Below are 57,671 nucleotides of genomic sequence, written 5' to 3'. Positions count from 1 at the left end.
AAAATAGCGGTGACTACGATAGTCTTGTGCAGATAAGGCTTTTAGTGCCTCATCTGTTTCGTGTTGTTGTAATTGTTCAAACAGTTGATCAGGAAAAGATAAGTTATAGTGTAAACCTGAAATGGTTTGCATACGGCGACCATAACGTACCCCTAAACCATGACGGTACAAGGTCTTGAACTTCCCGATATTTGAGCTGCCATATTGGGCTAAGCGGATTTTATCGTCATTGTCATCCAACATACATGGCATCGACAGCGGCCAGAGCTTTTCACCATGTTCCAGATGACGATGCGCCACGCTATGAATGTCTTTTAAATAGTGCAACGCCTCGGTAATGCTGGGCTGGGGCGGTGTAATAAATTCTAATAAAGCTTCCGAATAATCCGTCGTAATATGCGGATGGGTCAGTGCAGAACCCAAAGCTTGAGGGTGGTCGGCTTGTGATAAAAAACCATCACTTTGCATGCGCAAACTTTCACGCTCAATCCCACGTAACATCCCTTGCAAAAGTGATGAATTGACCCAAGTCGGTAACACAGCTGTAGATTTAGATGCGGGTTGACCCATTACAATCTCACTTTTTGGAAGAAACAATTACAACGACGAATAAAATAAAATCATCAGTTTATATCAGTATAACGTGATTTTAATTCGGCACATTACACCCAGTCCTATTTTCAAGTAAACCATCTGTTCTATTTTTTCGGAAAATATTTATCACAAAGTTACGCTATTAGACATATCAAAAGTGTGATTGTATTGAAGAATAAATGCTAAAGAATTGTAAACTTTATGAATTATCAAGAAATTTTAGATTTTTGGTTCGATCCCAAAAACCAAAGCTGGTGGTTTAGCCAAAATGATGCGTTCGATGCACTCATCGAAGAAAAATTTAAGACAATTCATCAACAAGCGGCGCATGCTGAGCTATGGTCTTGGCGCAGTAGTGCTGAGGGGCGTTTGGCTGAAATTATTGTGCTCGACCAACTGTCGAGAAACCTGTATCGCAACAGTTCTTTGGTCTTTGCTCAGGACGCTTTGGCCTTGGCTTTGGCACAAGAAGCCATCACGCTAAAACTGGATGCAGCACTGCCACCCACGTAGTTTTTTATATATGCCCTTTATGCATAGTGAATCGAAACTTATTCATCAATATGCTTTAAAATTATTCGAAGACTTAGGCAATCCGATTAACCTCGATTTTGAACAGCGTCACAAAGTGATTATCGATCGTTTTGGACGCTATCCGCATCGGAACCAAGTCCTTGGCCGCAACTCAAGCCAAGAAGAACTGGATTTTTTGACTCAGCCCAACAGCCATTTTTAACTGTTCGGCTTCTCCCTCTGTGCTAAGGAGTCTATCTCATGAAGAAAATTTTAATCGCCTGTGCACTGGCGACGGGTCTGAGTTTAGTAGGCTGTGCCTCTACCCCCTCAAAGCCCTTAACCTTCGACCAGTTAGGTCGGTTTAGTAATACGCCATTAAACACCTCGACTTATCGCATCAGCTTCCAAGCGCGCCCAAATATGAGCTATGGCACGGCTGAAGAAATTACCCTGGTCAAAGCCGCGCAAACCACAGTGCAAAATGGTTATCGCTTCTTTAAAGTGCTGAATGACCCAAGCAACCAAAACCAACCCCCAAGGCAGGCCGTGGTGTATTCAAACCCAATGCCTTACTACCCATATGGTTATTATTCTCGCCATCCAGCCTTTTGGCCTGATCCGTTCTACGATGTACCACGTGTAGTCGACATTGACCCCGTACAAGTGTCATACAGCATTCAATGCTTTAAAGACCAAAAATCTGCACCAAGCGATGCCTTTGATGCCACGCTGATTTTAAAATCGCTGGGTGGAAAATACGGTTTGAGCCCAACTGGTGAAGTGCTCCCACCGCCTGAACCTGGCAGCCCCGCGTCGACCAGTAAATAAAGCATAGAGCCTGCCTATGAATGAACCTCAAGCCGTCCCATCGAGTCTGAAACGCAGCAAACGTTTTGCCACCATTGCCCTAATCACGGCAGTGGTGACATGGCTGCTGCTGATGGTCGTGGCCAAGTTTGTCCCCACAGACAAGGTTTGGATCATTCATATTTTAATGTTATCCGCAGAAGCAGGTGTGGTCGGTGGCTTGGCTGACTGGTATGCCATTACTGTGCTGTTCCGTAATCCCTTTGGAAAAATGCCGATTCCAAAGTTTTTACGCGATCACACCGAAATTATTCCTCGTAACAAAGACCGTATTGCAGAGTCTATGGGCCGCTTTGTACAAGAGAACTTTCTTTCTCCACAAGTGGTGGAAAAAAGCCTGCAAAGCACCGACCTGTCTTTGGCCGTTGGCCAATGGCTTGCCAACCCACAAAACAATCTGCAAGTCACCCAAGTCATTCAACAAACTGTGCCTAAAGTCTTTGAGTTTGTGGGCCAAGAACAAATCGGACGCTTTATTCAAAGTAACAGCGTGCAGTGGGTGCGTAACACTCAGGTCAATCATTTGGCCAGTGAAATGCTGCGTGCAGTGCTGGAAAATGATTTCCATCAAGATGTATTACAACGCGGACTCGACTTGGCACATGACTGGATGACCCAACATCCTGAACAAAGTCGTGAGTTGACCCGAACCTTGTTCAAAGAACTCGGGGTTTGGAAACTGGCCAAAGGGGCCAGTTGGATTGGCATCGATGTGCAGCAAAGAACCATCGACTCACTCATTCAACGAGTCGAATCGATGTTGGCCGATCCTGAGCATCCATGGCGTCAAAAGATTGAAGCAATAGGACACGCGCTTATGCTCGAACTGGCAGACAGCGACAGTAGGGCCAGTCAGCGTTTAAACCAGACCAAAGACGCCCTGCTAGATAGCCCACAAGTGCTGAATTTTATTAGCGGTGCAGTGGTCATTTTATGTGATGCCATTAAACAAGACTTGCAAAAACCAGACTCTGGTATTGCTCACAACATCCGTGTATCCATTCAACAAATCGGGGAAAACATCATCTCCAATCAAGCCGTCAGAGACTTGCTTAATCAACGCCTCAGCGGCATTGCGGTCAATCTCAGTGACCAATACAGTGAAAAAGTCATTCGTTTTATCAGTGAACGTATTCACGAATGGGACTCCAGTGTGATGATTGACAAGATCGAAAATGAAGTCGGTGGCGACTTGCATATGATTCGGGTCAATGGCGTCGTAGTCGGTGCATTTATTGGCTTAGCACTGGGGATTATTCGCGCGGCAGTTGAACAGCTCTTATAAAAGCAATCCACAAAAATGCATGCTTCACCCCTGCCCTACATGCAAAATTTGCATAAGTAAAAGGGGATGAATATGCTATTTTGGGCTGATATTTAGACACTTTTAAGCATTCATGATTCAGTTGCCTTCATCTAAACTGCCTGCACAAGGCGTCACTATTTTCAGCACTATGACTGCCATGGCACAGCGCTTAAATGCACTAAATCTATCCCAAGGTTTTCCAGACTTCGAAGCTCCTGCTGAACTGCTGGATGCTTTAGCACAGGCCACTCAAAGTGGTTTCAATCAGTATGCTCCAGGCGATGGAGTCTGGTTATTACGCGAGCAACTGGCGCAGCAATTTGCACACCGCGATCAGATTCAGCTCGACCCGATGACTGAAATTACCATCACTCCGGGCGCAACCATTGGCCTTTTTGCCACCATTCAAGCCGTAGTCCATGCGGATGATGAAGTCATCATTTTTGACCCCAGTTATGACAGCTATGCGCCAAGTGTGGCTTTGGTTGGGGGCAAAGCCATTCATATTGCGCTCCACCCCCCACATTTTTCGGTCGATTGGGAGCAGGTCAAATCAGCCATCACTGCCAAAACCAAACTGATCATTATCAACACACCACATAACCCAAGTGGTGCCATTTGGAGTAAGCAAGATTGGTTGATGCTGATTGAACTGATTCGCGACACCAATATTTTAGTCCTGTCTGATGAAGTCTATGAACATCTAGTATTTGATGGTCAACGTCACTATTCGGCTTTGTCTTTTCCTGAACTGCGTGAGCGTAGTGTAGTGGTGGGGTCCTTTGGCAAAACCTTTCATGTGACGGGTTGGAAAACGGGCTACTGCGTTGCTACACCTGCGCTGATGCAACTGTTCCGTCAGGTCTATCAGTTTGCCAACTTCTGCGGAGTCACCCCGGTACAACTGGCGTTAGCCAATTATATGCAGCAACATCCTGAGCATATTCAAAACTTAGCGGGCTTTTATCAAGCAAAACGCGATCGTTTTATTGAGGGTTTAACCGGTTCACGCTTTCAATGGTTGCCTTCGCAAGGCACTTACTTTCAAAATGTCGACTACAGCCACATTCGTCCCGATTTAAACGATGTTGAATTTTGCCGCTTTCTGGCAGAGCAGCATGGCATTGTTGGCATTCCTGTTTCGGTGTTTTATCAGCAGGCACCAGAGGCTTTGCGCATGATTCGTTTTTGCTTTGCAAAGACCGATCAAACCTTGGCTCAGGCAGCTGAAATTTTGCAAAGCGTATAAATTTTTTCAGCTTTGCTTTTGCACAAGAACAGGCTTCGCTTACTGAAATACATCGGCTTTTTAACACTGAACTATGCTAGGGTAAGCCTTAGAAATGTAATAAAAATAACCTCAGGATGACCTATGTCAGCACACACCCCATTGGTGCAACAGCAAAAGCTATGGAAAGCCTTTTTTATTTTCCTGATGCCTTTGATTGCCACCAATATTCTGCAAAATCTGTCGGGTACGATTAATACCATCTTTGTCGGACAGATGATGGGTGTGCAGGCGATTGCAGCGGTTGCAGTGTTCTTCCCCATCCTATTTTGCTTAATGGCCTTCGTAATTGGACTATCAGCAGGTTCTACCGTCTTGGTTGGTCAAGCATGGGGCGCACAGAATATTGAAAAAGTCCGTGCGGTGGTCGGCTCCACTATTTTTATGACTCTCATTGGTGGCAGCTTTATTGCATTTTTAGGGGTGATTTTTGCGCGACCAATTTTATCGGCTTTGGGTATCGATGAAGATGTTATGCATCTCTCGCTACCTTATGTGCAATGGATGTTGGCAGGTAGTCCCCTACTGTTTGTATATATTATTTATACCTCAATTTTACGCGGTGTCGGAGACAGCACGACACCTCTGATTGCTTCTGGCATGACCATCTTGATTGGGCTTTGTGTCACGCCAGTTCTGATTGCGGGTTATTTTGGCTTTCCCAAACTGGGGATTGTTGCACCTGCCATTGCGACCATTTTAGGCTTTGTTTCTGTGCTGACCTTTTTGTATTTCTATTTGAACTATAAACAGCACCCACTCAGGCTTGATGCACAACTGCTACGTCATATTCGCTTTGACCGCCAGCTGAGTAAAATCATTCTCCGCTTAGGAGTTCCAACAGGCATTCAAATGATCACCACCTCCGTCGCGGGTCTTGTGATTGTGGGCCTAGTCAACCGCCACGGGGCCGATGCGACCGCAGCTTATGGTGCGGTCAATCAGGTCCTGAATTATATTCAATTCCCTGCTCTATCGATTGCCATTGCTGCATCGATTTTTGGTGCGCAAGCCATTGGCGCAGGCAAATCCGAGTTATTGGCCAAAGTCACACGTACCGCGCTCGGCATGAACATCATCATTACAGGTTCCTTGGTGGTCTTGGCTTATCTTTTCTCCAAATACCTCATGGCACTCTTTATCACTGACCATGCAGTAGTTGAGCTAGGGCAACAGCTGTTGTTCATTGTGCTGTGGTCCATTTTATTCTTTGGTGCCAGTGCCATTTTTGCCTCCATTATGCGGGCCAGCGGTACAGTCACCATGCCCATGATCATCAATATCATTGCGATTATTGCGATTGAAGTGCCCTGTGCCTACTTATTTAGTGAATGGTGGGGACTGCAAGGTATTTGGTATGCTTATGCACTGGCCTTTGTCAGCTTATGCATTATGCAGGGGCTTTATTATCAATTTATTTGGAAGAAAAAGACCATTGAAACGCTCATTTAAAGCTAAACAGATATTTGATAGAACACGTTTTTGATCATGACACTCATTAAAATTAAGCATAAAAGAACCCGCCAAAGCGGGTTTTTTACATCACGACATTAAGACTTTCTTTGGCTTAATTTGGTCGCAAAAGCCGTCACTTTTTGGTAGCCCGTTGGTAAGATACGCTGAATCAAATCTAACGTTTTCGCATCATTGCCGATCAATAAACGACGCTTGTCTTTTTGTACCGCCTCTAAAATCTGACGCGCTGCTTCTTCAGGTGGACAGCGTAATAATTTATTAAAGGTCTGCGCAGACTTCTCAGGGTTCATCCCGATGCTACGCAAGCTGTCATTCACTTTGGCTGCATTGGCAATATTGGTTCGAATCCCACCCGGATGCACGCACAATGCGCTCACGCCAGAGTTTTCCATATCTAACTCTTGGCGTAATGACTCGGTAAAGCCACGCACCGCAAATTTAGTAGCATTGTAAGCAGATTGAGTCGGTTGAGCCGTGAGACCAAATAAGCTGGAAATATTGATGATATGCCCATCTCCTGTTTTCTTAATATAAGGCAGAAACTCTTTGGTGCCATAGACCACACCCCAGAAATTAATCCCCACGATCCATTCCAGCTCTTCATAGGATGCACCTTCTACGGTTGAACCCAAAGCAACGCCAGCATTATTAAAAATCATATTCACAGAACCATGATTTTGTACGGTTTCTTCAGCCCACGCTTGCATCGCTAAACGGTCTGAGACGTCTAATCTTTTCGTGGTGACACGGACATTGCTGCCTTGTAGCAGTTCAACTGTTTTCGCCAAACCTTGCTCATTAACATCACTCAATGATACATGACAGCCTGCCTTGGCCAATAAAAGTGCCAATTGTTGGCCAATACCCGATCCTGCACCTGTAATTGCCGCGACTTTATTTTTAAAATTCTTCATGAGATTGTGGTTGTCCTTTATCTTTGTACATCGACTGTAGATGCTTTTTTTATAATTGACAATATCAATTGTCATAAATTTAATAGCCAAAAGTGTCAAGTCCATGAAAACCAGCTAGAGATTAAAGCCTACGCATAGGTAGAGTCGTGGTTTATTGCTAAACTATGCAAAACCTTGGCTTTAAAATAGGGCGATGAAATCTGATGACGGCATCTGAACCAGTACAAAAAAACAGCGATAACAATAAAACCAAAGAAAGACAATTCAAGGGCTTATCGCTTTCTGAACGTAAACAGCTGCGTCGTGAAAAACTGATTGAAGCAGGAATTGAAGCCTACGGCACTCACGGCTTTTTTGCCGTGACGGTGAAAGATATTTGTAATGAAGCCAAGCTCACTGAACGTTATTTTTATGAGTCATTTAAAAAAAGTGAGCAACTGTTTCAAACTATTTTTTTAAAGCTGATCGATGAGTTACAGCACAATGTCATGCAAGCCATCATGCAAGCTTCTTCAGATCCACACAAAATGATTGATGCTGGACTGCGTGCCCTGCTCACCACCTTAAAAGATAATCCCCGCATGGCGCGTATTATTTATATCGATGCAATGTTGGTCCAAGAATTACATAACCAAGCCACCATTCATGAAACCATGACCCGTTTTGACCGAATGATTCAGGCCTTTGTGATGCTGATGATGCCGCAAATTAATCGTTCCGAACGAGAAATTTCGCTGGTCGCCACAGGCCTCAATGGCTATGTTACGCAAATTGCGATCCGTTGGGTGGTCAGTGGGTTTAAACAATCCTTTGAAGAAGTTTTAACCTCCAGCCGTATTGTGTTTATTTCACTCCTAGAAACCTTTTCTGACCCGAATGCACGGGAAAAATTGGATGTCTAAGACTTTTCACTTGGATGAGATCGGCATTTTCGAATGCAATTTAGATTAAACTTCCATTAATTTTGAATCCCAATATGACGATTTTTTGTCACATTTTTTTGCAAATTTCATCAATCGTCTGTTTTTTGCAATGATACTGTCATAATTAATCTTTGTAATAAGCCTGTCATAAAATTAAAACGGCCTGCCGTTACCTACAATAGGATATTGCGTTGTGAAAGATGACTACATTTTAATCGTCGATGATGAACTTCCCATTCGAGAAATGATTCACACCTCGTTGGATATGGCAGGCTTTCAATGCTTACAAGCCGAAGATGCAAAACAAGCCCACCAAATGATTGTGGATCAGCGCCCTGCTTTGATCTTGCTCGACTGGATGATGCCTGGTGGCGTCAGTGGCGTAGACTTATGTCGCCGTCTCAAGCGCGATGAAAATCTCTCTGAAATTCCAGTGATTATGCTCACGGCACGTGGTGAAGAAGACCATAAAGTACAAGGTCTGGACGCTGGTGCAGATGACTACATGACCAAACCGTTTTCGACCCGTGAATTGGTTTCACGCATTAAAGCCGTTTTACGCCGCGCTAATGCGCTCAGCGGTGAAAAATCGATTGATGCCAATGGCTTAATCTTAGACCCTGTCAGCCAACGGGTCAGCTTTGGCAATAATTTCCTCGACATGGGACCAACCGAGTATCGTTTACTGGCCTTCTTCATGACTCATCCTGAGCGTGCCTACACCCGTGCACAACTTCTTGACCAAGTCTGGGGTGGAAACGTGTATATTGAAGACCGTACCATCGACGTGCATATTCGCCGTTTACGTAAAGTGCTTGAGCCTTATGCGGCAGATCGCTTTGTGCAAACAGTTCGCGGTACAGGCTATCGATTCTCTACACGTGCGGATATCGCCCTAGGTTAATTTTGTTTTATGTATGAACCCTACCCGGTCCCTGAACTTGCGCGCGAGCATAAAAAAACGCGATACAGCAGTTTATGGGGCTTTGCCAAACAGGACTTACGTCTCCTTGCCTTTTTCTTGCTGATTGCAAGCTTGATTGGTTTTGGCGTTGGTTATTTTTGGACGTGTATCTCCTTTGCCTTTGCCGTTTTTTTCATTCTGCAAATGCGCTCTTTGTATTTGGTCAATGACTGGATTTCCAATCGTCCCTACGAAGTTCCACCCAACCTTGGGGGCATTTGGGGGGCATTATTGTTCAATGTTTATCGTGCACAGCGCCAAGAACGGATTGTACAAGCGGAAATGGTCGGGTTGATTGATCGGGCACAGTCATCATTGGTCGCTTTGCAAGAAGCCGTGGTGCTGATCGATGACATGCAACAAATTGAATGGTGGAACCCTGCCGCAGAACGGTTATTAGGCATCGAACAAAATGACCGTGGCCGTAATATTTTGACTTTATTACGCCAACCGAGTTTTGTGGATTATTACAATAATATTGATGCGGCACCAGATGGCTTAAAAATGAAGTCATCCAGTTTTGATGAACATTATGTTCAAGTCAAAATGACCCGATTTGGGGGTGAAAGTCGCTTACTAGTCGCCTATGACGTGACCCGCATGCACAATCTCGAACAAATGCGTAAAGACTTTGTCGATAACATTTCACATGAACTACGCACACCGCTCACAGTACTCAGTGGTTATATTGAAACCTTTACAGACCAAGAAGACCTCAACCCACGTTGGAAGCGGGCCTTTGACCAAATGCAGGCACAGGCCAAACGCATGAATGCCTTGGTGAATGATTTGCTATTACTGTCACGCCTAGAAAATGACAAGCAAATTGCTAAAAATCAAATCATTGATATGCCTAGCTTAATGAACCAACTTTATGACGATGCGCATGCCTATAATATTGATTATGGGCATACGCTCAATCTCGATATCGACAGTCATTGCGACTTAATCGGTTCAGATATGGAGTTGGCCAGCGCTTTTAGTAATCTGATTACCAATGCCATCAAATACACACCGAAAGGCGGAACGGTGACCATGGGTTGGCATGACAATGGTGAGCAGGCTTATTTTACCGTGGAAGATACTGGTATCGGCATTGATCCTAAGCACTTGCCGCGTTTAACCGAACGCTTCTACCGTGTCGACAGCGCACGCAGTCGACAAACGGGTGGCACAGGCTTAGGACTCGCAATTGTGAAACACGTATTAATGCAGCACCAAGCACATTTAGAAATTGAATCCAAAGAAAATCAAGGCTCTATTTTTAAAGTGATTTTTCCCAAAGAACGCACCTACAATCCTGAATAAACCTTTCTTCAGAAACATAAAAAAGCACCGATATCGGTGCTTTTTTTGTCTCTCAACGTCCCTTTAACAAGGACGGTGACCGAGAGCTGAACGATTAAACCGTATGTCCCATCGCTTTACCCATCACCACAGTCGAGTTGGCTTTAAAGGCTGCATCCCACGTCATTTTGTCTTTTTCAAACAGTACCACAGCGGTTGAACCTAGGTAGAAACGACCCAGTTCAGCGCCTTTGTCCAAGAATAAATTATGCTGATTTAATTCTAAACGGCCAGTAGGCTTCACTTTTCCTGTTGCAACAGTTTCAATCCCCGCCACAATCATGGCGCCAACGAGAACTACGGCCATACGGCCGATTTCTGTATCAAATAAACAGACCATACGTTCATTTCGGGCAAACAAGCCTGGAATGTTTTCAGCAGTGGTTTGATTGACCGAGAACAATTCACCCGGCACATATAAGGTTTCCGTCAATGTGCCTGCAAATGGCATATGCACACGGTGATAATCTTTAGGCGATAAATACACCGTTGCAAACTGACCATTTTTAAATGGTTCAGCCAACTGCGGATCTGCAATTAAATTATCAACGGTGAATTTTTGTCCTTTGGCTTGGAAAATATCACCTTCCACAATGGGACCCAACTGTGAAATCGCACCATCCGCAGGCGATACAATACTGGTCGCATCGGTATCAATATCACGTACACCCTCTTTTAATGCACGGGTAAAGAACTCATTAAAGGACTTGAATTTCAGTGCATTACTCTGCTCAGCAATCGACATATCAATGCCGTACTGCGCTTTAAACGCAGTGATGACCGCATTTTTCACAATCGGATTTTCGCTGGCTGCGACTCTGCCCACGACACGTGATAACTGATGTTGGGGTACAACACGTTGAGCTTGAATGAAAATTTGTTTTTTTAAGCGTGATGTGAGGCTCAAGACGGCATCTCTCCGGTAATGATAGGACTGTCGAGGCGGTTGCCCCATTCACTCCACGCACCGTCATACGCCTGAATATTCCAACCCAATAAACGACCTAAAATATAAGCCAGTCCTGAACGGTGATGTGACTGACAGTACACCACCACAGGTTCATTTAAGTTAAAACCCAATTGTTCTAAGCGTTGCTGCGTGCGTTCTAAAGGGTGCAATCTTAAATGATTTTCACGGTTAAGGGCAGTACTCCATTCAAAATGTAGTGCATTTGGAATGTGACCGCCGCGTCGCGCTGCAAGACGCAGGCCGGTATATTCGTCTTCTGTGCGGCAGTCCCAGAGTTGGACTTGGCTACTTTGAACTTTCTCTAATAACTCAGCATATTCAATTCGATACTGCTGTATTTTGGCTTGATCGACCTGCACCAAAGCACGGACAGGTTTAAACTGCTCCACTTCAGAAGTGGTTGGAAGTCCTGCTGCAAGCCATGCATGAATTCCCCCGTTCAGCAGGCTGGTATTTTCAAAACCTAAGCAGTGTAAATTCCAAATCAAACGCCCCGCCCAAGCACCACCTTCATCATCATAGACCACGACATGATGCTCGGGTGAAATATTCAAATAACGAATCAGCTCTTGTAAACCGTCTACATCGGGAAGTAGGCCGGTGGCTTGTTCATCTTGGCGCACCAAAAATTTCGGCTTTAAATGCAAAGCATGTGGAATATGCAATTGGTCATAGACTGAAGCACGGCTTAAATCGACGATGCGTAATTTGTCATTCCCTAAATGCGGAACCAACTGCTCTGCGTCTATCAACAAGCCAAAATCAAAGGCAGAATGTGTCATATTATTTCGTATGTTTTCAGATTATGCTTTGATCTTAGCACAACTCATTTTTACAATTATTCTGATTTTTTACATTCTTTTAGCAGAATTATAGATATCACTATTCACCAGTTTTTGAATACAACCATGCCAGAACGGATTCTGGCATGGTATATATTCTGGATTAATTGGCTTCTGCTTCAGCAATCTCAAAAACCTGACGTAAATACGCCAAAAAGGTGTCATTATCCGTCATGGTTTTACCCGGACTGTCCGAAATTTTCGCAACCGACTGGCCATTACACTCGACCAGTTTAAGCACAATATTTAATGGCGTTTGCCCCATATCATTGGTCAAATTGGTACCAATTCCAAAACTGACTTGGAAACGGTCTTTGAAATAGTTGTGCAGATCCCACGCTTTCTCTAAATTCAGTCCATCACTAAACGTTAGCATTTTGGTTTTACTGTCAATTTTCAACTTTTTATAGTGGGCATAGGCTTTATCGCCCCATTCATACGGGTCGCCACTGTCATGACGCAAACCATCGAACAGTTTGGCAAAGTACAAGTCAAAATCTCGCAGGAATGCGTCCATCCCCACCACATCCGTCAAGGCAATACCTAAGTCACCACGGTATTCTTGTACCCAGGTTTCCAGTGCTGATTTTTGGAAATTACGTAAACGTACATCCAACGCTTGGAATGCTTGTAGGAATTCATGTGCCATGGTGCCAATCGGGGTTAGGCCCAATTGCTTCGCAATTAAGACATTACTGGTGCCACGGAAAATATGCGATGCAGCTTGATTAAACTCTTCAATCACATGTTTTTGCCACGCCAAACTATAGCGGCGCCGCGTACCAAAATCAGAGACTAAAAATGGGGGATCATTTGGCGTTTGCGATGTTTCATAGTGTTTTAATAATGCCACTTTGGCCTGTAAGCGACGTTCGCCCTCAACCATGACCTCTTCACTTCGAATACGGCGGAAATACAGCTCATTGACGATAGCAAGCACAAAGATTTCAAACATCATGGCTTGAACCATCGGCCCTTCAATCCGAATGTCTAAACGGCCTTGGTGATCAATACTGGCCACAATAAAACGGCGTTTGAGCTGAAACAATTCTAAATAATCGACAAAATCACTTTTGATAAAGCGCAAACCACGCAGGTATTGCAGCTCATCGTCTTGAAAACGTAATTGGCAGAGCAAATCTAATTGGTGATTTAAATCATCGAGAATGTCGACCAAAGGATAGACGGTGTCATCCAAATTGCGACAACGGAACTGGTACACACTATGCGCTTGGGGAAACTTATGCAGGACCACCTGTAGCATCGTAAATTTGTACAGATCAGTATCTAATAAGGATTGGATGATGGCAGACATATCATTTTCGGTTTTTAGCAACTTATTGCATTAAAGCACATTTTTTTAAGCTGCATAGCCATGTTTTGGTAATTCGGTCTTGCTATTCGACCAATTACTCGGGACATTTCTTGTTTCTCTTGATTCAGAATCCAAGTGTTGATGTCTTTATTGTATCGCTCTTGGCCTATGTTCTTTTACTTAAACATTGCTATGGATATCAACGCAACGGCCTTGTTTTTTCAATCGATGTCTCTCCTGCCCTGCACTAGGTTTGCTACAATTTCAGTCTGCACAATCAAATAGTAGATAGAATCAGTCATGCGGGCCTTATTACAACGCGTTCTCGAAGCCAAAGTGGTGGTCGATGGTGAAACCACAGGCGAAATTCAACACGGTATCTTGGTTTTCTTAGGTCTTGGGAAAGAAGACACTTTAGACAAAGGCAAAAAAATGATCGATAAAATTTTAAAGTATCGTTTTTTTGACGACGAACAAGGCAAAATGGGCTGGAATGTCAGCCAAGCCGGTGGGGGTATTCTTCTGGTTTCGCAGTTCACCTTAATGGCGCAAACCCAAAAAGGCTTACGCCCTGACTTTGGACCAGCCATGCCACCAAATGATGCTGAGGCTTTATACGAACAACTGGTTGAATATGCCAAGACCCAGTTTGAGCATGTGCAAACCGGTATTTTTGCTGCCGACATGAAAGTACATTTGGTCAATGATGGACCCGTGACTTTCAATTTAGAAGTCGAATAAAAGCACCATGCATAAAAAAGCCCTCTATCGAGTAATGCCAGTCAGTTAAGAAATTGACTGGCATTTTCTTGGATATTTTTGTGCTTTAATTTTCACTACTCGCGGACATTGCCTTTGCCTTTTTTCAGGTAATACAAATATTTTAGATTGTTCAAATAATTGCGCTAAATGTTTGGGTAGGTTTCCTGCTGATTCTAAAGGTGTGTGCCTTAAGATATTGATAATACTCATAGATGCAACATGGAAACTGATCCTTAAAGGACTCACCTTTGCATGTTCAGCGATAAACCTCATCTGTCTTCTTAAGATATTATATGCAATAAATACCCCCCACAATTCTTGATAGACCAAATCAGGTTGTTTGCTTCTTAAAATCCTTGCATCCTGTAAATCACTTTTAATTTCCCGATAACACATTTCTATTTCCCAACGCTGGATATAAAGCATTGCAAGGTCTTTGAATGGATAAACTTTAGAATCTGTTAATGATGTAATGTAACGTCTTATTTTTCCTGCATATTCAACTTCAATTAAACGTGCTTCCCAATAGTCACCCAATGACGGATTTATCTTTTTTGCTCTTGCTGAAACAGGCATTTTGATCTGAAAGTCATGGGCCGCATTATGATGAATCACTTCATAACGCAGGTTGTCCTTTGCTCGCATCAACCAATGACTCTCTTCTGCCTGAGATTGCCAGCTCACTAAAAAATCAGCAGAGAAGTAAGCACGATCAAATAGGGTAATACTGCGAACTGGTGCTTTTAATTGACTGGCTAAGGTTAATTCACCTTGATCCATACTGCCCATTTGGGCATCAATCATTTCATGGGTATTGGTATTCACCAGGCAAGTCGCTCTAACTTGTGGGTAAGGTGCAGCTGCTGTTTTGCCTTTGGATGAACCAAAGTGCTTAAAGTTTTCTTCTGTATGAGGCATAGACCAAACCACACCATCTACAGCACAAACGCATAGACCGTGAAAGTTGCTATATTGTTGTTGTGAGTCTTTAAACCATGCCTGACTTAATGTCGAAAATAAAGCACTCATGGGTTCTAAGCCTAAGCGTTGTCTTGCTTGTACGGATGCACTCGGTACACAGTATTCTGCCGTACCGAAAACAAGTTGCAATTGTTGAACCACATACCAAATCGGTTGATTTCGAAATAGAGCAAGTCCGATTACCAGCCAAACAACATGTTCAGCAGGCAGTTTTCTTTTTCGAATTGATGCTTTACCTGTTTGGTCTAAGCAATCTTCAATCCAGTTTAAATCAATCAATTCACTGAATTGTGAAAGTGAAGGTAAGGTTTGTTTTAATGTTAAATCTAGATTCTGAGATAAATTCATAAAAAAAGAGCGTATTTACATACGCTCTTTTTACAGCATTTTAACTTTTTTTGCTTAACTGACTGGCATTACTCTATCGAGGGCTTTTTTATGCATGGTGCTCAATCTGCCTTTTATAAAGGAGACGGAATCGAGACGTTTAAAAAATCTTTTTACTTACCTGTTTTTTCTTTCAAAAATGCGCGAGCGGCTTTAATTTTTGCTTTCACAGGCTTTGGTAGCTTGGGTGGAACCAATTTTGCAACTTGGTTAAACCAAACTAAGAGACCAAAATCACCTTCCATTTTAATGCTGCCGTTTTGCATGCCCGTCATAAATGCGGTTGGGTCACCTTTGATTAAAGTTTTCACACCCTGCTCACTGTCCGCAAACTGTAAAATAAAATCGGCTTTTTCAGCATCACCTGAAACGGTATCAATCTGACCATTGTTCACAATAATTTGGCGCGCCATACCCAGATCCGTACCAATTTGAATACGGAACTGACGTTCATGAACTAATTCAATAAATTTTGGACTGGTACGCGCCAGCTGTTTCATACGAAGTGCCAAACCTGTAACCATTAAATCCAGCGGATCCGTGCTGACATCAACCAATGGAAGTTTAACCACAGGAATTGAAGATAGTTTCATGACATGAAAGCCTATTGTAATTGTTGATAAATTGACTGTTTTCAATGCTACCACAAGTTGCCATTTTTACCGCTAGGCTTTGTATAACAATCATGTAAGAACGTAAAAAAGATGCTCTAGGCATCTTCTTTTACGGTATGAGGTTATGACTTAGCGGCTAGAACACTGCTGTTGGTCATCTTCATATACAGGTGTATGTTCAATACAACGGCGCTGCGCCAGTGCACGTTCTGCGCGACGATCTTCACGTAGAAGCAACATCGTCACAATAAGCATCGCTGAAGTTAAAGCAGTTAAGTAGCTATAAGTGATCGGCATTTCAAACACTGCTTGCACACCTAGGCGAATGACTTCCAATATTCCCCAAAACACCATACCCGCCACCATAAAACTCAACCAGCGACGATAAGGCGAAAAGAAAACAGCAATTAACGCAGCGGCGACTAAACTTAAGCCAACGATGGTTGCTAAATTCGCTGTTACCATAAAAACCTCCGTCTAAGATAAATTCAGGCAACTGGTACACTGTGCTGAACTCATCCCCGATACCGTTTAAAATTAATGGATTGTGTAGCTTTCAAACTCTATGCATGCATTATGAGCAGTTTTGAAAAGAAAAAAAGGCTTGTATTTTTAGAATGCGACATACCTTGTCGCCATATTATATTGTCATTACATTTTTTTAGATTTGAACTTTTCCAAAACAAAGACGCGCTCAGTCTTGGCGTGTCATTACAAAATAAAACCCGTATTTTCAGCGCTTAAAAATATTTTTTCCAATTCTGTTGATCGTTGTTTTTATCGACATTTTTCACTGACCGCTCATCGTTTTTCGCTTAAATTTGCAACAAAAAAACGCAGCTCAAAGGCTGCGTTTTTAATAACACCTAGATGCTTTAAGCACGATTTAAATCTTTATCGTGCACACCCAATAAATACAACACCCCATCTAAGCCAACACTTGAAATGGCTTGATTGGCGTTTTGTCTCACCAGCGGTTTCGCACGGAAAGCGACACCTAGGCCAGCAATCGACAGCATCGGTAAATCATTCGCACCATCGCCCACCGCAATCGCTTGCTCAAGAGAAATGCCCATCTTATCGGCTAAGTCACGTAATAATAATGCCTTACGTGCACCATCGACAATATGACCTTTAACTTCGCCTGTGACCACCCCATTTTCAACGTCTAAGACATTGGCATGGACTTCATCAATACCAAGTTTGGCTTGTAGATACTCTGCAAAGTACTGAAAACCACCCGACAAGATAGCCGTGCGGTAACCTAATGCTTTTAAAGTTGAAATTAAGCGTTCAGCACCTTCTGTAACGGTCAGACGTTCTGCAATTTTAGGTAGGACAGAGGCATCCATCCCTTTGAGCAGTGCCACGCGTGCACGGAAGCTTTGTTGGAAATCCAGCTCACCCTGCATTGCACGTTCCGTAATTTCAGCGACTTGTGCGCCGACACCCGCTTCAATCGCCAACTCATCAATCACTTCTTGCTCGATTAAGGTCGAGTCCATGTCAAAACACACCAAACGGCGGTTACGACGGTAGGCATTGTCTTCTTGTACCGCCACATCGACATTTAGTTCATGTGACAAACGTAAACAGGCTGCACGCATGGCGGCGGCATCCAGCATTTGACCACTTAAACCAAATTGAACACAGGCGCGTTTCGGCCCATCGACTTCGCCATTTAAGACTGGACGACCTGACAAACGGGTCACAGTTTCGATGTTGAAACCTTGGTTGGACACAATATTTGTAACTGCTTGTAAGTGAGACGCCTCAAGCTCTGGCGCCAAAGCTGTGACTATATAACGCGTCCGCCCACCTTCACTCACCCACTGGTCATATTCAGTTGTAGTGATTGGTTTAAAACGTACAGTTAAACCAATATCATGTGCTAAAATTAGAATTTCCTTCATCGCCAAAGCTGTTGCGGTTTGGTCGTCTGAAGAAATAACAATACCTAAGGTCAATTGGTTATGAATAACTGCTTGTCCGACATCTAAAATTTGTAGTGAATGAGTGGACAATACCTGCATTAATCGAGTGAACTGATTAGGTTGGTCTGGTCCTAAAAATGAAATAAGAATGATTTCTCGCATGAATTGACTCGGGTCTGAGCTACGACTATTGTTAGAATCATAATCGAAATTGAATATATTTTCTTTGGAAGTTTACGTTGAATGCGCCTAGACAAGGGCTATTTGCTAGCCTATTAATTGTAAGTTTTGCTTTACATACCTTTTTATTGGTATTGGCAACGACTCATCAACTGAATGAAAACCGTGCCAACCAAGGCCAACTGATGACCTCTCAATTGGTCACAGACAGTCTTGCAGAGCTGGAGCCTGCCAACACGGTTTCTCTTGCGCTTTTGGTGGATCGCTATGCGACCAACCCAAGCGTAGCTTCCATTCGGATTTTGGATGCCAACAATCAAGTCTTGGCGACAGGTGGCCAAGTTCGAACACGTGATGGCGAAGTATTTGTCCGTGATGTGCTGCAAAATGAAAAGAAAGTGGGTAGCATTGAAATCACGCTCATTAAACCAAGTATGGGTGAGATTTTACGTACTCAGTGGTTAGCGATTTTATTGTCCTTAGCGATTCATGGTTTACTGTGGTTAGCTTATCGCGCCATTGCGCGTCCAAGCCGTACCGAATATTTGGCACGGATCAATAACGAATCCCGCTTAAAACACGAAATTCAAGTTCTAACCCAAACCCTTGAACAGGAAAAACACCATACGGCGGTCGCGATTGCTCAAGCACAACAACAAATCAAAACCAGTGCGAAGCCTAAAGAACAAAAACCCGTGATCGTGGACAATCATTCGGTTGCGCTCAATATTCAATTCTACGACCCGAAACAGTTGATGGACTCGGTGAATACAACCGTGTCTATTCCATACTTTAATTTGTGTCAGATTTTCCTCAATAAAAGTACAGAACTGTGTTTAAAACACTACAAACTCAACAGCTCGGACATCACTACAGTTCAATCCTTTAATGAGCATGGTGCCACCCTCAGCATGTCGACAGACACACCCAATGCAGTGCCATGTTTAATGATGATCAGCAGTGTGTTCCAACTGCTTTCTGAGGTTTTGTATAAACGTTACCGCGAAGAAAAGCGCTTTGTTTTGCAAACGCGTTGTGGCATTTCAACTGCAGTCGATGCGATGCAGCTGTCTGCAAATCAAGCTGCTGAGCGTTTGGTCCAACAGTTATCGGCCAAAGAAAGTGCCATATATTTAAGCAACGAATTATTGAAAGACATTTCTGAAAGTTACCAACTGGTGAATTTACCTAATCCAACCAATGTCTTGACCCGCCATGCCTTTATGGTCAATGGCATGGGTGCTGAGTCTGCAGAATTGGCACAAAGCTTAAGAACGGAAATTTTAAAAGCAAAACAATCTAAAGCCTCTTAATTACATCCAATCATAAAAAAAAGCCTGACCTACATCAGGCTTTTTTTATGGCAACTGTTAAATTTTGAGTTGCTTCTGCGCAATTAAATGTTGCTGTGCACTATACCTTTGCTCTGGATCGGTACAGGCCACTTTAAGCCAATGACCATCGGCTTGTAGCTCCCAAGCATTCAAACAATCATTTAAGTAGCTGATTAATCCGTCTTTATAAATCTGCTTTTTCAAAACGCGATCTAATATTGGAAAGCAGGTTTCAACACGCGAAAATAAATTACGTCCCATCCAGTCTGCGCTGGCACAGTACAGCTTTTTCTCACCGCCATGCTCAAAACAATACACGCGGGTATGTTCCAGAAAACGGCCCACAATCGAACGCACACGAATATTCTCAGACATGCCTTGGACCTGTGGAATCAAACAGCAGATAGAACGGATAATAAGATCGACCTGTACCCCCGCTTGTGATGCACGATACAGTGCAGCAATTAACTTCGGCTCCGTTAAGGCATTGACTTTAATGATGATACGCGCCTTTTGACCGGCTTGTGCAAACTGAATTTCTTGCTCAATCAGTTTTAACAGTTCACTGTGTAACGTAAAAGGCGCATGTAACAACGCCTTCAACTTGGCCATTTTGCCCATCCCCGTCAGTTCTTGGAACATACGATGTACATCTTCACAAATGTCAGGCTGTGTGGTCATCAACCCATAATCGGTATACATACGCGCATTACCCGCATGATAATTGCCTGTGCCCAGATGGGCATAACGGATCAACTGGGCATTTTCACGGCGTACGATCAAAATCATTTTGGCATGGGTTTTATAACCGACAATGCCATACACCACCACCGCCCCAGCTTCTTGCAAAATATTCGCCACGGTAATATTCGACTCTTCATCAAAACGCGCCCGCAACTCAATCACGGCTGTGACTTCCTTGCCATTTCGTGCTGCTTCTGCCAAGACCTGTACAATTTCAGAGTCAGGTCCACTGCGGTAAAGGGTTTGTTTAATCGCCAGCACATTTGGGTCTTTCGCTGCTTCTTTTAATAAACCAATCACAGGCTGAAAAGAATCAAAAGGATGATGCAACAACACATCCTGTACTTTTAAGGTATCAAAGGTACTTTTTTGTTTACGCAAGACTCTGGGAATGACTGGAATAAACACTGGATGCTTTAATTCAGGCCGGTCACAACTGGTGCTGAGGCGTGAAAGATTGATCGGCCCATCAATGCGATAAAGCTCCTGCTCGGTTAAATCAAACTCCTTAAGCAAATAATCAATCACCGTTTCGGGGCAGTCATCTTCGATTTCTAAACGCACCGCACGACCAAAACGGCGTGAAGACAGCTCATCTTTCAATGCCACCGCCAAATCATCAACATCTTCCGACAAAATCAGATCGGCATTACGCGTCACACGAAAAGCATAACAACCCGTGGCTTTCATCCCCGGAAACAGATCACTGATGTGCTGCTGAATCATTGCGGTTAAAAAAATCTGCGTGTCGATATTGCCTGCCACGTTTTTCGGCATCTGAATTAAACGCGGTAATGAGCGCGGTGCAGGGACAATCGCCATTTCAATGCTTCGTCCAAAAGCATCTTTACCTTGTAAACTCACAATGAAATTCAGACTTTTATTCACGAGGCGAGGAAAAGGATGTGACGGATCTAAGCTGATTGGGGTCAAAACCGGTTGAATTTCTCTGGCGAAATATTCTGCAATCCACGCTTTATGTTTTTCTAAAATATCTTGGAACTGGATGAACTGAATGCCTTGTGCTTGTAACTCAGGCAAAATCGAATGATTTAAAACTTCAAACTGTTTTTTAACGGCACGATGAATGGATTGGGACAGGTCTTCTAATATCACTTCAGTGGGAACAGCATCAGGGGTTCGTGCTATCACATTCATATCGCGTTGTTTCATTAAGCCCGCAATACGAATTTCAAAAAACTCATCTAAATTACGTGAAAAAATAATTAAAAAAGTTAAGCGCTCCAGCACAGGCAAACTCGGATCTAATGCTTGTGCTAAAACCCGCTGATGAAACTCAAATAACGATAGCTCTCGGTTAAAATACGTCGCCGATGAATGCTGAAAATTATCCATACCCTCTCAATGCTGTTTGCAACAGTCTGTTATGAAGTGTTTGGCAGGGATGTTAGGTAGTCTTTATGACAGTTTAGTTACAACCTCATGCCAAATAGAAAATTCATCCTGACTTTATGCTTGAAGCTGCAACAGCGTACAATACTCAAACCGACATATGTTCCTTTTCACTTTTTTCCTTGGCAGTGGCGTCTGCTTTCGCGGCCCAATAACTGGCTAATATTGGCCCTGAAATGTTATGCCACAAACTAAAGATCGCACTGGGTACCGCCGTAATTGGTGAAGCAGCAAAATGCACAGCCGCCAAAGCCACGCCTAGTCCTGAGTTTTGCATCCCGACCTCAATCGAAACCGCTTTACAGTCGGCATGTGGCAAGTGAAACATCCGTGCTGCTGCAAAGCCAAGTAAATAACCAATCGCGTTATGTAACGCCACCACAGCTAAAATCAATAAGCCTGATTCTAAAATTTGTGCTTTTGAGCCGCCAATAATCGCTGCCACAATCAGCACAATTGCGACCACTGAAATTAAGGGCATCACCGAAATATAACTTTCGACTTTCTGTTTCAGCACGGCGCGTATCACCAGCCCTAAAATAATCGGGAACAGAACCACCTGTAAAATTGAACTCAGCATCGACCATGCATTAATTTCAATCCATTGGCTGGCCAACAGATAGAAAATCGCGGGAGTCAGAACAGGTGCCAATAAGGTCGATACCGTAGTACATGCGACAGACAAAGCCGTATTGCCTTTCGCCATATAAGTAATCACATTGGATGCCGTGCCACCCGGACAGCAACCCACTAAAATCACCCCGATCGCAATTTCAGTCGGCAAGCGAAACAATAAACACAACAGATAAGCCACGCTTGGCATCACCACAAACTGAGCCGCCACCCCAATTGCAACCGCTTTAGGACTTTGCATCACACCTTTAAAATCATCCAGTGTCATGGTCATACCCATACCAAACATGATCAGCCCTAACATCCACGTGATATAAGCTTTCATCCAGACAAAAGTTTCAGGGCTTAGGAGCGCAATGCCTGCAAATAACACCACCCACAGAGCAAAGGTTTTTTGAATCCAAGCGGTAAATTTTAAAAAAGTGCCCATGACCTTTCCCTACTGCATGTTTTTATAATGTCGATATTGGTGATTGAGGTGAGCCGATTAGCTCAGCACATCAATTCACGGCATATTGTTGCACAATATCTTTGCAATACAGACGTTTCACACCATGGGCCAGCATCTCTTGCCATGCATGTTGTAAAGAACCATGTAAATCAATGCCTTTGGTGGCATCGGCAATCACATAGGTTTGAAAACCGAGTTTACAGGCATCTATTGCCGTCCATGCCACACAAAAGTCAGTTGCAATTCCAACAATAAACACGGTATCAATCCCACGCTCTCTTAAATAGCCTGCGAGTCCCGTCTGGGTTTTATGATCGGCTTCTAAAAAAGCGGAATAACTATCAATGTGTACATGACATCCTTTACGAATGATCAATTGCGCTTTGGCAAGGTCAAGATCGGGATGCAATTCAGCATCCTGAGTGCCTTGTACACAGTGACGTGGCCAGAGTACTTGTGTGCCATAGTCCAATTCAATCGTTTGAAAATCTTGTTGATCGGGATGGTTGTCTGCAAAAGAAATATGATTTTCGGGATGCCAATCTTGGGTGAGTACAATATTGTCAAAATAATCCCCCAGTTGATTAATTTTAGGAATAATTTGATCTGATCCTGCTACCGCTAAATTTCCACCAGGCGTAAAACCATTTTGTACATCCACCACAATCAATGCCATATTCTTCTGCATTCTTCTCTGTCCTTTTTGTTCTGCGCTCGAAGGCCAAGCATAGCTTAATTTATAAAACAGTATTCATCCTCGCGGGTCAAAATTAAATGACCACAGCCTTGAGTGCAATGGGTATTGCGGCAAATTGAAGCGAAGATAGAATATAGAACAAAATACTGGACATTGATCTATAACGTTAAAAGGACATGTCATCGCTGTTTAGAGAAATTGTGTAAGCGTTAAAAGTGCTTCAATCCTGAACTTTATATCCAGATATTCAGTTTAATTGACTTCTAAGCCTCAATTGAGATGAAGAATTTCCTTTCATTAAATGCTTCAATCCATGGCCATAGGTTATGCAAAACGCCCTTTTCAGATGCAAAATAAGATGCTTTTCTTTGTCTACCATTTGAACAAGCTGTATTTTTGTAGCGAAAGATAAAGTTTTTATACACTTTGACTAAAGCATATTGTTCTTCATGTTGTGTTCGTTCATAATTTGCATAAGCATTATTCAATGCATCAGCGCTTTGAAAATGCTATAAATTAAAATACGCACCCATCCAATCTTATGTTTTTCTGGCCTAACTGGATGGACAAATAGGATATTTTTTTAAAATGACTCAGCAAGCACAGACCATCCAAGGCTCAATTGTCGCAATCGTCACCCCTATGTTTGAAGATGGCAGCGTAGATTGGAAGGGTCTAGAGAAGCTCGTTGAGTGGCATATCGCACAAGGCACAAATAGCATTGTTGCTGTCGGTACAACGGGTGAAGCGTCTACTCTAAGCATGAAAGAGCATACACAAGTGATTAAAGAAATCATTCGTGTCGCGAACAAACGCATCCCTATTATTGCGGGTACTGGCGCGAATTCAACGCGTGAAGCCATCGAGTTGACTAAAGAAGCCAAAGAACTCGGTGCAGATGCTGCTCTTCTGGTTACCCCTTATTATAATAAACCGACCCAAGAAGGCTTATATCAGCACTATAAAGCTATTGCTGAAGCTGTTGATCTTCCTCAAATTCTGTATAACGTACCTGGTCGTACAGGTGTCGATATGGCGAATGAAACGGTCATTCGTTTGGCCGATATTCCTCAAATTGTGGGCATCAAAGATGCCACAGGTGATGTCCCGCGTGGTCAAGCACTGCTCGAAGGCCTTGCTGGCAAAGCGATGACCGTCTATTCAGGTGATGATGCAACGGCTTATCAACTGATTCTGTCGGGAGCAAAAGGCAATATTTCTGTGACTGCAAACGTTGCACCCAAAGAAATGAGCGATGTTTGCGCGGCAGCACTGGCAGGCGAAGCTGAAAAAGCAGAAAACCTAAATACCCAAGTTGCAAATTTACACGAAATTCTATTTTGCGAATCGAACCCAATTCCTGTGAAATGGGCACTTCATGAAATGCAGTTAATCGAAACGGGTATTCGTTTACCATTAACACCACTTGCAGAACAATATCGCACACCGCTCCGTGAAGCACTCACAACGGCGGGTGTCATTAAATAAAGAGCACATCAATATGCAATTACGTTTAGGTCTTACTCTCGCACTTTCAGTTGTCAGTTTAGCGGGTTGTAGTTCCCTTGCAGTCAATAACGGTAGTTTGGACTATAAAGAAACAGCAACCTTAGAACCTCTTAAGTACCCTGAAGGCTCTATGGTTCGACCTGCAACGCCGTTGTATCCAGCTCCAACGGTTGAAGCGCTCGCTCTTGAACATGCACCTGTACTTGAAAATAAGCGCGGAAACCGTTTTGCAATGCCGCGCCCTCAAGCTGCTCAAGTCATGTCGAATGCAGAATCAACGGAAACAGTTGATACAGCTGTGAGCCGCCCTCAATTGATTATTGACGGAAATAAGAATCCGCTGCTCAAAATTGAGGGAAATTCTGCTACAATTTGGCAATATACGCTTGCCACCCTCAGCAGCCTCAACCATCAAATTGTTGGTCAAAGCAAAAATGGTTATGAAGCAACCATTAAAATCGATCAACAGGTCTATGTGTTAAGACTAACCGCGGTCGGCAGCAGCAATAACCTCGCTGTGTTCAATGCCGATAACAGTTTTGCAGCGCCTGAAAAAGCCACAGAATTGTTAACCCAGATTTACCAAAATTGGCCAGCCTAGTCGTACTAGGCATTTTTTTTTGAAAAAGGTTCCCTCATGTTAAAACAAACCTTGCTCTATACTGGTAAAGCGAAATCTGTCTATGAAACAGACAGTGCAGACCACCTGATTTTAGTCTTTCGTGATGATGCTTCGGCATTCAATGGTGAAAAGATCGAACAACTAGATCGTAAAGGTAAGGTGAACAACCGTTTTAACGCCTTTATCATGGATAAATTGGCTGCGGCTGGCATTGAGACTCACTTTGAAAAACTTCTTTCTCCAACAGAAGTTCTAGTGAAAAAACTCAGCATGATCCCTGTTGAATGTGTAATTCGTAATTATGCAGCAGGTTCTTTATGCCGTCGCTTAGGTGTAGAAGAAGGCAAGGAATTAACACCGCCGACTTTCGAATTATTCTTCAAAGACGATGCACTTGGTGACCCAATGGTCAATGAGTCTCAAGCGATTGCTTTAGGTTGGGCAACTGCTGAGCAACTTGAGCAAATGAAAGTCCTCACTTACCAAGTGAACGAAGTGCTTAAAAACTTATTTGACCAAGGTGGCATGCTACTTGTGGACTTCAAACTTGAGTTTGGTGTATTCCACGACCGTATTGTTTTAGGTGATGAGTTCTCTCCAGACGGTTGTCGTCTATGGGACAAAGAAACCAAGAAAAAACTCGACAAAGACCGTTTCCGTCAAGGTTTAGGCGGTGTGGTTGAAGCTTATGAAGAAGTTGCTGCACGTTTAGGTATCGACCTTTCTGATATCTAATCAGTTACAGATTCAAGAAAACCGAGCTTAATCGCTCGGTTTTTTTATTCTTTACATTTTAGACCAATGTCTTGTTATAACTGCAATACAAGCCTATAAGTTCTTTTTTAATCCCCCCTCTACAACATAAATATTAAAGTTTCATGAAATTTTATTTATTTTTTTGTAAAATAGTCATTTCAATCACATGAAATATCACATTTCTAATGATGCTTTTCTTGTATATCTCCTGATAGAAGGCCCTATGATTTATCAATTAGATGAACTGCAATGTATCGGACAAGGCTGTTCAAAAATGGTGTTTAAGCATCCTGAGGATGAAAACAAAATCATCAAAGTCATGAATCCAAATCGAGTGGATGAAGATGGTGGCTGGAAAGGACATGGCAAACTTAAACGTAGAATGTCGCAAGGCGTTTATCGCCAATTCCGCCGTGAATTATTGCAATATCTACAGCTATGTAAAAATCATTATAAAAATAATATCTTTAGCTTTCCTGTCGAAATGCCTTATGGTTTTGTGAAAACTTCTGTAGGCTTGGGTTTTGTGACTGAAAAAATTGTCTGCCCAAGTGGTGAAGGTATGACTTTATTTGAGTTATGCAAATCACATCAATTTGAGGAAAAACACGCCAAAGCTCTAGATGACTTTTTTCAGCTTTGCTGCGACTTACACATTATCTTCGGTGAGGTAAACATCGCAGGAATTATGTATACAGAGCAGCGAAATAATAAGCCCGAATTTGTCTTGGTCGATGGTATGGGTGAGAAATTATTTATTCCAATCCGGGCTATGAGCAAAAGAATTAATGCACATAATGTACGAAAAACTGAGCGAAAAATTCGCGCCCAAATGCAGCAAATGCTGAACTTAAAAGATGAGCTTCTTCCTCTAAGCTAATACCACTCCTTTAAGTTGCGTCATTCAAAAAGCCGAGCTTAAACGTTCGGTTTTTTTGTTTTCAGATCCAGTGCTATTGCAGTACTTCAGCTTACTTATAAGCTATTCAACACTGAAAAATAGTCTTGTAAAACACTGAGCCACTGTTAAAAAATCATCAATTCTGTACGCCATAGCGCACAAGACTTCAGGTGTATTTCAGCTATGTCTCACCTTCATTTTTTCATATGATAAAAACATATGAACAGGACGTTCTCAGATAAAAATTATTCCAACCGAAAAAATACCCTTATTTCCTCATCTCTCATGGCGACAAGATCCATCGATCCCCTAAGAGCAGAAAGCTGGTATAGATGTTGCTTTTATTCAAAAGTACTCAGTAGGGTAAGTTCTATCTTCGTCTTATTTCCTAGATTTGATTTTTTATGGATGACTATATTTAAAATGAAAAACTGGCAAAAAAAATTACTACTTTCCACTACATTCGTAGCCGTAGCACTAAGCAGTACTGTCCAAGCCAAAGAATGGAAAACCATTCGTTTTGGTACAGAATCCGCATATGCACCTTTTGAATATAAAACACCAGACAATAAGCTGGTCGGTTTTGACATCGACTTGGGCAATGCCATTTGTGCCAAATTAAAAGCCAAATGTGTCTGGGTAGAAAATTCCTTTGATGGGATGATTCCTGCACTCAAAGCGAAGAAATTCGACGGTATCCTGTCTTCAATGACGGTCACTACGGATCGCGCAAAACAAATCGCATTTAGTAATAAAATTTACAACACGCCTACCCGCATGGTCGCAAAGAAAGGTTCTCCTTTGCTCCCTACACCAGCATCTTTGAAAGGAAAACGTGTGGGTGTACAACAAGGCACCATTCAAGAAGGCTATGCAAAAGCCTATTGGGCACCTAAGGGTGTGAATGTGGTTCCTTATCCAAACCAAGATGTGCTTTACCAAGACATGGTTTCTGGGCGTCTAGATGCAACATTACAAGATGCGATTATGGTCGATGCAGGGTTCCTGAAATCGGCGAAAGGTAAAGGCTTTGCTTTTGCAGGCAATAATGTTGTCGATGCCAAAACACTCGGTGTAGGTGCTGCAATCGGCTTACGTAAAGAAGATGCCGATCTTAAAAAGAATATTGATAAAGCGTTAGCTGAAATTATTGCCGACGGCACCTATAAGAAACTCGAGAAAAAATACTTCTCCTTCAGCATTTATTAATTTATAGGGTGTCGGTTCAACACCGACACCCTATATATATTGCTGATTTATAAAATTTTATATTTTTACTCGGAGAAACTGAGTATGTTTCTGTCTGGCTATGGTCCCGTATTACTCAGTGGCACTTGGATGACCATACAGCTTGCTTTGTTATCACTGGTACTTTCGATCATTATTGGATTGTTTGGGGCAAGTGCCAAACTCTCTCGTATTCAAATCTTACGTCATGTTGCAACCCTCTATACCACGCTCATTCGTAGTGTTCCTGATCTGGTAATCATGTTGTTGTTGTTCTATAGCCTGCAACTTGGATTGAACTCGATTACCGAATCGATTCATATGGAGCAAATTGACATCAATCCCTTTGTGGCAGGGGTGATTACTTTAGCCTTTATTTATGGGGCCTATTTTACGGAAACCTTCCGTGGCGCATTTCAAGCCGTCCCCAAAGGTCAACTTGAAGCTGCATATGCCTATGGCATGACCCCATTTCAAGTCTTCAGGCGTGTCCTCTTTCCACAAATGATGCGTTTTGCCTTACCGGGGATTGGCAATAACTGGCAAGTCCTCATCAAAGCCACTGCCTTGGTGTCCTTAATTGGTTTGACCGACATCGTCAAAATTACCCAAGATGCAGGTCGAAGCAGCATGCAAGTGTTCTATTTCAGTATTGTTGCAGCCGTCATTTATCTGGCCATCACCACCCTTTCGAATTTGATTCTCATGTGGCTGGAACGTCGTTATTCTGCTGGTGTGAAAAAGGGACAACTATGATTGAAATTATTCAACAATACTGGCAGTCCTATCTGTGGACCGATGGTTTTCAAATGACTGGGGTCGCCATGACCGCGTGGCTACTGGTCTTATCGATTGCGATTGGTTTTGTTCTGGCTGTGCCTTTGTCAATTGCTCGAGTTTCTGAGCATGCTTTTGTACGTGGACCTGTTTGGTTTTTTACTTATATTTTCCGTGGTACCCCCTTATATGTGCAGCTACTGATTATTTATACCGGAATTTATAGCCTTGAATTTGTGCATGCCCATGAACGGCTCGATGAGTTTTTTAGAGAAGGGCTTAATTGCACCATCTTAGCGTTTGCACTCAATACAGCAGCTTATACCACTGAAATTTTTGCAGGGGCGATACGTTCGATTCCCTACGGCGAAATTGAGGCAGCAAAAGCCTTTGGAATGTCGCCTTGGAAACGCTATACCCGCATTATTATTCCGTCGATGCTACGCCGAGCATTGCCGTTTTATGGCAATGAAGTCATTTTGATGCTGCATGCAACCACCATTGCCTTCACTGCAACCGTGCCTGATATTCTCAAAATTGCACGGGATGTCAATGCTGCCACTTATGCCACGTTTGATGCCTTTGGCATTGCCGCTGTGCTGTATGCCTGTCTGGCATTTATCCTCATTTGGATCTTTCGTAAATTGGAACAACGCTGGTTGGCGTTTTTAAAACCATCGAATCATTAGGAGAAACAATGGAAAATTCAGCAAAACTGGTGATTCGAGACCTTTGTAAAAGTTTTGGCGATCATGAAGTCTTAAAAGGGGTTTCACTTGAGGCACGCGCAGGTGATGTGATTAGTATTATTGGTTCCTCAGGTTCAGGTAAAAGTACCTTTCTTCGTTGCATCAATTTTCTAGAACAACCAAGCCAAGGCAGCATTCAGCTCAATAGTGAACAGTTAGAGACCACTTTAGATAAAAATGGCGATCTCAAAGCGACAAATCCCAAACAACTGCAAAAAATGCGCACCCAACTGATGATGGTCTTTCAACATTTCAATTTATGGTCGCATATGACGGTATTAGAAAATATTATTGAAGGACCCATTCATGTCTTGGGGCTAAAGCGGAGTGAGGCGGAAGAGCGTGCACGAAAATACTTAAGAAAAGTTGGGCTTGCTGAAAGTGTCGAAAAGAAATATCCGTCTTTTTTGTCAGGAGGACAGCAACAGCGTGTTGCAATTGCCCGCGCCTTGGCAATGGAGCCTGAAGTGATGTTGTTTGATGAGCCGACCAGTGCTCTAGACCCTGAACTGGTGGGTGAGGTATTGAAAGTGATGCAAAGTTTAGCTGAAGAAGGCCGAACCATGATTGTGGTCACCCATGAAATGGGCTTCGCACGCCATGTATCCAATCATGTCATTTTCTTAGATCAAGGCAAAATTGAAGAACAAGGTGATCCAAAAGAAGTTTTGATTCACCCCAAAAGTGAACGCCTGCAACAGTTTTTAGAGGGTAACTTTAAATAATTGAATAGTCTTCAAGAGCTTGATGCAGCAATGATTCAACATTCAATACTTAGTTGAAAAGATAAAGCGCCTTGTTTGATCTGATCCCACGAAACTATATGCACTCAGATAAAAACCGAGCCATTTCGCTCGGTTTTTTACCTTTCCACCTAAGCTTTTATAGATTGGTATATCGATTTTTAGTGGTATCCATCACCAAAAAACTGGTGATCGAGCTAATGGATGGAATCGTTCCTAAAACATCAGTATGAAACTTTTTATAAGACTTAATGTCAGCCACTTCAACCCTGAGCAAATACTCGACCGAGCCTGTAATGGTATGACACTCAGTAACTTCATCCGTTGCAGTGATCACATCCTCAAACTGACTCAAGCTTTCTTTTGAGTGACAAGACAGCCCGATGGTCACATAAACCGTTAAACCAACACCCAAAAGCGAACGGTCAATCACCGCTTTATAGCCTCGGATCACACCAATTCTTTCTAACTCTTGCACGCGTCGTAAGCAGGCCGAGGGTGACAAACCCACGCGTTCTGCCAGTTTAATATTGGTTAAATGTGCATCGCGCTCAAGCTCACACAATATTTTTCGGTCTAATCGATCTAATTCAATCATTTGTTGCATTAAACTCAGTATTAACGATCAATATACAACAAAATTGTGATAGATCAACAATAAAATGATACATATTTGATTACTCCATCCCCTTTATGAACGCTTCACTGTTTGTCTCTTATCTGCTGTTCTGTGTCGTAATGACCTGCACCCCTGGGCCCAATAATGCACTGGTCATGCTGTCTGGTGCACGATTTGGTATCCGTAAAACTCTACCTCTGGTTTTAGGCATTGCCTTTGGTGTGGCCGTGCAACTCTTCGCCATCGGCATCGGCTTAAATCAGGTGTTTCTGGCCCTGCCCCAGCTCCAATTTATTTTAAGTTTGATCGGCACAGCTTATATTCTGTGGCTCGCATGGAAAATCGCGTCCAGTGGGCCACTCAACATCGAATTAGAACAAAAACCATCGATGGGTTTTCTACAAGGGGCTCTTTTTCAGTGGGTCAATCCCAAAGCGTGGATTATCTCCATCAGCACCATTGCCACTTATTTTGCTTTAAACCATCATGTCAGTGATATTCTTTATGCGGCCCTGATTTTAATGGTGGTTTCCATTCCATGTGTCGGGTTTGGGCAGTCGGTGGCCTTTTCTTACGCCAATTTCTGATGAAACCGCGCTTTGCCTTGAGCTTTAACATCACGATGGCAATCGCTTTATTAGCCGCTGTGTTACCTGCGGCATTAAAATTGATGAATACGCACATCGGAACATAAAAACGCCACAGTGCTTAAAGAAAAAACTGCTCAATGAATGTGACTAAATCCTATGCCTCAAAAGCAAAAAGCCTGATTTTTTCATCAGGCTTTTTTATTACTGCTGCTGTTGCTGCTCTTGTTGCCAACGGCGTTGCTGTAAACGCTCACCTTCAACCTCACGCTTATTGCGTGCCGACTCATACAGTTTGGTTCCTTTGAGCTCAGGGGGTAAATATTCTTGCATCACAAAATGCTCTGGATAGTTGTGCGGATATAAGTAGTCGACGCCATAGCCCTGCTCTTTCATCAACTTGGTCGGTGCATTTCTTAAATGCAGCGGCACAGGTAAATTCGCTGTTTTCTCGGCCAAATCCAACGCTTTGTTGATCGCAAGATAAGTACTGTTACTTTTGGCACTGGTCGCCAAATACACCGCACACTGCCCAAGAATAATTCGACACTCTGGCATGCCCACCGCTTGAACAGAACGGAAGCATTCTCCAGCAAGCAGCAGTGCATTGGGGTTTGAGTTACCAATGTCCTCAGAGGCTGCAATCAACATCCGACGGGCAATAAAAACGGGATCTTCACCACCTTTGAGCATGCGTGCCATCCAATATAACGTGGCATCGGGATCACTCCCCCGAATCGACTTAATAAAAGCTGACACCAAATCATAGTGCTGCTCACCCGATTTGTCATAACGGGCGATATTTTGCTGTGCAACTTTGACCACCATTGCATTGGTCACGATATTTTCAACGTCAGGCTCGAAGGTGCCCGCAATCAGTTCAATTAAATTTAAGGCTTTGCGGGCATCCCCTGCGGCAAACTGCACCAGTGCTTCAAATTCTTCAATTTGAATATAACGCTCTTTTAAAAACGGATCGTTCTTAATCGCTTGCAGTAATAAAGTTTGAATCGCATCGGCATCGAGCGCATTTAAGGTATAGACCTGACAACGCGACAACAATGCACTGTTGACTTCAAAAGAAGGGTTTTCGGTGGTGGCACCAATGAGGGTAATTTTGCCTTTCTCCACAGCATTCAGTAAGGCATCTTGCTGTGATTTATTAAAGCGATGAATTTCATCAATAAACACCACAGGTGGCATTAAATCTCCGCCATCGGCAATGATCTCACGGAGTTCTTTGACCCCCGTATTGAGTGCAGATAGACTGACAAATGGTCGGTCGATCGCTTGCGCCAACAGTAAAGCAATGGTGGTTTTCCCCACGCCTGGCGGCCCCCAAAAAATGATCGATGGCAAATGCCCTTGATCGATCATTTGGCGGAGCGGTGCCTGCTCACCCAATAAGTGATCCTGCCCAATAATTTCAGATAAATCACGCGGGCGTAAACGTTCAGGCAGTGGAATATTGCTATCGGACATAGGGCTAGGACTTATCATGCGTTCATCGAATGCTTATGTTATGGCAAATTCAGGCAAATGACACAAGCTTTTCATGCAATTTGATGGTGCTTTTATCGACTAGCGAACCCAACGCACAATATAGTCTTCGATGTCGTCATCCTGAACCTCTTCTTCAGAAATACAGCGTCCTGCTGCAGACTTTTTCGCTTTCAGAATACTTTGACGTGAGCCCGTGTTCAAATAGTGCCATCTGGGCAAATTTTTACCTTCATGCAGACGGCGATAAGCACAGCTCGGTGGTAACCAATGAATCGTGTCTAAAAGTTCGGGCGTGAGCTGGATACAATCGGGCACATGCTGCTTGCGGTTCGGATAATCCCGACAACTGGCCGTTTGACAGTCCAGCAGTTTACAGGCCACTTTGGTATAGGCGACTTCTTGGCTTTCTTCATCTTCAAGTTTCACCAAACAGCACAGACCACAACCATCACACAACGCTTCCCACTCTGCTGAACGTAGCTCAGTGAGCGCATAATGCTTCCAAAACTCTGGTCGTAATTCCTGTGACATGACGCTTGCCGATAAACTCAATAGCACATTATACCCTATAGTAACTGTACTTTTCAGCACCATCAAATTTTCAATATTTACATCATATTCATAAACTTAAAATACAAACAGAACACTTTTTAAACAAAAGAAACACAGTGTGTCCGAGCCTTCTTTCTATACTAATAGAGTAATAAATAAGAACATCTATGGAGAAAAATTATGTTTCGTTGGGCGATTATCTTCGCAGTGATTGCACTGATTGCAAGTTTACTTGGTTTTGGCGGCGTAGCAGGTTTATCCAAAGACTTTGCGATTATTTTATTGGTGATTGCTGTGATTCTAGCGATTGTCGGATTTTTATCCCGTGGCAAAGTCTAAAGTACGCGACTCTTAATAACGAAAAAAGAAGGATTCAGATCCTTCTTTTTTTATGTGTGCCTTTAAAAATAATTTCTCACATTTCTCATGTACATCGGAATATTTTTCAAATCCTTGTAAAAGTTTTTATGCTTTAATCAGAACAGATCATCTATCAGGATTTAAGCATGACAATCAGTATTCAAACTCGAGAAATTCAATATAACGCAGCCGATGGACAACGCTTAGTCGGTTATTTTGCAGCACCAAGCTCTCAAACACCGCATGCAGGTATCATCGTTGCACCCGAATGGTGGGGCCGAAATGAATATACTGAACAACGTGCTCGCGAACTGGCTGAACACGGTTATGCCGCACTGGCGATTGATATGTACGGAGACAAAAATGTCACCACAGATGCGAAACAAGCCTATGAATGGATGATGCAAACTTTTGCCGATGCAGACACCATCGTCAACCGTGTGCAAGCAGGTTTAGATACGCTTGCTGCCCAGCCTGAAGTGAATGCCGATCAACTGGCGGCGATTGGTTTTTGTTATGGCGGTAAAGTGGTTTTAGACTTAGCGCGCTCAGGCGCACCACTTAAAGCTGTGGCGACTTTCCATGCAACATTGGCACCGAAAGCCCCTGCGGTCGAAGGTCAAATTCAAGGTGAAATTTTAGTTTTACATGGTGAGTTAGACAGCATGGTCACTTTGGATGATGTTGCCAGCTTCCGTGAAGAAATGCATGCTGCAAAAGTGGACCATGAAGTCATCATTTTTGAAGATGCGAAGCATGGCTTTAGCAATCCATTGGCCGATGAGCGTGCCAAAGCCAATGGCGTAGACTTGGGCTATAACCCAGAAGCAGAAAGACAAGGGCTTGATGCAATGTATGACTTGCTAGAACGCAATCTCAGTGCTTAACTAGAGCTGAGAATTCAACTATTTGATTTTTCAGATCCAACAGGATACATAATTAGATTTTAGAGGAGATAACAATGACTGAGACCCACTGCCAATATTGTAATTTTGATGAATATGACGTGCTTGATAAAAATGACTTTGGGGTAATTTTGCCCGAACCCAATGCATTGTCTAAAGGTCACTGTGTCATTATCCCTCTACGTCATGTGAGCTCATTTTTTGACATTACCGACAAAGAACGTAAAAGTTTAATGTCTTTACTAGAATTGGCACGTAATGAACTCCAATTGCGTCATCAACCTTCAGGCTTTCATATTGGTTTTAATGACGGTGAAATATTTGGGAATGTATCTGAACACTTACATATCCATATTATTCCACGCTACAAAGACCAAGAGCTCAAACTCGATGCACGTTGGGGCATGACGCAAGACTAAGTTTTAAGGTTTTAAATGGCGCGTAAGCGCCATTTTTTATGCGCAAAAAATCAGGCTCAGAAAAGACATTCAGTTATACTAAGCCGAATTTTTTGCTTGTGCCTCCGATGTCTCCTTTCTCTTTTTCAGATGCATTACTGACTTGGTTCGATGTTCATGGTCGACATGACCTGCCATGGCAAGTCGCCGATGATCCCTACAAAGTCTGGGTGTCTGAAATTATGCTGCAACAGACCCAAGTCAAAACCGTGCTGCAATACTTCGAGCGTTTTATCGAACGCTTCCCAACGGTTGCAGCTTTAGGGACAGCATCATGGGATGAGGTCGCACCTTACTGGGCAGGTCTGGGCTATTATGCCCGTGCACGTAATCTACATAAAGCCGCAGTGGCTGTGGCACGTCAGGGACACTTTCCTCAAACTTTAGAGGACTGGATTGAACTGCCAGGTATTGGTCCATCAACCGCAGGGGCGCTGATGTCTTTGGGTTTACGTCAGTACGGCGTCATTATGGATGGCAACGTAAAACGCGTGCTCGCGCGTTTTTTTGCCATTGAGGATGATCTAAGCAAACCTGTGCATGAACGCAGCATGTGGCAACTGGCCACTGAACTCTGTCCAACTGAACGTAACCACGACTATACCCAAGCCATCATGGATTTGGGGGCAACCGTCTGTACCCCTAAAAAACCGCTGTGTTTATACTGCCCAATGCAGCAACACTGTAAGGCCCATGCACAAGGGCTAGAAACTGAACTGCCTTTTAAAAAGCCCAAGAAAGCTGTACCTGTGAAGTCTGCCCAAATTTTGGTGCTGCGTCATCACAATCAATGGCTGTGGCAACAGCGCCCCAATAGTGGACTGTGGGGCGGTTTATGGTGTTTACCTATTTTTGAAAATCGTGATGAACTCACGCAACTGTGCCAAAGTCTAGGACTGAAACAAATCTCGCAACGCGCTGAAATTTCGCATAGTTTCACCCACTTCACTTGGCAACTGGAAGCACTTTGCTTTGAGGTTGATGCCGACCAGCTCGAACATTTAAGTATAGAATTGGCCAGCACATGGCTAGACATACAAAACGTCACAGAAATGGGCATCCCAACTGCGATGAAAAAATTGATCTCGGCAATTCAACTGTGACATAGTTGGGCGATGCATTGGGTTCACCCTGACACTTTAAAATTAGATCACTGAAATAATAAAGGATTGTTCGTGCGTAATTGTTTGCCCAGCCTTTCTGCGCTTGCCAGTTTAAGTTTTGTGATTCTGTTACTCGCAGCTTGCCGTACCACGCCGCCTGCGCCGAGTGGAAGCCATTTACCTGCCTCACAAGTTCAACAGCTGAAAAACATGCGTTTAGCTCAGCAGCTGCCTGTACCCGTTCAAGGCATTAAACGTCACGGGCTCACAGATACTTGGGGAGCGTCTCGCAGTAGCGGACGAACGCATGAAGGCATCGACATTCTGGCTCCACGTGGAACAAAAGTTTTTTCTGCCACAGAAGGTCTCGTTGCAGACTTACGCAATAACAATTTGGGTGGTAAAGTGGTTTGGATTATGGGGCCAGCAGGCACTTGGCATTACTATGCTCATCTTGATGACCATAAACGCGGCTTAAGTGTCGGCGAATATGTCAAAAAAGGCGACCTGATCGGCTATGTCGGCAATACAGGCAATGCACGGCACACAGCCCCACATTTGCATTATGGACTTTATTTACAAGGTAAAGGCCGTGGTGCAGTAAATCCCTATCCTTATTTACGTTAACTTTAGGAATTTTTCATGTCAGAAGCGTTGATCAACCGTCTGGTCGAATTTGCTGAATCAGGCAATCAACAAAAAATCATCTTGGCTGGACAAAACCACCAAGGTTGGATCATGGAAATTACTGAAGATGCGCTTTTAATCAGTACTGGATTTGCTGAAAAAACAGGAAAAGATGTTTGGATTAACTTTTCCGACCTCGAACACGCCCAATTATTTTATTGGGACAATCAACACGACCAATGGGCACCCTTTACCCTATAAAAAGATCAGGAGCATGTTCATGACCACTCAACGCTGCGGATGGTGCTCCTCAGACCCACTTTACATCGACTACCATGATCATGAGTGGGGTTTGTAACTGCTAATTGAAATCTACTTATTTCTATACTATTATATACAACATGAGTAAATATGTAAGCATTAGCGTTGCAGCTAAAACATTAGGTGTTTCCATTCAAACATTAAGGCGTTGGGATGAAGAAGGCACTTTGGTTGCAGATCGAACCCCTAAAAATCATAGACGATATGATCTGAGTAAGATCACGCCTGAGCAAATACACAAGCCCGATAGTCAACTTCAAAGGAAAACCATTGCATACGCAAGGGTATCGAGTCATGACCAAAAAGAAGATTTAATTCGACAGCAACAAGTTCTTGAAATGTACTGTGCAAATCAAGGTTGGACGTTTGAATTAATCTCCGATCTTGGTTCGGGTATGAACTATAGAAAAAAAGGCTTAAATAAGCTGCTAGAAGCAATCATGAATGATGAAATCGGACGTTTGGTTTTAACGCATAAAGATCGCTTATTGCGGTTTGGTGCTGAGTTGGTTTTTGCCTTATGTGAAGCTAAAAGCGTGGAGATCGTCATTCTTAATAAGGGTGAAAATTTGTCTTTTGAGGAAGAACTTGCTCAAGATGTTTTGGAAATCATTACAGTGTTTTCGGCAAGATTATATGGTAGTCGTAGTAAGAAAAACCAAAAGTTAATACAGGCAGTCAAAGACGCACTATGAGCCGATTCATACGAGGGCATGTAATCCAATTACTGCCAAATAATAAGCAAGCAAGTCATTTCGCTCAAGCGAGTGGTGTTGCTCGTTTGTCGTATAATTGGGCTTTAAAAGAATGGCAACGTCAATATAAAGCAGATAAGGAATATAGAGATCAGTGTGACTATTATGGCGTTCAGGTGGATAAAAAACTTCTAAATAAACCATCCGAAGCTAAAATAAGAAAGCACTTAAACTCGTTCAAGCGTGAGAAATACCCTTTCATGCTTAAAGTGACCAAATGTGCGCCACAACTTGCGATTAAGCAATTGGGTAGTTCATTTGATCGTTTTTTTAATGGTCAATCCAAATATCCAAAGCCTAGAAAAAAAGGCGTAGATGATCGCTTCTCATTATCAAATGACCAATTCAGCATTAAAGATAGAAAAATTAGTATCCCAAACTTGGGTTGGGTAAAAATGACTGAGGATTTGCGTTATCAAGGAAAAATATTATCAGCGAAAATATTTAAACAGGGTGGTAAGTGGTTTGCTTCGATTGCTGTTGAATTAAATCAGCCTGAGAAACTTCACCCCAAAACAGGTTTATCTGTTGGTATTGATTTAGGTGTTTCCAGTCTTGCCACTTTATCTAATGGCGAGGTTGTTCCATCAAGTGCGCCACTAAAGAAACAGCTTGCCAAGTTAAGACGACTTGCTAAGTCTTTTAGCCGTAAAAAGAAAGGTAGTCAAAACAGAGAAAAAGCGAAAACCAAGCTCTCTCGTTTGCACTACAAAATATCATGCTTGAGAAAAAACAATCTTCATCAAGTCACATCTGATTTAGTTAAGCGATTCGATCTGATTGCGATTGAGGATTTAAATGTGAAAGGTATGGTACAAAACCGTAAGCTCTCAAGAGCCATATCGGATATGGGCTTTTATGAGTTCAAGCGACAGTTGATTTACAAGGCTAAACAGCATGGCAAATCAATACTTTCTGTTGGACGATTCTTTCCAAGCAGCAAGATGTGTTCGAATTGTGGTGAATTAAACCAAAACCTGACACTTGCAATGCGTGAGTGGCGATGTTCATGTAACACCCTGCATCACAGGGATATTAATGCTGCCATCAATATTCTAAAACATGCAGATAAAGAATTGGTGGCTACATAAGCCACCAATGGCGGTGAGTTACACCGTGACAGCCTATGGAATTGAGGTAATCCCAAGCGCAATAGCAATTGGTTCTTGATGATGAAGTAGGAATTAAACATTAAACCCACGTAAGTAGGTTTAAGTAGGTTTTAAATAACGGTAAACCACTACATGATGAAAAGCAGTTATTTGCGATGCTCTACCTCGAAGGTCAACAAGCGGGGCTGTCATGGATTACCGTCCTGAAAAAGCGTGAACATTATCATCGCCAGTTTTTTCAATATTCTATTGAACAAATTGCAGCTTTGAGTGATACAGACTTAGCCGAAAAAGTCCAAGATATCGGCTTAATTCGCCATATCGGGAAGCTGACCGCCATTCGTGACAATGCGCTTGCATGGCAAGCCCTAAAGCAACAAGGCATCAACCCCGTTGAGTGGCTCTGGAACTTTGTCGAGCAACACGCAATCAACAATGATGTCCCAGACTACCGCACAGCACCTGCACAGACACCTCAAAGCCAAAATATGTCTAAAACCCTAAAAAAACAGGGCTTTAAATTTGTCGGACCCACCACCTGCTATGCCTTTATGCAAGCGGTCGGTATGGTCAATGACCATGAAAATAGCTGTCATTTTAAATAAAAGTACATAAAAAACAGGAAAATAAGGATATAGAATATGTCGGATAACACCATTCGTGCCTATGCGGCAATGCAAGCAGGCGCAGCGTTACAACCCTATCAATTCGATGCGGGTGAACTGCAACCACATCAAGTCGAAGTCCAAGTCGAATATTGTGGATTGTGCCATTCCGATGTTTCGGTCATTAATAATGAATGGAACTCCTCGGTCTATCCCGTTGTCGCTGGTCATGAAATTATTGGCACCATCAGTCGCTTAGGCTCAGAAGCCAAAGGACTTAAACTTGGACAGCGCGTCGGTATAGGCTGGACGGCAGAAAGCTGCCAACACTGTGACCCCTGTGTTTCGGGCCAACAAGTGCTCTGTACAGGAGGGCCGACAGCAACCATCGTCGGTCATGCAGGTGGCTTTGCCGACAAAGTTCGCGCAGGTTGGCAGTGGATTATTCCTTTACCTGAAGAGCTGGATCCTGAGTCAGCAGGTCCTTTATTGTGCGGCGGTATTACCGTTTTTGATCCGATTTTAAAACACCGCATTCAAGCCATTCACCATGTTGGGGTGATTGGCATCGGTGGTTTAGGGCATATGGCCATTAAGCTCCTTCGAGGATGGGGCTGTGAAATCACGGCATTCACCTCGAACCTCGACAAAACGGAAGAACTCAAGGCCATGGGTGCAGATCATGTGGTGAATAGCCGTGATGTGGATGCGCTTAAAACCCAGCGGGGCAAATTTGATCTCATCCTCAGCACCGTGAATGTCACGCTCAATTGGCCTGCCTATATCAGTACACTGGCACCAAATGGCACGATCCATCTGCTAGGCTTGCCTCTAGAGCCCATCAAGTTAAATGCAGGTAGTCTGATTGGTGGAGCAAAGTCTATCACGGGTTCACCCACTGGCTCACCTGCGGCATTACGTCAGCTACTCAAATTCGCTGCACGTAAAAAAATTGCGCCACAAATTGAACTGTATCCTATGTCACAGTTGAATGAAGCACTGGAACGGTTACATTCTGGAAAAGCTCGTTATCGTATTGTCCTCAAAGCCGATTTTTAATCCAAAAGCGCCTCAAAAGAGGCGCTTTTTATACCGCTTGTTTGACCAACGTCGAACTGCTGAGTTGCGCTTTCACCCAATCGGCCAACAAAGTGACTGCCGCGCGAATATCTGTTGAAATTTCATGACCAGCATTGAGGCGGATACAGTTTTTATAACGCTGCCCTTCACCAAAGACTTCTCCTGGCACAATATTAATACCGTGCTGCTGAGCAAAATAGTACATATCTAAACCATCAATACACTCGGGCAGCTGTAACCACAGCGCATAACCACCTAAGGGTTGATTGATACGTAACTCAACTCCGTTAAAGGCAAGCTGAATCATGTGTCGGTATTGCTCAACTTGCTGTTTCAAAATCGGCTTTAACTGCTGTAAATGCTCCCGATAAGCACGACTATAAATGAGATCGGCCAGTGCCAACTGCAAGGGTGTATTCACTGTGATATTTTGCATCAGTAACGTAGCCTTCAAATGCGCTAAGCGCTGCGGAATACAAAACCAACCTACCCGATACGCAGTTGAAAGTGACTTGGAAACCGAACCACAGAAAATCACATAACCCTGCTGATCCCAATACTTAATCGGCAGCGGACGACTCGAGCTGAAACTACATTCACCATAAATATCATCTTCAATCACATAGCACTGATAGCGTGCCGCCAGTTGTGCAATTTTTTCTTTTTCTGCATTGCTTAAGCAAAACCCCAATGGATTTTGATAATTGGCCGTGAGTAAGCACGCTTTTGCGCCTGAACTTTGCATGACCTGCTCTAAACGTTCAAGATCAAAGCCTTGGGTATCGGCTGGAATTTCAATAATTTTTCGCTTTAACCCCGCCAGCATTTGCAACTGGCCATTAAAATTTGGGGTCGGCACAATCACGCTGTCGCCTTCCTTGCTGAGGTGTTGGATCATCACCGACAACGCAGGCATACAGCCATTGCTGATGTAGATATCATCCTGCGAAATATAAAAGCCATCTTCAGCCCAATGCTCAGACAAAGCCTGCCGTAAGCGAATATGACCCTGCTTATCGCTATATAAAAAATCTTCAGGTTGACTGTGTTTTAAAGCACGTTGAATGGAGCGGCGGAGCGCCTCTACAGGCACATGTTTTGGAGAAAGCTGAATCGCTCCCAAATGGATGAGACGGCTATTAATGGAAGACTGTTGAATTTCTAGCTGTAGCTCTAAATTAGAAATATCACGGGCTTGAGACTGAAAATCAGGATGCTGCGGTACAGGAATAGATGAGCTGGTATTTTTCTGATAACTGACAAAATAGCCCGACTTATTTTTCACATGAATATACCCCTGCGACTCGAGTAGCTCATAACAGCTCTTGGCCGTATTCAAGCTGACCTTTTGTAAGTTAGCAAACTGGCGTAACGACAGCAACTTTTGCCCTGCGGGTAATTCAGCATTTTGAATTTTTTCAAGCAACTGTGCAGCTAAGCTTTGATACTGAAATGCCATTCATCTGTACCTGTTTTTTAAAATTTTATGTATCTGTATCCATTATGCCAACAGAATTATGCTTCTGTCATTCGTTCACAACCATAAATAGGCACTTTTATGAAAAAAATAATCATATCTCTCTTTTGCTTATTGAGCTTATCGGCTTGCCAACCGCCACATGTTTCACAGCAGGTACAACAGCAGCATTTTATTTGTAAAGCACTGATTGAAGGGTTTCTGAAAACGCAAAATTTAACTGATTATCAGTTTTTAAGTTTAGCGCCGAGCTTGACTGAAACCTCGACCCAACGAACTTATCAATATCAGTTAAACAATGAACGTCAAATGCAGATGAACTTGCCCCGCCAGAAAAATTTACAGTTTCAATGTGACCAAAGCAGTGCTGAAAACTTCAAGATCTCGCTCGCTGGTGAAGGAGATGCCATGCTCAGTTTAATCCAGTTAGACCTGCCTAAGGCTTCAACCTTAGAGCTGCTGAGCGCTTATCAACAGCCTTAAGTTTTAAAACATAAAAAGCCTGCATTGCAGGCTTCTTCGTCTTCAAAATTAACGTAAGGCAGTCGGTAAGTGGGCAGGTGTCCCCTCTTGTTCCAGCAATTGATTTTTCATTTTTTGCAGCATTTGATAGGGTTGTTGTTGGACAAACATATTCACAAACTTCAGTGGTATCGATCCCTCAGGGTTGGCATAGCCCGAGGTCGAAACCTTGACTTTATTTGGTCCCAGTTTCTGAAAGGTCCAATCGCCCTCATAATGATTTAGACGCACATAATCTGGATTTTTAAGGATGTTTTTATCAATCGCTTTATTTTTAATGCTAATAATGCCCTGACTGTCCTTGGTCATTTTCCCCTGCACCACCAAGTCGCGATCTTTTAAAGGAAAAGGAAAATCCAGCACCATATACAGCTGAAACTCGCCTTTTTTATCATCGCGCGACAAGACTTTCACACTGCCCATATACGGCACCCATTTCACCGCATGGTCAACATCTAAGATCAATGACACTGCTTTTTCAATCGGTACATCAAACGTGGTTTCAGCCTTATATAAAAAGACCGGATTTTGCGCATTTTGATAGGTCCAAACTTTAATATTATTTTTATGAATACTGAGTTTGGCTTGATCCATAGGTTTGGCCTGTGCTGTCGTCATCACGACAACAACACAAGCCATATACATGACTTTTTTCATTCTATTCTTCGTCTTATTTTAGTTTTTTATCTTGTTTTTATGGCGAATGAAGCAGGTTTTTAAACTTGAATGTCGTTAAAACCCAGTACATCTTTCATGTCATATTTACGTGCTTCACGTCCTACCACCCAAGCCGCAGCACGTACCGCACCCGAAGCAAAGTTCATACGGTTAGTCGCTTTATGGGTAATTTCAACACGCTCACCATCAGCAATAAACATAGCTGTATGTTCACCGACAATATCGCCGCCTCGAATGGTTTGGAAACCAATACTTTGACGCTCACGGGGTCCTGTATGACCTTCACGGCAATACACTGCATCGGTTTTCAAGTCACGACCTAAAGCACCCGCAATGGCCTCACCCATCATCAACGCTGTGCCTGATGGTGCATCGACTTTATGACGGTGATGCGCTTCAATCACTTCAATATCCACTGTGTCGCCAAAGACTTTAGACGCCATTTCCAACAGTTTAATCGAAACGTTGACCCCCACAGAATAGTTGGCTGCATAGACCACAGGTATTTGAGTCGCAGAGTCATCCAAATAAGCTTTTTGTTCGTCATTCATACCCGTGGTCCCAATGACAATGGCCACCCCAGCTTCACGACAAATTTTTAAATGCTGAACGGTCGCTACTGGTGCAGTGAAATCAATGATCACATCACAATCTTTCACTACCGCTTCCAGACTACCCACCACCTTCACGCCGAGGCTGCCAATACCTGCAAGCTCACCTGCATCTGTACCAACCAGTGAGCTTTCAGGGCGTTCCACTGCCGCAGCCAGTTGATAGCCTGCTTCGTGTACCGCTTGAATAAGGATGCGACCCATACGACCGCCGGCACCTAAGACACCAATGCGTGGAGCTGCTGACATAACATATTCCTAATCTAGCTTCAAAATTGCTCTTACTATAGCAAAACTGATTGCCCAGACTAAGGTTTGTTGGCCATTTTCATCGAAAAAATCGCTTTATTTTCAGACATGCTTTCTCATGCTTTTCACAAATTTGCAATCAATCTTACGCAGACTAGGTTCGCTTTTAAAAACAACTTTAAAATGAGGAAAATAGAATGAAAGCCAAGGTACTTTTTCTAGCGATGGCGTTTGGGGGTAGTTGGGCACAGGTTCAGGCTGAACCCGCTGTTCAAGCAGGCGACACCTTAGAAAGTTTGTCACAGGTCAAGATCACTACTAGCACACATCCCAAAGCACAGGCCGAGCAACAAGTACAAGCCGCTGCACCTATGGCTGAAGAAATGGTGTCGGTTGAAGAGATCGATCAACCTGAGCTGCCAACAGAAGCGCAATAACATAAAAAAAGCGGGAAAATATTCCCGCTCTTTTCAACACCGATTCACACGTACCGTATTTAATTAATCAAACAGTCGGTCAAAGAAAGACTTCTTCTTTGGTGATGATTTGTGATCATCTCCATCCAAGGTCTCTTGCAACTCTTTCAACAGTTCACGTTGACGTGCCGTCAAGTTAACGGGTGTTTCAATCACGATACGGCACAGTAAGTCACCTTGCATACTGGTACGTACAGGTTTAACCCCTTTACCACGTAAACGGAACATTTTACCCGTTTGTGTGCCTTCAGGAATTTTCAAACTCACACGACCTTCGAGTGTCGGGATTTCAATTTCTTTACCCAAAGCAGCATCGGCAATGCTCACAGGAACATCCATATACAGGTCTGCACCATCACGTTGGAAGATTTCGTGCTCACGCACCACCACTTCTACGTACAAATCGCCTGACTGACCATCACGAATCGCTTCGCCTTTACCCGTTAAACGAACGCGGTCACCATTGTCGACGCCCGCAGGAATCGTCACTTCTAAGGTTTGTTGACGGTCTTTAACGCCTGAACCATGACAGGTATTACATGGGTTCTTAATGATCTTACCCTGACCGCGACAGGTGCTACAAGTCTGCTGTACAGAGAAGAAACCTTGCTGCATGCGAACCTGACCTGCACCATGACAAGTTTTACAGGTTTCAACATCGTTCGGGTTTTTAGAGCCTTTACCGTCACAGGTTTCACACGGCGCTGGTGCGGTAAAAGTAATGGTTTTTTTCACCCCTCTTACTGCTTCTTCCAACGTCAGTTCCATCACATAACGTAAGTCAGAACCACGACGTGCACGCTGTTGACCACGACCACCGCCGCCACCAAATGCGCCACCGAAAATGTCACCGAATTGACTAAAAATGTCTTCTGCGCTGAAACCACCACCGAAGCCGCCTCCGCCGCCCATACCACCTTCAAAGGCTTGATGCCCCATACGGTCATACATGCTACGCTTTTCGCTATCCGATAAAATTTCATAAGCTTCAGCCGCTTCTTTAAACTTCTCTTCAGCTTCAGCATTGTCAGGGTTGCGGTCCGGATGATATTTCATCGCCAACTTACGGTAGGCTTTTTTAATTTCATCATCACTAGCGGTTTTAGCAACACCTAAAACCTCATAATAATCACGTTTAGCCATGTCTGGCGATGCTCCTCACGGAATTTATTTAATACTCAACTGTGGTCTGAAATTGGGTTCAAACCAAGTTTTACAAGGGGGTGTTTGAAAAAAAATCAGTAGGATTAGAAAACTGCTTTATTTTTCAAAAATTTAGACAGGCCTTTAAACCATCCATTTAGAAGGAAGAGAAATGCAATACAGCTAAAAACCACACCTGCAACCGTGCATGCAGTCACCCACAATGCGCTGTCCCAAGTGAAGAAAATAAGAGGAATAAACCACAGTGCTGCAAATAAAGCCAAAATGCTATAAATCACAATATTGCGCATGACCCAGAGTGCTTGCGCTTGTAACCACACTTCGGCATGATCAATTTGCGTGACTTTTCGGGCATACCAATAGGAAAATGCGCCACTAATCACAGTAAACAAAGCCAAAAACATGAAGACATAAGAAATCGCGATAGAGCGGCGATACTTGGTTACATTGTCTTGCATCATGCGTTTAACCCCATTTGCCACATCGTTGGTTTTTTAATGTGTAGCAAAAAACTGCTTTATAAAAATGCCATAAATTTCAGGTGCTACTATATTGAAATTTTCAACGTTTCGCACCTGATATTGGCATAAATTTACAGCTTATGGCTAATTTTTTTTACTTTAAACCACTGCGCATACAAGGCAGGTAAAAAGAATAGGGTTAATAGTGTCGCCACAATCAATCCACCCATGATCGCAACGGCCATAGGTCCAAAGAAAATACTTCTAGACAATGGGATCATAGCCAGAACAGCTGCCAATGCCGTCAGCACAATTGGACGACAACGTCGCACCGTCGCATCGATGATCGCATCCCATGATTCATGCCCCGCTTGAATGTCTTGCTCAATCTGATCAATCAAGATCAGCGAGTTACGCATGATCATTCCCGACAAGGCAATGGTGCCCAACATCGCAACAAAGCCAAAAGGTTTATTGAACAGTAGCAGGAACAACACCACGCCGATTAAACCTAAAGGTGCAGTGAGCAAGACAATCGTGGCACGAGACATACTGCGCAGTTGAATCATCAGCAAAGTCATGACCACGGCCAAGAACAAAGGCATGCCTGCTGCGACCGATTTACCCCCACGTGCAGACTCCTCCACTGTGCCGCCCACTTCAACCAAATAACCATTCGGCAATTCCGCACGCAGCTGATTCATCTGCTCAGCCATTTCATCCACCACAGTGGCCGGCTGTAACTTGGTCCGAATATCTGCACGTACCGTAATAGTCGGTAGGCGGTTACGATGCCAAATCAAACCTTCTTCAAAGCTATACTCAATTTTTGCAATTTGTGCCAACGGTACTGTTCCGCCATTTGAGGTTGGAACGGCAAGGCTTGCCAGTGATGCCACTTCAACCCGCTCGGCTTGATCGCCACGTAAACGGATTTCAATTAGCTCACGTTTCTCACGGTATTGGTTAATGGTGGCACCCGAAATTGAGCTGTTCAAGAAATTGGCCAAATCTAAACTCGATACCCCCATTTGGCGGGCACGGTCTTGGTCAATCTCTAAATTGATCATCTTGCTTGGTTCACCCCAGTCCAAATGCACATTAGTCGTGTTGGGGTTAGCACCCAGCATCGCTGCGACTTTATCCGCCCAAGCACGCACTTGAGTTAAGTCTTCACCCGACACGCGATATTGAAGTGGATAACCGACAGGGGGACCGTTTTCAAGTAAAGAGACGCGAGTACGCACATCGGGCAATAACTGGCGGATTTGGGTGTCTAAGGATTTACGAATTTCATTGCGATCATCCAGTGAAGAGGCCAAGACCACAAACTGAGCAAAGCTGGCCTGTGGTAGCTGCTGATCGAGCGGTAAATAAAAACGTGGCGAGCCTGTGCCCACATATGCCACATAATTATCTATACCTTCTTGCTTCGACAGGAACTGTTCAACTTTTTTCACCGCATTTTCAGTTGCTGTTAAAGATGCACCTTCTTCAAGTTTTAAGTCGACCAAAATTTCGGCACGATTCGAGGGTGGGAAAAACTGCTGTGGTACTAACTTAAACATCAACACCGAGAGCACAAAAATAGCCACCGTCGTCGCAATGACCGTTTTACGATAGGTCACACACAGATCGACCCAACGGCGAAAACCTTGATAGAACTTGGTTTGATAAGGATCATGATGCTCACCTGCATGATGCACCATCGGCAGAGGTTCTGGCTGTTTGCGCAAACGTGCCCACAAACGGCTATACCACGGCGCTTTTTGAATCAGCTCTTTATTAAAATCGGGCAGGAGTTTGTCACCCAAATAAGGGACAAAAAGCACCGCTGCAAACCATGACACAATTAAGGCAATGGTCACCACTTGGAAAATAGAGCGAGTGTATTCACCTGTACTGGACGCTGCTGTAGCAATCGGTAAAAAGCCCGCAGCGGTAATCAAGGTTCCCGTCAACATAGGAAAGGCAGTGGTTCGCCACGCATGCCCTGCTGCTTGTAGTCGACTGTAGCCTTGCTCCATTTTGATCGCCATCATTTCCACGGCAATAATAGCGTCATCGACCAAGAGTCCCAGCGCTAAAATCAGTGCACCCAAGGAAATTTTATGTAGACCGACATCAAAAATATTCATACCTGCAAAGGTCATGGCCAAAACCAGTGGAATAGAGAATGCCACCACCAGTCCAGTACGGAAACCCAGCGAGAAAAAGCTAACCAGCAAGACAATAATCACCGCTTCAGCCAAAACTTTCATGAACTCGTTGACACTACGCTTCACCGCGACAGGCTGGTCTGAAACTTTCTTCAGCTCCATACCTAAAGGCAAAGTTTTTTGCAGCTTGGAAAACTCAGTTTCTAAGTTTTTACCCAAAGCCAAGATGTCGCCACCTTTACGCATCGACACCGCAATGCCAATGCCATTTTCCCCCATAAAGCGCATACGGGGTTGAGCAGGTTCACTAAAGCCACGATAGACATCAGCCACATCGCTCAGCTGGATGGTTTTTCCATTGACCAATAAAGGCATACGTTGCAGTTCTTCAACGCTCTTAATTTGCCCTGTGACTCGAAGTTGAATACGATCCGATTCTGTTTCAAAAAAGCCTGCACTGGCCATGGTATTTTGCTGTTGCAGGGCTTGTTGCACTGCTGTCACAGGAATGCCTAACTGTGCCGACTTGGTGTTGGAAATTTCAATCCAAATCTTTTGATCTTGCAGCCCAACCAAGTTGACCTTGGCGACATCTTTGACGCGTTGCAGTTGTAACTGTAAACGGTCGGCATATTCTTTCATCAGCGCATAATCAAAGTCTTTACCGGTCAGCACATAAATGTTGCCGAAAGTATCGCCAAACTCATCATTAAAGAATGGTCCTTGTACCCCATTGGGCAGCTGATGTTTGATGTCTCCAACTTTCTTGCGTACGTCATACCACACATCCGGTATCTCACTGGAGCGCATGGCATCTCGTGCCACGAAAGTCACCATCGACTCGCCGGGTCTGGAGTAGGCCATAATGCGCTCATACTTACCCGTGGTCATCAGCTCTTTTTCAATACGGTCGGTCACTTGTTCAGACACCTCACGCGCCGTTGCACCCGGCCAATAGGTCTGTACCACCATCACTTTAAAGGTAAAAGGCGGGTCTTCGCTTTGTGCAAGTTTGGAATAAGACACCACCCCCACGATGCCCAGCAACAACATCAAATAAAGGACCAAGCCCTTATTTTTTAAGGCCCATTCCGACAGGTTATAGTTCATGCTTAACTCCCTGTCGCAATCTTGACCGTTTTATTGTCACGGCTAATCGGTTGAATTTTTTGTTTTTCACGCAGTAAATGCACCCCACCCACCACGACATAGTCCTTCGGCTGTAAACCTGAACGAATGGTAACGCTGTCTCGACCATACTCCCCCACGCTGACAGGGACTTTACGAATGCTGTTGTCAGCATTCACCACCCAGACATAGGCATTTTTACCCGCAGCAGAAACACTGGCTAACGGTACACTCAACACATTGCTTTCACTTGAGCTGAAAAACACCCGTGCACTCTGTCCCAGTTGGATCGTATTTTGCCCTTCACGCAAAGCCACTTTGACACTAAAAGTACGTGACTGATCTGCGGCAGGCGAAATTTCACGGACGTAGGCAGCAAAACGTTCATCGGGTTTGGACCACAAAGTGACGATTGCATCTTGTCCAACTTTAATCTGAGCAATGGCTTGTTCAGGCACACCAATCACCACCTCACGATCACCTGAAATGGCCAGTTGAAACGCGGGTTGCCCTGCTGAAATCACCTGTCCAATTTCAATATTACGCTCGGTAATCACACCGTTTTTATTGGCAATCAGTTGGTTATAACTGGTTTGGTTTTGCGTAACGTTATAATTGGCTTGTGCTTGTTTCAAGCTCGACAGCGCAGCTTTATATTGATTTTCAACGCTGTCGTACTGTGAACGACTCACTGCATTACTCGGTAACAATTGTTTAAAACGTTTGAGTTCATCCTGCGCATTTTTTTCAGCCGCTTGGGCACTCTCTAACTGTGCTTTAGCTGCATTTAATTGTAACTGGGCATCCTGTACATCTAAGCGTGCTAAAACTTGTCCGACTTTGACTTGGTCACCGACATCGACCAGACGCTCCGTGACTTGTCCCCCAACACGAAAAGACAGTGCAGTTTGTTGACGGGCTTGCACTTCGCCTGCATAGCTTTTTTGTTCTAGATGCGTGGTATTCGGTTGGCTCACCATTACCAAAGGTACCGACTCTGGTTCAGTCGTGTCTTTGCTACATCCCCACAAGGTGATACTACACACCACCATCATACTTACCACAAGGGTCTGAATTTTGCTCATGAAGTCTGCTCTTCTTCCATAACCACCAATTAATCAGGCACAATATCCAGACTTAACTTGGTTATTTTTTAATTAATATACTGCATAGTACACTAATTAAAGATATGCTCAGATGTAAATGACTTTTTGAACTTTTTTTTAGGAAAATGTGTGCAAGCTTCAGCAGGACGTCCCAAGGATTTAGAAAAACGGCAACGTATTTTGGAGGTGGCACGTCAGTTGTTTTTACAACATGGCTACCACGGCTCCAGCATGGACCATATTGCCAAGGAAGCGCACGTCACCAAACTCACGGTGTATAACCATTTTCAAGACAAAGCCAATCTGTTCAGTTGTGCGATTGAGGAAACCTGTGAAAAGCTGATGCTGGGTCGTTCATTTCAATTGCAACGTGCCGAAGACTTTGTGCCTATGCTCAAACAGATCTGTGCGTTATCGATGCATATTATTAACCTGCCTGAGGCCATCAAGCTGGAGCACCTACTATTACAGCTCGCCGCTGAACAAAACCCATTACTAGAGAACTTCTATAAAGCCTCTCACCTCAAAATGCGGGCGATTTGGGAACAGTTCTTTGACCAAGCTCAAGCCTTAGGCGTTCTTCAGTTTGAACAGGTCAATGAGGTCATCACCTTATTAATGTCTTTACTGTTTGGATATCGTCACCAAGAAATGTTACTGGGGATGAATGAAGTGCCCAATGCCGAACAACGCGAGCAACTGATTCAAGAGGCTATGGCGGTTTTTTTATTAAAATACCCCTTACAAAAACCTTAAGACTCGGTTAATTAAATTTATATTTTTTATAATTAATTCAAATACTTGAAATTAAAAACCCTCTTTCCTTTAAAACAATTTCTTGCCCTAAGTTGTTCATTTGCTTCTAAATTCAGCAATTAATCCCCTACTTTTGTCTGCCCCTACTTGGATTGTCATCGAATCGGGGTATAGTCAAATTAAGAACAACGAGGGAATAATAATCATGATTCAACAAATTGATGCTCCACTACGTGAAGATGTCCGATTACTCGGCAACCTATTGGGTGAAACCCTCAAGGAGCATGCAGGACAAGATTTGTTTAATCAGGTCGAGCAAATTCGGGCCTTATCCAAAGGGGCGCGGGATGGTCAAGTTGAAGCCGAAAAACAGCTGGAACAACTGTTTTTCAGCCTTGAAGATGATGAAATTCTGCCGCTGACGCGTGCCTTTACCCACTTTTTGAACTTTGCCAATATTGCGGAGCAATACCATGTGGTCCGTAGCCGTCGTCAAAGTGAATTTGATGAGACCGCACCCTCTCCAAATCCGCTCGACCACCTCTTTGCTAAATTTAAAAATAACGACATTTCAACCGATACGCTGTTCCAGCAAATCTGTGATTTAAATATTGAACTGGTTTTGACCGCTCATCCCACTGAAGTCAGCCGTCGTACTCTGATCCAAAAATATGATGGTATCAACGATGCCTTATTTAAAATGGATCAGCAAAAACTGACCCCTCGTGAGCGCCAAACAGTCCTTGAAGACTTAAAACAACTAATCTGTTCGGCGTGGCAGACCGATGAAATTCGTCAACACCGTCCAACCCCAGTCGATGAAGCAAAATGGGGCTTTACTACTATTGAGCAAACCTTATGGAATGCCGTGCCGAAGTTCATGCGTGAACTAGACGACATGGTGATTGAGCACTGTGGGCAACGTTTGCCTCTCCATGTCGCACCTGTACGTTTCGCTTCATGGATGGGGGGTGACCGTGACGGCAACCCGAATGTGACACACAACATTACGCAAGAAGTCCTGTGGCTATCGCGTTGGAAAGCGGCTGACCTTTACTTACGTGACATTGAAGACTTGCGTTGGGAACTGTCGATTCAAAACTGTAGCGATGAACTGCGCCAAGCCTTGGGTCAAGACCATCCTGAACCCTACCGTGAATATTTGCGCGATACTCGCGAACGGCTGAAAGCTACGCGCCATTGGCTCGCAGAAAAACTGCGCGGTGCCGATGCCGATGACAGCTTGGTGATTAAAGCCAAAGATGAACTGTTACAACCTCTACTGCTGTGCTATCGCTCTTTGATTGCCAGCAATCTGCCTGAAATTGCCAATGGGAAACTGCTGGACTTTATCCATCGGGTGAACTGTTTCGGGATTGAACTGCTGAAACTGGATATTCGCCAAGAGTCAGGACGTCATCGCCAAGCGATTTCGGCCATTACTGAATATTTGGGTCTGGGTAATTTTGAAACGTGGACCGAACAAGCGCGCCAAAACTTCTTATTACAAGAGCTACAAAGCAAACGTCCGCTGTTGCCGAAGCATTTAAATGAACCTGCACAAAGCTTAATTGAGCAGCCTGAAGTACAAGAAGTATTTGCCACCATGCGCACTTTGGCAGCTCAGCCTCAAGAAAGTTTAGGTGCCTATATTATTTCGATGGCTGAATATCCAAGTGATGTGTTGGCGGTACTGCTTTTGCAAAAAGAAGCGGGTATCCAACACCCTCTACGTGTGGTGCCATTGTTTGAAACATTAAAAGACTTAGATGGCGCCGCAGCCACCATGAATACCCTATTCAATATGCATTGGTATAAACAGCATATTCAGGGCAAGCATGAAGTGATGATTGGCTATTCGGACTCAGCAAAAGATGCAGGCTTTATGTCAGCCAATTGGGCACAGTACCGTGCGCAAGAAGAATTAACCGCGATTGCAAAAACGCATGGCGTACAACTCACACTATTTCATGGTCGTGGCGGTTCCATCAGCCGTGGCGGTGCGCCAACACAACAAGCCTTGTTTTCACAGCCACCTGGCTCGATTTCAGGTGCAATTCGAGTCACTGAACAAGGTGAAATGATTCGCTTCAAGTTTGGCTTAGAAGGCATTGCGCTACAAAACTTAGAGATTTATACCGCTGCCACTTTAGAAGCCACTTTACTTCCACCGCCCGTCCCAAAACCTGAGTGGCGCGAATTAATGCACAGCATGACCGATTTGTCGGTACAAGTGTATCGTCAGACTGTGCGAGAAAACCCGCACTTCGTAAAGTACTTACGTACAGTCACGCCAGAGCTTGAACTGCAAATGTTACCGCTTGGCTCACGCCCTGCAAAACGTAAAGTCACTGGCGGCATTGAGTCCCTACGTGCCATTCCTTGGGTATTTGCGTGGACCCAGATTCGTTTGATGTTACCCGCTTGGCTAGGTACTGGCGCGGCAATTAACCAAGTGATTGATCAAGGTCATAAAGCCACCTTAGATGAAATGCTGGTGGCATGGCCGTATTTCCAAACCCTGATTGATATGTTGGAAATGGTGCTCTCAAAGTCTGATGCTCATGTGGCGCTGTATTATGAGTCGCACCTGACCGATGATGAAGACTTGAAAGTGCTCGGTGAACATCTGCGTCAGCGCTTAAAGTATGCGGTGCAAACCCTCTTGGCGCTTAAAGGTGAGTCTAAACTCCTCAGCAGTAACGAGGTTTTAGATCAGTCGATGAGAGTGCGCAAACCGTATTTATTGCCGCTGCATTTACTCCAAGCAGAGTTAATGAAACGTCGCCGCCGCTACCTAGAAGAGCGTCAGGAAACAAATACACCTGTAGATCATGCACTTATGGTGAGTATCGCCGGTATTGCAGCAGGTCTTCGTAACACAGGATAAAGTTTTAAGCCCGCTCCATTTAAAGCACATCACTATGATGTGCTTTTTTATTGACCGCATGGTCAAACCTTTTATAATTTTTTTTATCAATCCAATCATAAATATTTATGAATGAGCGATTGGCTAAATTTACCAATTAAACCTTGATTTATCATTATTTTTCTCTGTACACGACAAATTTCACAGAACCCTTATCCTATCAGGATTCTGCCTTCTTAAAATTGCCAAAATTTCCTTAAACTCTTCTTTTTTCCCAAAACCAATTAAACGCTGAATCGCCATTTGAACATAGTCTAAACCATAGCGAAATAAACTCATTGAGAGTCGTCCATGCTTCTTTATTTTTATCGCTTTTTTTTGATCATGTTGCCATTCACCCGTTAAGTAACACCAACAGAAGCTTATAGCTAACACCGCAATCAATTTTTTCACTCGTCTAGGGTCTGTCAAGCGCGTATTTTCAAGATTAAACCCGCGTCCTTTGAGACAACTGAATAAGGTTTCAATTTCCCAGCGTAATGCATAATCCTGAATAGCATTGGCATTAAACTGAGGAGAAACGACGAGTAAAAGCTCTCCATTTTCTAACTGTAGTGCACTTATATATAGTTTCACCCGACCAACCAAAATCCGTCGTTTACGACATTCAATTTGACCAACTTTAAGATGGCGAAATAAATCACTAATTTTATGATTCTTTCCTAAATGATTGGTGACAATGAAGTTTTTTTAACACGAATGCAGAAGTTGATGTCTTGTTCAATTAACCATGTAAACCACTGCTCACCGATAAACTCTCTGTCTGCGAACACATTCACAATACGGTCTTTACCAAAAATGGCTATAAAGCGTTGAATCAAAGCAATGCGCTCTTTCGTATCTGAATTTCCACGTTTATTAAGCAATGTCCAAAGGATAGGTATCGCTATTCCACGATAAACGATTGCGAGCATCAGGATATTAATATTTCGTTTTCCCCATTTCCAATTGGTTCTATCTAAAGTCAGTTGCACTTGGTCGAATGAAAACATATTGAAAATCAACTGAGAAATTTGACGATAATCAAAATACTGACCTGCAAAGAAGCGCTGCATACGTCGATAAAATGATTGTGGTAAGCACTTGATGGGCAAGGCTTTAGATGCAGAAGAAAGATTACATGTTTGCTTTAAAATAATCACAAGCATGATGAGCGCAAAGCACTTTAAATGTGACTTGTTCCATTTTAGAGATTTGTTTAAGATAAGATATAACTCATTGAGATGTATCATAGTATTCGTCGTTAGAAAACAATTATTGTGACATTATTTCAATGAGTTATCTATTTTTGTCGTGTACAGAGATTATTTTTAAAAATAAAAATTTTTACCATGCGGTAAAAAGTTCTGAAAAGTCATGAGATTAGTTTGAACAATTTTTTGTATCACTGATTAAATCTTCTAAAAAACAAGAGTATGATGTGCACAATTTATCTTTAGAGTGCTCAAAAAATGTCCAATTGGTTTCCCAAATGGCGCCCGTACGAAGGCAATATCGATGCACGTCCTGTTGGCACAAGTGAATACCTCCCTGCTTCACAAAGTGCAATTTTAGGTGTTCAGCATGCCTTTGCCATGTTTGGAGCAACGGTTCTTGCCCCTTTCTTAATGGGCTTCGATCCCAACCTTGCCATTTTAATGTCCGGGATTTGTACCATCTTGTTCTTTATTATGACGGGTGGACGTGTTCCAAGCTATTTAGGTTCAAGTTTTGCCTTTATTGGGGTTGTGATTGCAGCAACGGGCTATACCGCATCGGGCACAGGCGCACTCAATCCAAATTTAGCTATGGCGGGCGGCGGTATTATTGCCTGCGGCGTGCTCTATACCTTGTTTGGTTTTATGGTCATGGCAACGGGCACCAAGTGGATTGAAAAACTGATGCCGCCTGTGGTGACAGGTGCTGTGGTGATGATTATTGGTCTCAACCTTGCCCCAGTGACGGTCAAAGGCGTTGCGGGCAATTCCTTTAATATGTGGATGGCACTGGTTACCGTATTATGTATGGGCTCGATTGCAGTCTTTACCCGTGGTTTATTGCAGCGTCTCTTATTATTAATTGGTTTGTTACTGTCTTACTTGGTCTATTTCATCGTGACCAACGTTATGGGCTATGGCGCAGCGATTAATTTTGCACCAATTCAACAAGCCGCTTGGTTTGGTTTACCGACTTTTCATGCGCCTGAATTTAATGCCAATGCCATGATGATCATTGCACCAATTGCGTTAATTTTGGTGGCAGAAAACCTCGGTCACATTAAAGCCGTGAGTGCGATGACCGGTGAAAACCTTGATCCGCACATTGGTAAAGCGTTTGTTGCCGATGGTGTCGCAACGACATTAGCAGGCGGTGTCGGCGCACCAGGCATGACCACCTATGGTGAAAACATTGGAGTCATGGCAGTCACACGAGTTTACTCGACCATCATTTTTGCCATCGCAGGTGTGTTTGCCATTTTCTTGGGTCTGTCACCGAAATTTGGTGCCATCATCCATACCATTCCGACCGCGATTTTAACCGGTGCGTCGATTGTAGTGTTTGGTTTGATTACCATCGCGGGTGCAAAAATTTGGATTGAAAACAAAGTCGATTTTTCACAGAACAAAAACCTGATGGTCGCAGCAGTCACCAT

General features: G+C 43.5%; 55 protein-coding genes and 3 pseudogenes (2 of these 58 cut by a window edge). 35 read left to right on the top strand and 23 right to left on the bottom strand.

Annotated elements, in window-relative coordinates:
* Positions 1–570, bottom strand: the 5' portion of a protein-coding gene (gene gshA / locus AC4MDD_RS00530; RefSeq protein ID WP_491882168.1) for a glutamate--cysteine ligase. Its footprint begins 1,008 nt before the window's first position; the window shows 570 of its 1,578 coding nt (coding positions 1–570); it begins with the start codon at positions 568–570; its stop codon lies off the left edge, out of view.
* A 225-nt stretch (positions 571–795) separates the two neighbouring features.
* Between gshA and AC4MDD_RS00525 the strand changes: the two are divergent.
* The 5 genes and pseudogenes from AC4MDD_RS00525 to AC4MDD_RS00505 all read left to right on the top strand — a co-directional run bounded on the left by AC4MDD_RS00525 (position 796) and on the right by AC4MDD_RS00505 (position 6,023).
* Positions 796–1,330, top strand: a pseudogene (locus tag AC4MDD_RS00525) (DUF924 family protein).
* A 38-nt stretch (positions 1,331–1,368) separates the two neighbouring features.
* The gene (locus AC4MDD_RS00520; RefSeq protein ID WP_279691142.1) at positions 1,369–1,938 is read left to right on the top strand and encodes a CC0125/CC1285 family lipoprotein; all 570 of its coding nucleotides are present in this window, start codon (positions 1,369–1,371) and stop codon (positions 1,936–1,938) included.
* A gap of 16 nt (positions 1,939–1,954) precedes the next feature.
* The gene (locus AC4MDD_RS00515) at positions 1,955–3,262 is read left to right on the top strand and encodes a DUF445 domain-containing protein (RefSeq protein WP_395474985.1); all 1,308 of its coding nucleotides are present in this window, start codon (positions 1,955–1,957) and stop codon (positions 3,260–3,262) included.
* A gap of 112 nt (positions 3,263–3,374) precedes the next feature.
* A complete protein-coding gene (locus AC4MDD_RS00510; protein ID WP_491882167.1) occupies positions 3,375–4,532 on the top strand; it encodes a methionine aminotransferase in 1,158 nt (385 codons plus the stop codon).
* Between the two features lie 123 nt (positions 4,533–4,655).
* Positions 4,656–6,023, top strand: coding sequence for an MATE family efflux transporter (locus AC4MDD_RS00505; RefSeq protein WP_058951501.1), 1,368 nt, complete (start codon positions 4,656–4,658; stop codon positions 6,021–6,023).
* A 98-nt stretch (positions 6,024–6,121) separates the two neighbouring features.
* Here the strand turns inward: AC4MDD_RS00505 and AC4MDD_RS00500 are convergent, their stop codons facing one another.
* A complete protein-coding gene (locus AC4MDD_RS00500) occupies positions 6,122–6,961 on the bottom strand; it encodes an SDR family NAD(P)-dependent oxidoreductase (protein ID WP_287167632.1) in 840 nt (279 codons plus the stop codon).
* Positions 6,962–7,164: 203 nt separating this feature from the next.
* Between AC4MDD_RS00500 and AC4MDD_RS00495 the strand changes: the two genes are divergently transcribed.
* The 3 genes from AC4MDD_RS00495 to phoR all read left to right on the top strand — a co-directional run bounded on the left by AC4MDD_RS00495 (position 7,165) and on the right by phoR (position 10,156).
* Positions 7,165–7,863, top strand: a complete 699-nt coding sequence (locus AC4MDD_RS00495; protein WP_058951499.1) for a TetR/AcrR family transcriptional regulator — start codon at positions 7,165–7,167, stop codon at positions 7,861–7,863.
* Between the two features lie 214 nt (positions 7,864–8,077).
* Entirely contained in the window at positions 8,078–8,788 is a 711-nt protein-coding gene (gene phoB, locus AC4MDD_RS00490) for a phosphate regulon transcriptional regulator PhoB (protein ID WP_004691794.1), read from the top strand.
* Between the two features lie 9 nt (positions 8,789–8,797).
* A complete protein-coding gene (gene phoR / locus AC4MDD_RS00485; RefSeq protein WP_004691795.1) occupies positions 8,798–10,156 on the top strand; it encodes a phosphate regulon sensor histidine kinase PhoR in 1,359 nt (452 codons plus the stop codon).
* Between the two features lie 94 nt (positions 10,157–10,250).
* Here phoR and asd read toward each other — a convergent pair whose 3' ends face one another.
* From asd to pncB, 3 genes are all read right to left on the bottom strand, one after another.
* A complete protein-coding gene (gene asd, locus AC4MDD_RS00480) occupies positions 10,251–11,102 on the bottom strand; it encodes an archaetidylserine decarboxylase (RefSeq protein WP_279677360.1) in 852 nt (283 codons plus the stop codon).
* The gene (locus AC4MDD_RS00475; RefSeq protein WP_491882166.1) at positions 11,099–11,947 is read right to left on the bottom strand and encodes a sulfurtransferase; all 849 of its coding nucleotides are present in this window, start codon (positions 11,945–11,947) and stop codon (positions 11,099–11,101) included. Before AC4MDD_RS00475 ends, asd begins: the two co-directional genes overlap by 4 nt.
* Positions 11,948–12,110: 163 nt before the next feature.
* Complete coding sequence (pncB, locus tag AC4MDD_RS00470; protein WP_491882165.1) at positions 12,111–13,322, bottom strand: nicotinate phosphoribosyltransferase; 1,212 nt, start codon at positions 13,320–13,322, stop codon at positions 12,111–12,113.
* 300 nt (positions 13,323–13,622) lie between these two features.
* Here pncB and dtd point away from each other — a divergent pair, with 300 nt between their 5' ends.
* Positions 13,623–14,063 carry a D-aminoacyl-tRNA deacylase gene (gene dtd / locus AC4MDD_RS00465; protein WP_078425125.1) on the top strand — a complete coding sequence of 147 codons (441 nt, stop codon included), beginning with the start codon at positions 13,623–13,625 and terminating at the stop codon, positions 14,061–14,063.
* A gap of 45 nt (positions 14,064–14,108) precedes the next feature.
* Here the strand turns inward: dtd and AC4MDD_RS00460 are convergent, their stop codons facing one another.
* The 4 genes from AC4MDD_RS00460 to serB form a co-directional block, all read right to left on the bottom strand.
* Positions 14,109–15,413, bottom strand: a complete 1,305-nt coding sequence (locus AC4MDD_RS00460; protein WP_062032364.1) for an IS4 family transposase — start codon at positions 15,411–15,413, stop codon at positions 14,109–14,111.
* Between the two features lie 152 nt (positions 15,414–15,565).
* Positions 15,566–16,045, bottom strand: a complete 480-nt coding sequence (locus tag AC4MDD_RS00455; protein WP_004691804.1) for an SCP2 sterol-binding domain-containing protein — start codon at positions 16,043–16,045, stop codon at positions 15,566–15,568.
* A 150-nt stretch (positions 16,046–16,195) separates the two neighbouring features.
* Positions 16,196–16,531: a ciprofloxacin tolerance protein AciT gene (aciT, locus tag AC4MDD_RS00450; RefSeq protein WP_004691806.1), complete on the bottom strand. Its 336-nt coding sequence runs from the start codon at positions 16,529–16,531 to the stop codon at positions 16,196–16,198.
* Between the two features lie 410 nt (positions 16,532–16,941).
* On the bottom strand, positions 16,942–18,162 hold the full coding sequence (serB, locus tag AC4MDD_RS00445) for a phosphoserine phosphatase SerB (protein WP_491882164.1): 1,221 nt from the start codon (positions 18,160–18,162) through the stop codon (positions 16,942–16,944).
* Positions 18,163–18,239: 77 nt separating this feature from the next.
* Between serB and AC4MDD_RS00440 the strand changes: the two genes are divergently transcribed.
* Positions 18,240–19,493, top strand: coding sequence for a hypothetical protein (locus tag AC4MDD_RS00440; RefSeq protein ID WP_491882163.1), 1,254 nt, complete (start codon positions 18,240–18,242; stop codon positions 19,491–19,493).
* Between the two features lie 57 nt (positions 19,494–19,550).
* On the opposite strand, the gene ppk1 is transcribed toward AC4MDD_RS00440, so the two are convergent.
* The 3 genes from ppk1 to pncA all read right to left on the bottom strand — a co-directional run bounded on the left by ppk1 (position 19,551) and on the right by pncA (position 23,443).
* The gene (gene ppk1 / locus AC4MDD_RS00435; RefSeq protein ID WP_491882162.1) at positions 19,551–21,614 is read right to left on the bottom strand and encodes a polyphosphate kinase 1; all 2,064 of its coding nucleotides are present in this window, start codon (positions 21,612–21,614) and stop codon (positions 19,551–19,553) included.
* A gap of 145 nt (positions 21,615–21,759) precedes the next feature.
* Positions 21,760–22,734, bottom strand: coding sequence for a bile acid:sodium symporter family protein (locus AC4MDD_RS00430; RefSeq protein ID WP_114837605.1), 975 nt, complete (start codon positions 22,732–22,734; stop codon positions 21,760–21,762).
* 70 nt (positions 22,735–22,804) lie between these two features.
* Positions 22,805–23,443: a bifunctional nicotinamidase/pyrazinamidase gene (gene pncA / locus AC4MDD_RS00425; RefSeq protein WP_114837606.1), complete on the bottom strand. Its 639-nt coding sequence runs from the start codon at positions 23,441–23,443 to the stop codon at positions 22,805–22,807.
* Positions 23,444–24,040: 597 nt separating this feature from the next.
* Between pncA and dapA the strand changes: the two genes are divergently transcribed.
* The 8 genes from dapA to AC4MDD_RS00385 all read left to right on the top strand — a co-directional run bounded on the left by dapA (position 24,041) and on the right by AC4MDD_RS00385 (position 30,718).
* Positions 24,041–24,940: a 4-hydroxy-tetrahydrodipicolinate synthase gene (gene dapA, locus AC4MDD_RS00420; RefSeq protein ID WP_114837608.1), complete on the top strand. Its 900-nt coding sequence runs from the start codon at positions 24,041–24,043 to the stop codon at positions 24,938–24,940.
* A gap of 13 nt (positions 24,941–24,953) precedes the next feature.
* Positions 24,954–25,562 (top strand): hypothetical protein, encoded by a 609-nt coding sequence (locus AC4MDD_RS00415; RefSeq protein WP_005401459.1) that lies wholly within the window; start codon positions 24,954–24,956, stop codon positions 25,560–25,562.
* 36 nt (positions 25,563–25,598) lie between these two features.
* Complete coding sequence (purC, locus tag AC4MDD_RS00410; protein WP_004691818.1) at positions 25,599–26,318, top strand: phosphoribosylaminoimidazolesuccinocarboxamide synthase; 720 nt, start codon at positions 25,599–25,601, stop codon at positions 26,316–26,318.
* 244 nt (positions 26,319–26,562) lie between these two features.
* Positions 26,563–27,219: a YrbL family protein gene (locus AC4MDD_RS00405; protein WP_005401458.1), complete on the top strand. Its 657-nt coding sequence runs from the start codon at positions 26,563–26,565 to the stop codon at positions 27,217–27,219.
* Between the two features lie 444 nt (positions 27,220–27,663).
* Positions 27,664–28,449, top strand: a complete 786-nt coding sequence (locus tag AC4MDD_RS00400; RefSeq protein WP_005401457.1) for an ABC transporter substrate-binding protein — start codon at positions 27,664–27,666, stop codon at positions 28,447–28,449.
* Positions 28,450–28,533: 84 nt separating this feature from the next.
* Positions 28,534–29,223 (top strand): ABC transporter permease, encoded by a 690-nt coding sequence (locus tag AC4MDD_RS00395; protein ID WP_004691820.1) that lies wholly within the window; start codon positions 28,534–28,536, stop codon positions 29,221–29,223.
* The gene (locus AC4MDD_RS00390; protein WP_004691821.1) at positions 29,220–29,933 is read left to right on the top strand and encodes an ABC transporter permease; all 714 of its coding nucleotides are present in this window, start codon (positions 29,220–29,222) and stop codon (positions 29,931–29,933) included. The genes AC4MDD_RS00395 and AC4MDD_RS00390 overlap by 4 nt, the downstream gene beginning before the upstream one ends.
* Before the next feature lie 8 nt (positions 29,934–29,941).
* A complete protein-coding gene (locus tag AC4MDD_RS00385; protein ID WP_491882161.1) occupies positions 29,942–30,718 on the top strand; it encodes an ABC transporter ATP-binding protein in 777 nt (258 codons plus the stop codon).
* 157 nt (positions 30,719–30,875) lie between these two features.
* Here the strand turns inward: AC4MDD_RS00385 and AC4MDD_RS00380 are convergent, their stop codons facing one another.
* A complete protein-coding gene (locus AC4MDD_RS00380; RefSeq protein WP_228254617.1) occupies positions 30,876–31,343 on the bottom strand; it encodes an Lrp/AsnC family transcriptional regulator in 468 nt (155 codons plus the stop codon).
* Between the two features lie 131 nt (positions 31,344–31,474).
* Here AC4MDD_RS00380 and AC4MDD_RS00375 point away from each other — a divergent pair, with 131 nt between their 5' ends.
* Positions 31,475–31,942 (top strand): LysE family translocator, encoded by a 468-nt coding sequence (locus AC4MDD_RS00375; RefSeq protein ID WP_228254618.1) that lies wholly within the window; start codon positions 31,475–31,477, stop codon positions 31,940–31,942.
* 204 nt (positions 31,943–32,146) lie between these two features.
* Here the strand turns inward: AC4MDD_RS00375 and AC4MDD_RS00370 are convergent, their stop codons facing one another.
* Entirely contained in the window at positions 32,147–33,424 is a 1,278-nt protein-coding gene (locus AC4MDD_RS00370; protein ID WP_062031827.1) for a replication-associated recombination protein A, read from the bottom strand.
* A gap of 99 nt (positions 33,425–33,523) precedes the next feature.
* Positions 33,524–33,976, bottom strand: a complete 453-nt coding sequence (locus AC4MDD_RS00365) for a YcgN family cysteine cluster protein (protein ID WP_114837610.1) — start codon at positions 33,974–33,976, stop codon at positions 33,524–33,526.
* Positions 33,977–34,177: 201 nt separating this feature from the next.
* On the opposite strand from AC4MDD_RS00365, the gene AC4MDD_RS00360 reads away from it, so the two are divergent.
* The 11 genes and pseudogenes from AC4MDD_RS00360 (at position 34,178) to ahr (ending at position 41,302) form a co-directional block, all read left to right on the top strand.
* The gene (locus AC4MDD_RS00360; RefSeq protein ID WP_004647174.1) at positions 34,178–34,336 is read left to right on the top strand and encodes a DUF1328 domain-containing protein; all 159 of its coding nucleotides are present in this window, start codon (positions 34,178–34,180) and stop codon (positions 34,334–34,336) included.
* A 167-nt stretch (positions 34,337–34,503) separates the two neighbouring features.
* Positions 34,504–35,244 carry a dienelactone hydrolase family protein gene (locus AC4MDD_RS00355; RefSeq protein WP_419275331.1) on the top strand — a complete coding sequence of 247 codons (741 nt, stop codon included), beginning with the start codon at positions 34,504–34,506 and terminating at the stop codon, positions 35,242–35,244.
* 74 nt (positions 35,245–35,318) lie between these two features.
* The gene (locus tag AC4MDD_RS00350) at positions 35,319–35,681 is read left to right on the top strand and encodes an HIT family protein (RefSeq protein ID WP_114837612.1); all 363 of its coding nucleotides are present in this window, start codon (positions 35,319–35,321) and stop codon (positions 35,679–35,681) included.
* 107 nt (positions 35,682–35,788) lie between these two features.
* Complete coding sequence (gene mutY / locus AC4MDD_RS00345) at positions 35,789–36,823, top strand: A/G-specific adenine glycosylase (protein WP_114837613.1); 1,035 nt, start codon at positions 35,789–35,791, stop codon at positions 36,821–36,823.
* 84 nt (positions 36,824–36,907) lie between these two features.
* The gene (locus AC4MDD_RS00340) at positions 36,908–37,450 is read left to right on the top strand and encodes a M23 family metallopeptidase (protein WP_171253710.1); all 543 of its coding nucleotides are present in this window, start codon (positions 36,908–36,910) and stop codon (positions 37,448–37,450) included.
* 15 nt (positions 37,451–37,465) lie between these two features.
* On the top strand, positions 37,466–37,711 hold the full coding sequence (locus tag AC4MDD_RS00335) for a hypothetical protein (protein WP_004691836.1): 246 nt from the start codon (positions 37,466–37,468) through the stop codon (positions 37,709–37,711).
* A 19-nt stretch (positions 37,712–37,730) separates the two neighbouring features.
* Positions 37,731–37,802: pseudogene (locus tag AC4MDD_RS00330) on the top strand (DNA-3-methyladenine glycosylase I); the annotation flags it as partial.
* 49 nt (positions 37,803–37,851) lie between these two features.
* A complete protein-coding gene (locus AC4MDD_RS00325; protein ID WP_005402019.1) occupies positions 37,852–38,466 on the top strand; it encodes an IS607 family transposase in 615 nt (204 codons plus the stop codon).
* Positions 38,463–39,617: an RNA-guided endonuclease InsQ/TnpB family protein gene (locus AC4MDD_RS00320; protein WP_005402020.1), complete on the top strand. Its 1,155-nt coding sequence runs from the start codon at positions 38,463–38,465 to the stop codon at positions 39,615–39,617. Before AC4MDD_RS00325 ends, AC4MDD_RS00320 begins: the two co-directional genes overlap by 4 nt.
* Before the next feature lie 140 nt (positions 39,618–39,757).
* Positions 39,758–40,243: pseudogene (locus AC4MDD_RS00315) on the top strand (DNA-3-methyladenine glycosylase I); the annotation flags it as partial.
* Positions 40,244–40,279: 36 nt separating this feature from the next.
* On the top strand, positions 40,280–41,302 hold the full coding sequence (ahr, locus tag AC4MDD_RS00310; RefSeq protein ID WP_114837483.1) for an NADPH-dependent aldehyde reductase Ahr: 1,023 nt from the start codon (positions 40,280–40,282) through the stop codon (positions 41,300–41,302).
* A gap of 28 nt (positions 41,303–41,330) precedes the next feature.
* Here ahr and AC4MDD_RS00305 read toward each other — a convergent pair whose 3' ends face one another.
* Complete coding sequence (locus tag AC4MDD_RS00305) at positions 41,331–42,782, bottom strand: aminotransferase-like domain-containing protein (RefSeq protein ID WP_114837484.1); 1,452 nt, start codon at positions 42,780–42,782, stop codon at positions 41,331–41,333.
* A gap of 99 nt (positions 42,783–42,881) precedes the next feature.
* Here AC4MDD_RS00305 and AC4MDD_RS00300 point away from each other — a divergent pair, with 99 nt between their 5' ends.
* Complete coding sequence (locus AC4MDD_RS00300; RefSeq protein WP_005401444.1) at positions 42,882–43,283, top strand: hypothetical protein; 402 nt, start codon at positions 42,882–42,884, stop codon at positions 43,281–43,283.
* 48 nt (positions 43,284–43,331) lie between these two features.
* Here the strand turns inward: AC4MDD_RS00300 and AC4MDD_RS00295 are convergent, their stop codons facing one another.
* Positions 43,332–43,979 carry an START domain-containing protein gene (locus AC4MDD_RS00295; protein ID WP_058951481.1) on the bottom strand — a complete coding sequence of 216 codons (648 nt, stop codon included), beginning with the start codon at positions 43,977–43,979 and terminating at the stop codon, positions 43,332–43,334.
* Positions 43,980–44,038: 59 nt separating this feature from the next.
* Positions 44,039–44,860, bottom strand: coding sequence for a 4-hydroxy-tetrahydrodipicolinate reductase (gene dapB / locus AC4MDD_RS00290; protein WP_104221742.1), 822 nt, complete (start codon positions 44,858–44,860; stop codon positions 44,039–44,041).
* Positions 44,861–45,057: 197 nt separating this feature from the next.
* Between dapB and AC4MDD_RS00285 the strand changes: the two genes are divergently transcribed.
* On the top strand, positions 45,058–45,297 hold the full coding sequence (locus AC4MDD_RS00285) for a hypothetical protein (protein ID WP_063454361.1): 240 nt from the start codon (positions 45,058–45,060) through the stop codon (positions 45,295–45,297).
* Positions 45,298–45,360: 63 nt separating this feature from the next.
* Here AC4MDD_RS00285 and dnaJ read toward each other — a convergent pair whose 3' ends face one another.
* From dnaJ to AC4MDD_RS00265, 4 genes are all read right to left on the bottom strand, one after another.
* Positions 45,361–46,479, bottom strand: a complete 1,119-nt coding sequence (gene dnaJ / locus AC4MDD_RS00280) for a molecular chaperone DnaJ (protein WP_004978425.1) — start codon at positions 46,477–46,479, stop codon at positions 45,361–45,363.
* 104 nt (positions 46,480–46,583) lie between these two features.
* Positions 46,584–46,961, bottom strand: a complete 378-nt coding sequence (locus AC4MDD_RS00275) for a hypothetical protein (protein WP_114837485.1) — start codon at positions 46,959–46,961, stop codon at positions 46,584–46,586.
* A gap of 131 nt (positions 46,962–47,092) precedes the next feature.
* Complete coding sequence (locus AC4MDD_RS00270) at positions 47,093–50,230, bottom strand: efflux RND transporter permease subunit (RefSeq protein ID WP_491882160.1); 3,138 nt, start codon at positions 50,228–50,230, stop codon at positions 47,093–47,095.
* A 2-nt stretch (positions 50,231–50,232) separates the two neighbouring features.
* Positions 50,233–51,333: an efflux RND transporter periplasmic adaptor subunit gene (locus tag AC4MDD_RS00265; RefSeq protein ID WP_491882159.1), complete on the bottom strand. Its 1,101-nt coding sequence runs from the start codon at positions 51,331–51,333 to the stop codon at positions 50,233–50,235.
* 150 nt (positions 51,334–51,483) lie between these two features.
* Between AC4MDD_RS00265 and AC4MDD_RS00260 the strand changes: the two genes are divergently transcribed.
* Together AC4MDD_RS00260 and ppc are read left to right on the top strand one after the other, a co-directional pair.
* Complete coding sequence (locus tag AC4MDD_RS00260; RefSeq protein WP_491882158.1) at positions 51,484–52,110, top strand: TetR/AcrR family transcriptional regulator; 627 nt, start codon at positions 51,484–51,486, stop codon at positions 52,108–52,110.
* A 205-nt stretch (positions 52,111–52,315) separates the two neighbouring features.
* Positions 52,316–55,000, top strand: a complete 2,685-nt coding sequence (gene ppc / locus AC4MDD_RS00255) for a phosphoenolpyruvate carboxylase (RefSeq protein ID WP_491882157.1) — start codon at positions 52,316–52,318, stop codon at positions 54,998–55,000.
* A gap of 180 nt (positions 55,001–55,180) precedes the next feature.
* On the opposite strand, the gene AC4MDD_RS00250 is transcribed toward ppc, so the two are convergent.
* A protein-coding gene (locus AC4MDD_RS00250) for an IS4-like element ISAba1 family transposase (RefSeq protein ID WP_100607965.1) occupies positions 55,181–56,271 on the bottom strand; the annotation gives its coding sequence in 2 pieces (ribosomal slippage) (positions 55,181–55,731 and positions 55,731–56,271; 1,092 coding nt in all).
* Between the two features lie 219 nt (positions 56,272–56,490).
* Here AC4MDD_RS00250 and AC4MDD_RS00245 point away from each other — a divergent pair.
* Positions 56,491–57,671, top strand: the 5' portion of a protein-coding gene (locus AC4MDD_RS00245; protein WP_114837490.1) for a solute carrier family 23 protein. The gene runs 121 nt beyond the window's last position; 1,181 of the gene's 1,302 nt are visible here — the first part of the coding sequence; its start codon is at positions 56,491–56,493; its stop codon lies off the right edge, out of view.

This window comes from Acinetobacter sp. CAU_H_29a_1 (genome assembly GCF_058599505.1).
The sequence above is the reverse complement of the archived record's forward strand: the minus strand, read 5'-3'. Positions and strand labels throughout refer to the sequence as shown.

Excerpts from the sequence above, each read along its gene's own strand:
- AC4MDD_RS00520 (WP_279691142.1), top strand. The coding sequence starts at position 1,369 with ATGAAGAAAATTTTAATCGCCTGTGCACTGGCGACGGGTCTGAGTTTA.
- AC4MDD_RS00515 (WP_395474985.1), top strand. The coding sequence starts at position 1,955 with ATGAATGAACCTCAAGCCGTCCCATCGAGTCTGAAACGCAGCAAACGT.
- AC4MDD_RS00510 (WP_491882167.1), top strand. The coding sequence starts at position 3,375 with ATGATTCAGTTGCCTTCATCTAAACTGCCTGCACAAGGCGTCACTATT.
- AC4MDD_RS00505 (WP_058951501.1), top strand. The coding sequence starts at position 4,656 with ATGTCAGCACACACCCCATTGGTGCAACAGCAAAAGCTATGGAAAGCC.
- AC4MDD_RS00500 (WP_287167632.1), bottom strand. The coding sequence starts at position 6,961 with ATGAAGAATTTTAAAAATAAAGTCGCGGCAATTACAGGTGCAGGATCG.
- AC4MDD_RS00495 (WP_058951499.1), top strand. The coding sequence starts at position 7,165 with ATGACGGCATCTGAACCAGTACAAAAAAACAGCGATAACAATAAAACC.
- phoR (WP_004691795.1), top strand. The coding sequence starts at position 8,798 with ATGTATGAACCCTACCCGGTCCCTGAACTTGCGCGCGAGCATAAAAAA.
- AC4MDD_RS00475 (WP_491882166.1), bottom strand. The coding sequence starts at position 11,947 with ATGACACATTCTGCCTTTGATTTTGGCTTGTTGATAGACGCAGAGCAG.
- pncB (WP_491882165.1), bottom strand. The coding sequence starts at position 13,322 with ATGTCTGCCATCATCCAATCCTTATTAGATACTGATCTGTACAAATTT.
- dtd (WP_078425125.1), top strand. The coding sequence starts at position 13,623 with ATGCGGGCCTTATTACAACGCGTTCTCGAAGCCAAAGTGGTGGTCGAT.
- AC4MDD_RS00460 (WP_062032364.1), bottom strand. The coding sequence starts at position 15,413 with ATGAATTTATCTCAGAATCTAGATTTAACATTAAAACAAACCTTACCT.
- AC4MDD_RS00455 (WP_004691804.1), bottom strand. The coding sequence starts at position 16,045 with ATGAAACTATCTTCAATTCCTGTGGTTAAACTTCCATTGGTTGATGTC.
- aciT (WP_004691806.1), bottom strand. The coding sequence starts at position 16,531 with ATGGTAACAGCGAATTTAGCAACCATCGTTGGCTTAAGTTTAGTCGCC.
- serB (WP_491882164.1), bottom strand. The coding sequence starts at position 18,162 with ATGCGAGAAATCATTCTTATTTCATTTTTAGGACCAGACCAACCTAAT.
- ppk1 (WP_491882162.1), bottom strand. The coding sequence starts at position 21,614 with ATGGATAATTTTCAGCATTCATCGGCGACGTATTTTAACCGAGAGCTA.
- AC4MDD_RS00430 (WP_114837605.1), bottom strand. The coding sequence starts at position 22,734 with ATGGGCACTTTTTTAAAATTTACCGCTTGGATTCAAAAAACCTTTGCT.
- pncA (WP_114837606.1), bottom strand. The coding sequence starts at position 23,443 with ATGCAGAAGAATATGGCATTGATTGTGGTGGATGTACAAAATGGTTTT.
- dapA (WP_114837608.1), top strand. The coding sequence starts at position 24,041 with ATGACTCAGCAAGCACAGACCATCCAAGGCTCAATTGTCGCAATCGTC.
- AC4MDD_RS00415 (WP_005401459.1), top strand. The coding sequence starts at position 24,954 with ATGCAATTACGTTTAGGTCTTACTCTCGCACTTTCAGTTGTCAGTTTA.
- purC (WP_004691818.1), top strand. The coding sequence starts at position 25,599 with ATGTTAAAACAAACCTTGCTCTATACTGGTAAAGCGAAATCTGTCTAT.
- AC4MDD_RS00405 (WP_005401458.1), top strand. The coding sequence starts at position 26,563 with ATGATTTATCAATTAGATGAACTGCAATGTATCGGACAAGGCTGTTCA.
- AC4MDD_RS00400 (WP_005401457.1), top strand. The coding sequence starts at position 27,664 with ATGAAAAACTGGCAAAAAAAATTACTACTTTCCACTACATTCGTAGCC.
- AC4MDD_RS00395 (WP_004691820.1), top strand. The coding sequence starts at position 28,534 with ATGTTTCTGTCTGGCTATGGTCCCGTATTACTCAGTGGCACTTGGATG.
- AC4MDD_RS00390 (WP_004691821.1), top strand. The coding sequence starts at position 29,220 with ATGATTGAAATTATTCAACAATACTGGCAGTCCTATCTGTGGACCGAT.
- AC4MDD_RS00385 (WP_491882161.1), top strand. The coding sequence starts at position 29,942 with ATGGAAAATTCAGCAAAACTGGTGATTCGAGACCTTTGTAAAAGTTTT.
- AC4MDD_RS00380 (WP_228254617.1), bottom strand. The coding sequence starts at position 31,343 with ATGCAACAAATGATTGAATTAGATCGATTAGACCGAAAAATATTGTGT.
- AC4MDD_RS00375 (WP_228254618.1), top strand. The coding sequence starts at position 31,475 with ATGACCTGCACCCCTGGGCCCAATAATGCACTGGTCATGCTGTCTGGT.
- AC4MDD_RS00370 (WP_062031827.1), bottom strand. The coding sequence starts at position 33,424 with ATGTCCGATAGCAATATTCCACTGCCTGAACGTTTACGCCCGCGTGAT.
- AC4MDD_RS00365 (WP_114837610.1), bottom strand. The coding sequence starts at position 33,976 with ATGTCACAGGAATTACGACCAGAGTTTTGGAAGCATTATGCGCTCACT.
- AC4MDD_RS00360 (WP_004647174.1), top strand. The coding sequence starts at position 34,178 with ATGTTTCGTTGGGCGATTATCTTCGCAGTGATTGCACTGATTGCAAGT.
- AC4MDD_RS00355 (WP_419275331.1), top strand. The coding sequence starts at position 34,504 with ATGACAATCAGTATTCAAACTCGAGAAATTCAATATAACGCAGCCGAT.
- AC4MDD_RS00350 (WP_114837612.1), top strand. The coding sequence starts at position 35,319 with ATGACTGAGACCCACTGCCAATATTGTAATTTTGATGAATATGACGTG.
- mutY (WP_114837613.1), top strand. The coding sequence starts at position 35,789 with ATGTCTCCTTTCTCTTTTTCAGATGCATTACTGACTTGGTTCGATGTT.
- AC4MDD_RS00335 (WP_004691836.1), top strand. The coding sequence starts at position 37,466 with ATGTCAGAAGCGTTGATCAACCGTCTGGTCGAATTTGCTGAATCAGGC.
- AC4MDD_RS00325 (WP_005402019.1), top strand. The coding sequence starts at position 37,852 with ATGAGTAAATATGTAAGCATTAGCGTTGCAGCTAAAACATTAGGTGTT.
- AC4MDD_RS00320 (WP_005402020.1), top strand. The coding sequence starts at position 38,463 with ATGAGCCGATTCATACGAGGGCATGTAATCCAATTACTGCCAAATAAT.
- ahr (WP_114837483.1), top strand. The coding sequence starts at position 40,280 with ATGTCGGATAACACCATTCGTGCCTATGCGGCAATGCAAGCAGGCGCA.
- AC4MDD_RS00305 (WP_114837484.1), bottom strand. The coding sequence starts at position 42,782 with ATGGCATTTCAGTATCAAAGCTTAGCTGCACAGTTGCTTGAAAAAATT.
- AC4MDD_RS00300 (WP_005401444.1), top strand. The coding sequence starts at position 42,882 with ATGAAAAAAATAATCATATCTCTCTTTTGCTTATTGAGCTTATCGGCT.
- AC4MDD_RS00295 (WP_058951481.1), bottom strand. The coding sequence starts at position 43,979 with ATGAAAAAAGTCATGTATATGGCTTGTGTTGTTGTCGTGATGACGACA.
- dapB (WP_104221742.1), bottom strand. The coding sequence starts at position 44,860 with ATGTCAGCAGCTCCACGCATTGGTGTCTTAGGTGCCGGCGGTCGTATG.
- AC4MDD_RS00285 (WP_063454361.1), top strand. The coding sequence starts at position 45,058 with ATGAAAGCCAAGGTACTTTTTCTAGCGATGGCGTTTGGGGGTAGTTGG.
- dnaJ (WP_004978425.1), bottom strand. The coding sequence starts at position 46,479 with ATGGCTAAACGTGATTATTATGAGGTTTTAGGTGTTGCTAAAACCGCT.
- AC4MDD_RS00275 (WP_114837485.1), bottom strand. The coding sequence starts at position 46,961 with ATGATGCAAGACAATGTAACCAAGTATCGCCGCTCTATCGCGATTTCT.
- AC4MDD_RS00270 (WP_491882160.1), bottom strand. The coding sequence starts at position 50,230 with ATGAACTATAACCTGTCGGAATGGGCCTTAAAAAATAAGGGCTTGGTC.
- AC4MDD_RS00265 (WP_491882159.1), bottom strand. The coding sequence starts at position 51,333 with ATGAGCAAAATTCAGACCCTTGTGGTAAGTATGATGGTGGTGTGTAGT.
- ppc (WP_491882157.1), top strand. The coding sequence starts at position 52,316 with ATGATTCAACAAATTGATGCTCCACTACGTGAAGATGTCCGATTACTC.